The organism is Pseudomonas sp. 50_B (genome assembly GCF_017491625.1).
Lineage (GTDB): Bacteria > Pseudomonadota > Gammaproteobacteria > Pseudomonadales > Pseudomonadaceae > Aquipseudomonas > Aquipseudomonas danubii.
Window position 1 is genome coordinate 1 of the sequence record NZ_JAFGYX010000034.1, and the last position, 50,278, is coordinate 50,278.

The following is a 50,278-nucleotide window of genomic DNA, read 5'->3' on the forward strand; positions in this document are numbered from 1 at the left end:
GTGGGCCGCCGCCACCGGCCATCCATGGCCGGGTGGCGGCTAACCCGGCATCCCTGCCGGGTTACCCACGGCTCAATGCCTGCGTTCGGCCATCGTGGTTAACGGGGCGTTCAGATCAAGATCAAGAGCCAGACGGCGGCCTTGCGGCCGGCCTGAAGCTGGAGCGGTGTGTATTGCCCCCGTGTAGGAGCTGGCTTGCCAGCGAAGGCGTCCGCCCGGGCGCTGCAGGTCTTGCGGGCCTCTTCGCCGGCAAGCCGGATCTTGCCCTGACGGAATGGTTCAACAAGGTGGGCAATGAGGCGCTGGGCGAAAGGCGTTCGATCAAGGCGCTCAGGCTTTGCCCACGCTGCCCACTGGTTGATCGAGGGCCGCTTTCTTTGGCCCGTCGCTATCCAGTTCGATCAGTTCGGCCAGGGGGACTGCCGGGGAGAAGATGTAGCCCTGGGCGCAGCGGATGCCAATGCTCTGGAGAATGTCGATCTGCTCCTGGGTTTCAACCCCTTCGGCCGTCAGTGTCGCCTGGTACAGGCGCGCGCTTTCCTGGGCGATGGAGACCGCGGTGCGCATCCGTTCATAGTGCAGCAGGGAAATCATCGAGTGGTCGATCTTCACTTCGCTGAAAGGATACTTGGCCAGGATGCTCAGGGCCGAGTAGCCGGTGCCGAAATCGTCCAGGGACAATCCCACGCCGTGATCCTTGAGCAGAAGCATGTTGTGCGCCACTTGCTGGGTGTCTTGCAGCAGGGTGCTCTCGGTCAGTTCCAGGGTCAGGCGAGCGCCGGGAAGCCCGGCTTCCTTGAGGCGCTGGATCAGCAGGACGGCAAAGTTGGCATCGCTCAGGGTCGAGGACGAGACGTTCACCGCCAGCGGTCCTTGGAGTCCGGCATCGATGTAGTACCGGGCGTCGCGGATCACCGCTTCGATGGTCGCCCATTCGAAGGCTTGCTGCAGGTCGTGGTGGCGGATCACTTCCAGGATCAGCAAGGGGGAAATCGCCGCGCCCTGGTCGTCCTGGGCCCGCAGCAGGGCTTCGGCGCCGATGATCGTGCGTTGGCTCAGGCAGAACTTGGGCTGGTAATACAGCGGCGGGGTGTTCGATCGCACCCACTCCAGCAGTTGCTGGCGGATGCGTTCGTTGTTTTGCGCCTGTTCGATCAGCGACTGGTGCAGGTACCGCACCGGCTGTCTGTTGTCCTGCAGGGCCAGGCTGATGTTGCGCAAGGTGACGTTGGCGCTGTCTCCGGCGCAGGCATCGATCACGCAGAACTGCAGCTTGGGCGACAGGCTGCCGTCGCTGGGCAAACCGGCCTGCAAGGTCATCTGCAGGGTGGCGAGCAGCGCCGATTCTTCGACCTGCTGGATGGAGCGGTACGGCACCACCAGTGCCAGGCTCAGGTCCGAGAACATGAAGGCGCGGTGGGCGGCGCTGGCTTGCAGGGCATGGCTGGAGGCGCCGCTGCTGAATTCTTGCGCCAGGGAGATCAGCAACTGGTCGGTCCAGTCATGGCCGTGGATGGCGACCAGGTCCTTGAGGTTGCTGATTTTGATCACGATCAGGGTGTGGGGGATACGCCGCTCTTTGTTTTGCTCCAGCATCTGGTCGAGGTGGTCGCGCAGGGCACGGCGATTGGGCAGTTGGGTGGTCGGATCGGTCAGGGCCTGTTGCAGCAGGCTTTGCTGGGCCAACTGGTAGCGCGCTTCGCGGCGCAGCATGGCGAATATCAGGATGATCATGGGCAGGGAGAGCAGGGTCGAGCTCAGTCGCAAGGACAGCAGTTGCGCGGTGATGCTGGAGCTGACCGTGCCCATCCAGTCGATGATCTGCATCGGGACGATGGCCGCGCCGAGTCGCACCAGGATCACCAGCAGCATGTCCTTCAGGCTCAGGGCGCTCAGGTCGCGGGTTTCGAACCAGCGATGGAGCAGCATGCCCCCCAGGGCCACCAGGCTAAAACTGAACAGCGCCTCTTCGAACTGCGCGGCGCCGGCAATCCAGTAACGAGCCAGTGCCACCAGGACCAGGCAGGTCATGCCGCCCCACCAGCCTCCCAGCAAACCGGCGAGAAACAGCATGTCGTTGCTCAGGAAAATCTTCACCGGGGTCTGCATGAACCCGGAGGCGAGGGCGATCAAGGCGGCGTTGCTGGTGCCCAGGATCAAACCCAGCAGGATCTTTTTCGACTTGATCAGGCGCTGGGCGTCCTGACGCAGCATCAGCAGGATGCTGAAGATCCCTACCAGGGCAACGTATTGCAGCAGGACGATGGGTTGGAGCGAGGCGTTGAGCGCAAGGTCGAGAGACAGGAGCTCCCACATACCGCTGTGCATGGTGTCGAGGTACCTGATTCGAGTCGAAGTGTGGGAACTTCGCGGAGAATAAAGGCGTACTGTTTGGGTTGCCTATAAGCCATTTCTTGTTTGGTGATCAGGCTTTTCTTGAGTTTCTGAGGAATTTTCAACCTGTCCCCTGCTGGGAAATAGCCCCGTGGTCGTGCTAAAAACCGGCCTCAGCCCTGATGTTCCTTTGTCGAGATAACCCCTTGCCGGCCACCCGTTTGACGCTGATCTGCCACGCCCGTACCGCCGCTCAGAAGCTGGGGCGCTTTCCCCTGGACGAAGCCGTGGAGATGGATTGGCAGGCCCAGGCCCTGAGCCGGGCTGCGCAGTTCAGGCACCACCCGCAGGTGCTGTGCGGGCCGGAGCGGCGAACCTGTCAGACGGCGGCGCTGTTCAGCGCAGCGCCGCAAGTGCAGGAAGCCCTGCGTGACTATGGCTTCGGCGCCTGGCAGGGGATGGGGATCGGCGATCTGCAACGCCAGCAGCCGCAAGCCTTGCAGGCCTGGCTGGACGACCCTCACAGCGCCCCGCCGGGAGGCGAGTCGGTCGTCGGGTTGTGCCGGCGCGTGGCGCAGTGGCTGGAGCAGATGGCCCAGCGTCCGGGGCACTGGTTGGCAGTGACCCATCCCTTTGTCATGCGTGCGGTGCTGCTGCAGTTGCTGCAGGCGCCCCTGGGCAGTTTCAACCTGATGGATATCGAGCCCCTGTCGCGGATCGATCTCAGCCATGCCGGTCGCTGGCGCCTGCGCCTGGATGGCCGTGACTGAGAACTGTGCCCGGCGTTCGGGGCATTTCTCCGGGCGCCAAAGCCGCCCATACTTGCCCCCTGGCACAGCAGCGAGAACCGGATCCCCATGAAAACCCTCCTGATCATCGGCATCGGCGCCGGCAACCCCGATTTCATCACCATTCAGGCGATCAAGGCGCTGAACCGCAGTGACGTGGTGTTCCTGATGGACAAGGGGCCGAGCAAGGACTCGCTGATCGATCTGCGGCGCGAGCTGTGCCAGCGTTATCTCACCGAGCGTCCTTATCGCTTCGTCGAAGCCCAGACCCCGGAACGCCAGCGCGGCGATGTGGACTACCAGGCCAGCGTCCAGGCCCTGAACCAGGACAAGCAGCAGGTCTTCGAGCGGCTGATCAACGAGGAACTGGCAGAGGGCCAGACCGGTGCCTTCCTGGCCTGGGGCGACCCGTCGCTGTATGACAGCACCCTGCGCATCCTGCAGCAGATCCTGGCCAGTGGTGCGGCGCAGTTCGAGTATCAGGTGATCCCCGGCATTACCAGCGTCCAGGCCCTGGCGGCGCAACACAAGGTGGCGTTGAACCGTATTGGCCGTTCAGTGGAAATCACCACCGGGCGGCGTCTGGCGGCGGGACAGGTCGGTGATGCCGACAGCCGGGTGGTGATGCTCGATGCCGAGGACTCCTACCGCCAGCTGCGCAATCAGGACCTGGACATCTATTGGGGCGCCTACCTGGGCACGGCGGACGAAATCCTCATTGCCGGGCGCCTGGACGAGGTCGCCGACGACATCCAGCGGGTCCGTCGCCAAGCGCGCGAGGCGCATGGCTGGATCATGGATACCTACCTTCTGCGCAAACCGGAGCCTTAGACACTGGCCGGAATGGACGCCACCGGATAAGCGTGGTGTTCTTCGCCGGCAAGCCAGCTCCTACGAGGGGGATTTTTGGCCGAAGCGTTCGCGGTAGGCCGAGGGCGGCAGGCCCACCAGGCTGCGAAAGGCCACGCGAAAACTTTCCACCGAACGATAACCGCAATGCAGGGCGATGCTTTCCGTGGTCTGGCTGCCGCTTTCCAGCAGTTCCCGGGCCCGGGCCAGTCGCTCATGTTGCAGCCAGGCCTTGGGCGTGGCGCCGGTGGCGGCGCTGAAACGTCGCAGGAAGGTGCGTTCGCTCATCAGCGCTCGGGCCGCCAGGTCGCTCACCGTCAGCGGCTCATGCAGGCGCTCCCGAGCCCATTGCATGACCTGCGACAGGTCGCTGCGCGGGGTGCGGCTGACCGGAGCCGGAATGAACTGGGCCTGGCCGCCGGTCCGTTGGGGCGACATCACCAGGCGTCGGGCCACGCTGTTGGCCACCCGAGTGCCAAAGTCCCGGGCCACCAGGTGCAGGCAGGCATCGATCCCGGCGGCGCTGCCGGCAGACGTGATCAGTTGGCCGGCGTCCACGTAGAGCACATCCGGGTCCACCCAGATGTCCGGGAAGCGCTCGGCCAGCTCTTGGGTGTAGCGCCAGTGGGTGGTGGCGCCCAGGCCGTTGAGCAGGCCGCTGGCCGCCAGAGCGAACACCCCCGAGCAGATCGACAGCAGCCGCGCACCGCGGTGGTAGGCCCGGCGCAGGGCTTCCATCAGCTCGGGCGGCGGCGCCTGGTCGCGGCTGCGCCAGCCGGGAATGATGATGGTCCGGGCCTGCTCCAGCAGTTCCAGGCCGCCATCGGCCAGTATCCGGATACCGCCCGCGGCACGCATCGGCCCCGGGTCCACGGCGACGATGCAGTGCTCATACCAGGGAAAGTCGAACTCCGGCCGGGCCAGGCCGAAGATTTCCACGGCGATGCCGAATTCGAAGGTGCAAAGGCCGTCGTAAGCCAGGATCGCGACCAAGCCGGGAGGATTGTGCATTTGGCGGAAAGTTACCAGTGGGTGTCCGGAGCGCCACTTTAACGCGGTGGGGCAGGGCCGATAAAGTTCTTCCCACCTTAATCGCCACGTTCTGGAGACGCCCATGACCAGCCTGGTCCGCAGCATTGCCGCCGCCCCTTCGGCCATTGCCCTGATGCATTTCTGCAACCGCCTGACCTTTGAGACCGACTGCTCCGACGTCTACAGCAGCCAGGAGGCCGGTGAAGTGGATTTTGTCCTGGTGGATGTGCGGGGCCCCGAGGCCTTTGCCCGCGGCCATGTCCCCGGGGCGATCAACCTGCCCGGGCACTTGCTCACCGTCGAACAGCTGGCCGGTTATCCCCGCGACACCCTGTTCGTGGTGTATTGCGCCGGTCCTCATTGCAACGGTGCGAACAAGGCGGCGGTCAAGCTGGCGGCCCTGGAATACCCGGTCAAGGAGATGATCGGTGGGGTCACCGGCTGGCTCGATGAGGGCTTCGAGCTCAGCACCGGGCAACCGCGTAGCGAGGGGCCGGATCTGTCCTGCGCCTGCTGAGGGGCCACTGCGCTGGCGGCGGCCCCAGGCTGCGGCTAGCGCAGGATGTGTCGGTAAAAATGGTCCGTTCTGAGGCGAACGTCGGGTGGTTCAGGGTCAAATGCACCACGCCGGGGCGAGGGGGAGGGCGCAGAATCGCGGCAGCGTGTTTTTTATAAGTATTTGTCGCATAAACACAATTTGCTTCCCGGGAGCCGCTCTAGACTGCTGGCCACTTCGATTTGCCCATAATCGAAACCAGCCAATAAAAGTCTCCGCCTCCTGGAGTTATAAATGAATAAGTTTGCGCTGTTTGGTGCTTTGGCACTGTCGCTGTTTTCCCTGACCGCTTCGGCCGATGAGGCCAAGCCGATCCGTATCGGTATCGAAGCCGGCTACCCACCGTTCTCGATGAAGACGCCCGACGGCAAGCTCACCGGTTTCGACGTGGACCTGGGCGATGCCCTGTGTGAGCAGATGAAGGTCAAGTGCACCTGGGTCGAGCAGGAGTTCGACGGCCTGATCCCGGCGCTGAAGGTGAAGAAGATCGACGCCATCCTGTCGTCCATGACCATCACCGACGATCGCAAGAAGAACGTCGATTTCACCATCAAGTACTACCACACCCCGGCGCGCTTCGTGATGAAGGCCGGCACCACGGTCAAGGACCCGCTGACCGAGCTCAAGGGCAAGAAAGTCGGCGTACTGCGCGCCAGTACTCATGACCGTTTCGCCACTGAAGTGCTGGTGCCGGCCGGCATCGACCTGGTGCGCTACGGTTCCCAGCAGGAAGCCAACCTGGACATGGTGTCCGGTCGTGTCGACGCGCTGCTGGCGGACTCGGTCAACCTCGACGACGGTTTCCTGAAAACCGACGCCGGCAAGGGCTTTGCCTTCGTCGGTCCCGAGTACAACGATCCGAAGTACTTCGGTGGCGGTGCCGGCATTGCCGTGCGCAAGGGCGACAAGGAGCTGGCAGAGAAATTCAACACGGCCATCACCGAGATCCGCGCCAACGGCAAGTACAAGCAAGTGCAGGACAAGTACTTCGACTTTGATGTCTACGGCGAGTAAGCCGCAGGCTGCAAAGCTTGGGTAAAAAAGGTGGCGCCCGTGATCCGGTCGCCACCTTTTTTGTGCGCCGCTGTTTTATTCTGCGCCACGCCTTTTTTGATCCCTGGAGCCACTATGCAACGCATCGACCATTCCTTGCCCTGGGGCCACCTGGGCACTGCGCGCCAGCTCAGCGTGTTTCGCTTCGGCAGCGGTGGCCGCAAGGTGTACATCCAGGCCAGCCTGCACGCCGATGAGCTGCCGGGCATGCGCACCGCCTGGGAGCTGAAGCAGCGCCTGACGGAACTGGAGCGCCAGGGGCGTTTGCAGGCTGTGATCGAACTGGTGCCGGTGGCCAACCCCATCGGCCTCGACCAGCAGGTTCAGGGCAGTCACCTGGGGCGTTTCGAACTGGGCAGCGGCAAGAACTTCAACCGTGCCTTCGTCGAGCTCAGTGGTCCGGTGGGCGACTTGATCGGCAAGCAACTGGGCACTGATGCCGCCGTCAATATCGCCTTGATCCGCCGCACCATGGTCCAGGTGCTGGATGAGCTGCCGGCTCCAGACTCGCAGCTGCAAGCCCTGCACCGATTGCTGCTGCGCCATGCCTGCGACGCCGATATCACCCTCGACCTGCATTGCGATTTCGAAGCGGCGATCCACCTCTATGCCTTGCCCCAGCACTGGCCGCGGTGGCAGTCCCTGGCGGCGCGTCTGAAGGCTGGGGTGGCGTTGCTTTGCGAGGACTCCGGCGGCAGCTCTTTCGACGAATCCTGCTCCTCGCCCTGGCTGCGCCTGGCCCGGGACTTTCCCCAGGCGGCGATTCCCCCGGCCAACCTGGCCACCACCCTGGAGCTGGGCAGCATGGGCGACACCCGGGTCGAGCAGGCGCGAGCCAACTGCGAGGCCATCCTCGGCTTTCTGGCCGAGCAGGGCCTGATCAGTGGCCAGTGGCCCGCTGCACCGGATCACTGCTGTGAAGGCATGCCTTTCGAAGGCACCCAATACCTGTTCGCACCGCACCCCGGAGTGGTCAGTTTTCTGCGCGATGCCGGCGAGTGGGTGGAGCGCGGCGATGCCCTGTTCGAAGTGGTGGACCCCTTGAACGACAGGGTCAGCACCGTGCGTGCCGGCACCAGCGGCGTGCTCTTTGCCCTGGACCGCGGGCGCTACACCCAGCCGGGCATCTGGCTGGCCAAGGTGGCCGGCCGCGAGGCGATTCGCGCCGGCAAGCTGATCAACGACTGAACCGCCAGGGGCGACGCTGACGAGGCGCAGCAACTGGGTTGCCAGGGAACGCTCGGCTGCGTCGGCCCTCGATCCGCCATCGCGCCTTCGCCGGCAAGCCGGCTCATACAGTAGATGTGTCCATGTCCCGAGTGTCCGTGTCTATCCGCCTGCTGTTCACCCTGTGCCTGCTGGCAGCCAGCTTCAATCACCTGCGCGCCGCCCTGGACCATGGGTTGCTCTGGGACTATGGCTATGGCGTCGACACGCCCCTGGCCAGCCGGGCCTTCTGGGGCGCCCTGACCGTTTTTGATCCGCTGGCGGCGTTGCTGCTGTGGGTGCGCCCGCGCTGGGGGTTGGTGCTGACCCTGGCGATCATCGTGCTGGATGTCGTGCACAACAGTTTCTATGTGGCGGCCCACAGCCAGTGGCTGGAAACCTTCTACCTGTCTCAGGTGGGGTTTTTGCTGGCGGTGCTGGCGCTGCTGCCTTTGGCCTGGAGGGGGCTGGGCTCACCCCCTGAGTTGAAGCGGGTCTACTGACCGAGGATGTGCTTCATCAGCGCCGCATGGCCGGCCTTGTCGGCGGCCCGGGAAATCACCTGGATCACCGCCATGCGGGTGCCGGAGCCGGCGATCAGGGTCGAGTTCAGGGTCTGGCCGCCGCCCTGGGTCGCGGTGCTGTCGATCTGCCGCACACCGAGGCCCTTGAGGGTCATGCTCTTTTCACTCTGCTTGCTGAAGTCCGGCAGCGCTGCGGCCTGTTGCGACAGGAACCCGCTGACCGCGGCATCGAGAAAGGCGCTGTCGTTGTCCTTGACCTGAGCCGCATTGGGAATGCTGTTCTGCGCGGCGATCACCACGGTGCGGGTGGTGGCGTTGGAATACAGAGTGCCGCTGGCGCCCGCGGTGCCGTCGGCCTCGCTGCCGGCCGGCAGGGCCGAGGCACTGAAGCCCTTGGGCAGGGTGAAGGACAGCTTGCCGTCGAGCATCGAGACTTTTTCTCCCGGCGCCGCTTTGGCCGTGGACTTGTCGGCGGCAACCGCGTTCAGCGCACCGAAGCCCGCCACTGCGGCGAACACCAGGACCAGGGCTTTTCTAGCGAAGGATGACATGCACAATCTCCGGGCATGGGATCAGGGGTGCGCATCATCCCACGGTCGTTACGGCCTGCTCCAGCAAGTTTTATGCGCGCTAGTCGTTGTTCTTCAGATGGCCGTTGCTGATGCCGCGCATCATGTGCTGCCGATACGCCGGCTTGAGGTGGCAATCACTGCCCCGGCGATGATGAGGACCGCCGGTACCAGCAGGATCGGCTTGGCGTGGGTTTGACCGGCGACGATCAGTAACAGGGTGGAAAACAGCGGGGCGAGATAGGAAAGAGCGCCGAGACTCGCCAGGTTGCCGTGTTTGGTCGCGTGGTCCCATGCAAAGAACGCCAGGCCAACCGGGCCCAGCCCGAGGCCGATGATTGCCAGCCATTGCCCGTAGTCAGGCTGAACCATGGTTTCGAACGCCAGGTGACAAAGCGCTCCAGCTACCGCCACCAGGCCGCAGATTGCGCCGATGATGCTGCTGGGAACATTACTGAAGCGTCGATTGATCACCGAGTACCCCGACCAGACCAAGGCACAGAACAAGGCGGCCGCATAGCCGGCGATCGGCATGCTGGCCACGCCGGACTGTGAGCGTTGCTGCATGATGAACGCCGTGCCGGCGAGCCCCAGGAGCGCTCCCAGCAGTTGTCGTGGGCGCAGTTGCTGACCGCCCGTGGCACCGGCCAGCAAGACCATCAGCAGGGGCCAGAGGTAGGCAATCAGGCTGGCCTCGGCCGGGGGCGCGGCCTTGAGGGCAAAGAAGTACAGCGCGTGATAGGCAAAGATTCCCAGAAACCCCGTGGCCCAGACCTTCCACGGCTGGCGCCAGCCATGGAATCCGGCGGTGCCTCGCAGCCCGAGAATGAGCAGGCTGGCGAGAAATGCCACGCTAAAGCTCAATGCCAGCAGTTCAAAGGGCGGGATGCCTGACGTCAGGGTGGTGAGCAAGGCCAGGCAGGACCACAGAAAAACCGCAATGACCCCCATGGCGGTTGCCCAGGCGGCAGGCCTGTGGGGCCTGGCTGTTTCGGTCGAGGTTGCTGGCTGTGTCATGAGGCCCGCCTGATCCGCACTTCGAAATGCGGATGATAGAAAAGGCGATGGCCCGGGTATTGGCTTGGGCTGCCGCATACGTGTTCCAGGCTGCACCTTTTCAGGACGTGCTGGCGCTCTTTCGGACCGCTGCCGGTGTCAGGTTGCGGTTTTTTTTCAGCGCGTGATTCAAGGCGCTCTGGTCGGCGTAACCCACGCGCTGGGCAATGTCCGCGATCGACAGTCGAGTGTCGCGCAACAGGTCCATGGCCAGGTCCAGGCGCAGACGGGTGACATGGGCAAAAGGCGTGGTTTTCAGCTGCTGCTCGAACAGTGTGTACAAGCGTCGTTCGCTGGTGCCTGAAACTCGCGCTATTTGCGCGGCGGTCAGAGGCGTGTCCAGATTGTTTTCGATATGGGTCAGGGCCCTGGCCAGTGTAAGTGACCCGTGGTCAGGTGCACGGCCATAAGGCTGGACCAGGGACGAAATCAGCAAGTTGCTCCAGGACTGCGCCATCTCTGACGAACGGACCAGCAAGGGCTCGCTGTGCGTGGCGTAGTCAAGCAGGTGGCGAATCGGCGGCCTGACCGCGAAGAAGCGTGGCTGCTGAAGCCGCTTGATGCTTTCAGCTTCGCTCTGGTCGATGCCGGTCGAGGCGAGTGGCAGATCCAGCACCAGGAAGCGGTTGGTGGCGCTGGCACAAAAGGCATGCGCGGTGCCTGCCGGAATGATCACGCCCTGGCTCCAGTCGACTCGGCCACCACGCCCATCGATCTCTATGTCCATGGCGCCTGATTGCGGCAGCACGATCTGGTGATGGTCGTGGTCATGCCGCTCAACCTGCTCTGAATAGGTTCGTAGGGTCAATGCAACCTGGAGTGTGCCTGTGCGACTCATCACGTTCTTCCACCCGTTTGAAAATCCATCATGCAGGCGCGCCTGCTCCCGTGTATCGACGGTTCAAGGACGTTGCCCAGCGGCGGCGCCGATTGTGCTTCGCGCCAACAGGCGCTTGCTCAAACCCAGCACCAGCATTGACACCGCCACTGCCAATCCAAAGGCGAGCATTCCCAGTTTCGGCAGGGCCAGGGCCAGTACCAGGCAGAACGCCGCAAAGGAATACAGGCCGGTGCTCAGCGAGCGCAGCAGCACAGTGGTGAAGGCCACGCCGTGACTCTGGTGGGAGAACACCGCCAGCACGCTGCCGAGCACCGGAAAGACTGCGAGCATGCCGCTCCAGCGTTCGCCAACGGTGCTGGCCAGCAAGGTGACTGCCAGGGTCAGCAGGGCCCCGGCGAGCATGCGGTACACCAGCTTGTCCGACTGGGTGCCGGGCAGGGCGGGCACAGTCTTGACCCGGGGAAACACCCGGGGCGCCAGCAACAGGGCGCTGGCGGCACAGAAAATCGAGAACCCCAGGGAGGGCGGGACCTGGGCGATCACGCTGGCCAGCAGCACCCAGACCAGGGTGGCGATGCTCAGGGCTCCAGGCCAGGCCAGGGTCTGCGCGGCATGGGTGTAGGCAACGCTGAAAGCGATCATGGCGAACAATGCCGAGAGGGCAGCCACTGCGGCGTGGGTGGCGAACACCGGACCTTGCTCCAGGGCCAGAAACAGCAGGATCGGCCCCACCACCACGGGAAAACCCGCAAGCCAGCCGGCAACATTCGGCCCCCAGCGCTTGCTCGCCAGGGAAATCAACAGCAGGAATCCGGGAACTGTCAGCAGTTTCAACAGCAGCATGGGGGGGGGCTCGGTGGATGAACGGTGCGCCACCCTAGCATCCAACCCTGCATCTGACGCGTATCTGGCACGTGTATCTGGCAAAAAGCGAAGCACCGGAGAGAGCAGGCTGGTGCGGGTTTTTCTTGTACGAAACAATGAGGCTGAATCGGTTTTTGAGTTTTTTGTACAAGTATTTACGGTTTTTATCGGGTTTTAATCGATAAAAGTTGTACAAAAATGAAATTCTCGTATAGGTTTTTCAGTGTGAGATGAGGTGATCACTGGCCAGTTTTAGCTGTCCAGGCTGTCACTCTCCACACTTTGGGGTTCCCGAGGTCAAGCCCTGGTGGAATCAGGGCTGGGCCAGTTGTGTGGTTGGTCACCTCGGGGCCCTCTTTTTCCCCTTGGCGCGTGCAAGGATTTGCCCGCCTCATTCACTTTGCGGAACCTGTGCGCCATGTACGATCCTCTCTCCGAGCATTTCCACTGCATTCTTCAGGGGCTGGGTGAAGATCCATCCCGCGAGGGCCTGCGCGATACCCCGCAGCGAGCGTCAAAGGCCTTGCGTTATCTGTGTCACGGTTACGACACCAGCCTCGAAGAGTTGGTCAACGGCGCGTTGTTCAGTTCCACCAGCGACGAGATGGTGATGGTTCAGGACATCGAGCTGTATTCCCTGTGCGAGCACCATCTGCTGCCCTTCATCGGTCAGGCCCATGTGGCTTACATCCCCACCGGCAAGGTGCTGGGGCTGTCCAAGGTGGCGCGGATCGTCGACATGTATGCGCGACGCCTGCAGATCCAGGAAAACCTGACCCGGCAGATTGCCGAGGCGGTCCAGGAAGTGACCGGGGCGGCCGGGGTGGCGGTGGTCATCCAGGCGCGGCACATGTGCATGATGATGCGCGGGGTCGAGAAGCAGAACTCGCTGATGAACACCTCAGTGATGCTCGGGGCCTTTCGCGACTGCGCCAGTACCCGCCAGGAATTTCTCCAGCTGTTGCCCAGGCGGTCTTGAATGAACAGCATCCGGCGAGTGCTCGCGGCGCGGTTGTTGTGGCTGCTGGTGTTGTTCAGCGCCACCGCCAGTGCCGGCTGGCAAGAGTCGCTGCCCAATGCACGGCTGCTGGGCAGCGGTGAGTTCAGCTGGTTCGGCTTCAAGGTTTACAACGCCCGGCTCTGGGGCACGGCCTTGCCGTTGACGGCCGACAGCCCCTTTGCCCTGGAGCTGACTTATCGGCGCACGATCCGTCGTGACGAGCTGGTGCAGACCAGCCTGGATGAGATCCAGCGTTTGTCCGGCACTGCAGTCAGCCCGGAGCAACTCAAGGATTGGCAGGCGCAGATGCAGCGCGCCTTCGTCGATGTCGAACCGGGCCAGCGCATCACCGGGGTGTTCCTGCCCGGTCGCGGGGTGCAGTTCTTTGTCGAGCAGCGCTTGCAGCACGTGGTCGACGACGAGGCCTTCGCCCGAGCGTTCTTTGCCATCTGGCTCGACCCGCGCACCCGCAATCCGCAGTTGCGCGCACAACTGCTGGGCCGATAGCGGGCGCAGCACAGGAGATGTTCCATGTTCAAGAAATACTTGCTGGTGCTGTGCCTTGGCCTGGTTGCTTGCAGCGACACCGACGTCAAACAGTACCGTGACCAGAAGCCCGAGCTGGAACTGCGGCAGTTCTTCAGTGGCCGGGTCGAGGCCTGGGGCCTGTTCCAGAAGCGCTCCGGTGAGGTGATCAAGCGCTTCCATGTGCAGATCAACAGCCGCAGCGAAGGCGAGAAGTTCATCATGCATGAGGACTTTACCTACAGCGATGGCACCCGCCAGACCCGGATCTGGACCCTGGTCCCGACGGGGCCCGGTCTGTGGCGCGGGACCGCCGACGACGTGGTCGGCGAGGCCCGGGGCGAAGTCTCCGGCAATGCCCTGCGCTGGCGTTACGTGCTCAACCTGCCGGTGGACGGCACCACCTATCAGGTGCATTTCGATGACTGGATGTACCTGTTGGACGAAAACACCCTGGCCAATCGTTCCTACATGACCAAGTTCGGTTTCGAGCTGGGGCAGGTGACCCTGTTCTTCCGCCGTCAGCCCGGCTGAGGCGCGCTGGCCGGCTCCGGACTCAGGACGGGTCGTCGAGAAAGCGCCCGTGATGGTCGGGGCTGGGCAGCAGGCAGACGTCATGCCGGCCGAACCAGCGGTAGCGGTTGCCGGCGATACGGTCGTAGCCCCAGTCCCGCAGCGGCCGGGGAATCCAGCGCAACAGGCGCAGCCAGCACCAGGGGGCAGGCAGTTGCGCCATCAGGCGGATAAAGGCCTCGGAGCGTTGCGACAGCCCCTGGTCCTCGATCAGCAGCACGCTGTCGAACTGCTCGGTGGGCTGGCCGAACCATTTCAGCAGCGCCTGGCCCTGGGGTGATTGCATCGATGCCAGTTTGATACGCCGCTGGCGGTCGTGGCGGATGACGAAACGCACCGAGGCATTGCACAGCTTGCAGACCCCATCGAACAGCAGCACCCGGTCGCCGGGTTGCAGGAAGGGGGGCTGGGTGTCGGGTTCGGGGGGTGTCGCAGCGCTGTTCACGGGGCCACCTTGGGCGGGAAATCGATACCTGCAGCAGGCGTCGCAAGGGTCTGGAGTGGCAGCAGCATACTCGCCTTCAGGGTGAAAAATCAGGCTTGGGTGGCTGTGCTGAAACCTCTAAGCTGAGCCCTTGCGTCAATTCGTCGTGGAAATCCCCGTGAAATTCAGCCTACCGAAAGTTGCCACCGCCCCCTTTTGTCCGCCGGAGGTGGCGGGCTCCGTGTCCGTCGATCCCAGCGCTTCGCTGTTCAAGCGCCTGCTGCGTTTTGCCGGCCCCGGGTTGCTGATTTCCATCGGCTACATGGACCCGGGCAACTGGGCCACCGCCATCGAGGCGGGGTCGCGCTATGGCTACAACCTGCTGTTCGTGGTGTTGCTGGCAAGCCTGGCGGGGATGGCGGTGCAATGCCTGTGCTCACGCCTGGGTATCGCCACCGGGCGCGACCTGGCGCAACTGTGCCGGGAGCGCTACAGCCGCCGTTCGGCCCGGGCCCAGTGGCTGGCGGCCGAGGTGTCGATCATCGCCACCGACCTGGCCGAAGTGCTGGGATGTGCCCTGGCGTTCCACCTGCTGCTGGGGGTGTCCCTGAGCACCGGGATTGTCATCACCGCCTTCGACACCTTGCTGGTGCTGGCCTTGCAGAACCGCGGCTTTCGCCGGCTGGAAGCGATCATGCTGGCGCTGGTGGCGACCATCGGCGTGTGTTTCTTCATTGAACTGCTGCTGATCAAACCCTATTGGCCGGACGTGGCCCGGGGCTTCACCCCGTCGCTCTCGGCCATCAGCGACGCCGCACCGCTGTACCTGGCGATTGGCATCCTCGGCGCCACGGTGATGCCCCACAACCTCTACCTGCACACCTCGGTGGTGCAGACCCGCTTGATCGGCCAGGACCGGGCCAGTCGTGCCGACGCCATCAAGCTGGCGCGCATCGACACCATCGGCTCCCTGGCCCTGGCACTGCTGGTGAACGCGGCGATCCTGATCCTCGCCGCCGCGGCCTTCCACAACACCGGCCACAGCGACGTGGTGGAGATCCAGGATGCCTACCATCTGCTCGACCCACTGGTGGGCGGAGCCCTGGCCAGCGTGCTGTTCGGCGTGGCGCTGCTGGCCTCGGGGCAGAGCTCGACCTTCACCGGGACCATTGCCGGGCAGGTGATCATGGAGGGCTACCTGAACCTGCGGATTCCCTGCTGGCAACGGCGCCTGATCACCCGCGGGCTGGCGCTGATCCCGGCGTTCATTGGCGTCTGGCTGCTGGGGGATGGCGCAGTGGGCCAACTGCTGGTGTTGAGCCAGGTGGTGCTGAGCCTGCAACTGCCGTTTGCTCTGTACCCGCTGATCCGCATGACCAACGACCGGCGCCTGATGGGCGAATTCGTCAACCGTTGGCCGACGCGGATCCTCGCCTGGAGCCTGTTTGCTGTCATCAGCGCAGCCAACGCCTGGCTGATTGCTCAACTCTTCCTGTAGGAGCCGGCTGGCCGGCGAAGGGGGCGCTGAGTCTTGTGCAGGGCTTGCCGGCGCTTTCGCTGGCAAGCCAGCTCCTAGGGTTACGGGGCGGGGGCGCGGCGATCCCAATAGGGCTCCGGGCCGAATTTCTCGACGAAGAAGTCGATCACCGTGCGCACTTTCAGTGAGAGGCGCCGGCTGCCGGGCCAAAGGGCGGCAATCTGCTGCGGCTCGAGGCTGGTGGCCACGTCGAAGTCTTCGAACAAGGCCACCAGGCGGCCTTGATGCAGGGCCTCGCCAATCAGCCAGGAAGGAAACATCACCAGCCCCAGGCCCTGTTCGGCGGCCTGGGTCAGGGTGTCGGCGTGGTTGCCGGTCAGGGGGCCCTTGACGCTGTAGGGCGTCCAGTCTTCCCGGCCCCGGCGAAAGAACCAGCGCTGCTGGCCGGTTTCGCCCTTGTAGGCGAGGCACTGGTGCTGCTGCAACTGCTGCGGGTGCTGTGGCGTGCCATGGCGTTCCAGATAGGCGGGGCTGGCCGCCACCCGGTAGCGCTGCGGGGCCAGCAGGCGTGCCTGCATCGAGGAATCTTCCAGGGTGCCGATGCGAAACAGCAGGTCGGTGCCGTCCTGCAAAGGATCGATGTAGTTGTCGGTCTGCTGGATGTCCAGTTGCAGTTTGGGGTGGCGGCCCAGTAGCTCGCCCAGCCAGGGCGCCAGGTGTCGCTGGCCAAACACCACTGGGGCATTGATCCGCACCAGCCCGGCCGGTTCGTCCTGCTGTTCCTGCAGCGCCTGTTCGGCTTCTTCCCATTGCGCCAGCACCCGCCGCGCATGGTGGCCCAGCAAGCGCCCGGCCTCGGTGGGGCTGACGGCGCGGGTGTGGCGATAAAGCAACTGCTGGCCCAGGGCCTGTTCCATGAGCTGGATCTGCCGCGAGATGGACGAAGGCGCCAGCCCCTCGCGGCGTGCCACGGCGGAAAAACTGCCCTGGTCGAGCACCGCGATGAACAGGCGCAGGGCCTTGAAGCCCAGGTCGTTGAAGCCTTGCATAGGAAATCCTTGCTGTGCGTTTTACGCAAAGGTGTTGTCGGCATGCTCCCATTTATCGCAAAGAAGGCGCAATCGATAATGCCCGCCATTCCTTGATCCCCAAGCAGGTGTTGCATGTCCTCCAATGTGTTAGATCCAGTGCTGCCGACTCCGGCGGCCCAGGTTGAACCCCGCGCTGGCTGGCAGCGCTTGATGTTGTTGCCCCTGGTGATTCTGGCGGGCATGGGCCTGTCGGTGGAGGCCGGCTTGCTCGGCCCGCTGGGCGCCCAGGTCGGGCATTTGTGGGCGACCTTGAGCATCTTCGGCGTGGGCACGGCATTGCTGTTTCTGCTGCTGTTGTTCAGCGGTCCGCAGCCGGGGCCGGCCTTCAGCCAACTGCCGCGCTGGCAATTGCTCGGCGGGGTGCTGGGACCGATCTACGTGGTGGTGCTGACCCTGGCCACGCCCCATATCGGCATTGCCATGACCATGATCGCGATCCTCTCCGGGCAGGTGGGCAAGAGCGTGCTGATCGACCATTTCGGCTGGTTCGGCAGCGCCCGCAAGCCGGTCAATGGCGAACGCTGGCTGGCCCTGGTGCTGATTGTCGTGGCCCTGATCCTGATCGCCCGAGGTTGAACATGAACCTGATTCTTTTGCTGGTCCTGGTGGTGGCTGCGGGTGCGGTGCTCAGTGTGCAAGCGGCGATCAATGGCCGCCTGGGTGAAAGCGTGGGGGTGTTGCGCAGCAGCCTGCTGACCTTTGCCGTGGGTGCCCTGATCACCGGGCTGCTGATTGTGTTTTTCCAGCCCCCTCAGGCCATGAGCCTGTTGCAGGCGCCGAAATGGCAACTCACTGGCGCGCTGTTTGGCGTGGTCTACATGCTGGTGATGGTCGGCGCGGTGCCTCGGGTCGGCACCGCGGTGGCCACGGTGGCGGTGATCCTCGGACAACTGGCCATGGGCATGCTGATCGACAACTTCGGCTGGTTTGGCAACCCGGCCATCGAGCTGTCGTCCAACCGCCTGCTGGCGCTGCTGTGCCTGGCCCTGGCGCTGTTGTTCATGTACCGCAGCAAGGCACGGCCCTGAGCTGCAAGTGGCAGGCCGCAGGCCACACGCCACAAGTTTCCAGCTTCCAGCTTCCAGCTCGGAGCTTGGCGCTTAGCTCAGCTCAGCGCGTCTTCCAGCACCTCGATCCAGTGGCGGACCGGGGTGCGGCCGGCGCCATCGAGGTGGGTCTGGCAGCCGATGTTGGCGGTGACGATCAACTCCGGCTGGCCGCTTTCCAGGGCCCGCAGCTTGTCGTCCCGCAGTTGCCGTGCCAGCGCCGGCTGGGTCAGCGAATAGGTGCCCGCCGAGCCGCAGCACAGGTGGCTGTCGGGCACCGCAGTGAGGTTGAAGCCCAGGCGCTGCAGCAGGCTTTCCACGGCGCCGCCGAGCTTTTGCGCGTGCTGCAGGGTACAGGGGCAGTGGAAGGCCAGACGCTGTTCGCTGTGGGCGCCGAGCTGCTCCAGAGGTTCGGCGCGCAACACTTCCACCAGGTCCCGGGCCAGGGTGCTGACCTGCCGGGCCTTGTCACGGTAGGCCGGGTCATGGGCCAGCAGGTGCTGGTAATCCTTGATGAAGGCGCCGCAGCCGCTGGCGGTCTGGATGATCGCTTCGGCGCCCTGTTGCAGGTGCGGCCACCAGGCGTCGATGTTGCGTCGGGCGCGCTGCAGGCCGGCTTCCTGGGCGTCCAGGTGATAGTCCACGGCGCCGCAGCAGCCGGCCTCGGCGACCGGCTGCACGCTGATGCCCAGGCGATCGAGGACTCGCGCCGCCGCGGCATTGGTATTGGGCGACAGCCCCGGTTGCACGCAGCCTTCGAGCAACAGCACGCGCCGTGCATGGCGCAGGGGCGGACGCGGCTTGGCGCTGGGCAACTGGCGCGGCAGCTTGTCCTGCAGCGCCTGGGGCAGCAGCGGACGCAGGCGGCTGCCGCCCTGGATCAGGGCCTTGAACAGCTGCGGGTTGGCACTCAGCGCTCGCAGCCCGCGGCGTAGCAGTTGCTGGCCGGCGGGCCGGGGCAGGGCGGCATCCACCACGGCGCGGCCGATGTCCAGCAGGTGGTGATAATCGACTCCGGACGGGCAGGTGGTTTCGCAGTTGCGGCACGTCAGGCAGCGGTCCAGGTGTTGCTGGACCTGTGCGGTGGCGGTGGCGCCTTCGAGCACCTGCTTGATCAGGTAGATGCGCCCGCGGGGGCCATCCAGTTCGTCGCCCAGCAACTGGTAGGTAGGGCAGGTGGCGTTGCAGAAACCGCAGTGCACGCAGCTGCGCAGGATGCGCTCGGCTTCGGCGGCCCGGGGCAGTTGCCGGGCCTCGGGGCTGAGGGTGGTCTGCATGGTCTAGAGCTCCGCGTAGAGTCGGCCGGGGTTGAAGATCCCTTGCGGGTCCAGCTGCGCCTTGAGCCGCTGGTGGTAATGCAGCAGGGTCGGCGCCAGGGGCTGGAACGGGCTGTCTTGCAGGCCGTGGCTGTAGCAGCTGGCGTGGCCGCCAACGGCGCTGACGGCGGCGCGGATCTCGCTGGCTGGTGCAGCGGTTTTCAGCCAGCGCTGGGCGCCGCCCCAGTCCAGCAGTTGTTCGCCGGGCAGTGCCAGCAGCGGCGTGTTGTGTGGCAGTGACAGGCGCCACAGCGGCAGGCCGGGGTTGAAGAAGTCCAGCTGCTGTTCATTGAGCTGGCTCCAGTAGCCCGAATCCAGAGGCTCGCCGCCCAGGCGCTCATGGGCCGCCGCCACCGAGCCTTCGCCGCCTTCCAGGCGCAGGTGCAGGCGCTCGCCGTCGTGGCAGGCGGCGCTGATCGGCAAGGGCTGTTGGCCCCATTCGGCCAATTGCGCGAGGGCGCGCTGACGGTCCATTTCCAGGCTCAGGCTCAGGCATTGCCGGGGCTTGGGCAGGACCTTCAGCGAGACTTCGGTGATCAGCCCCAGGCAGCCGTAGCTGCCGGCCATCAGCCGCGACAGGTCGTAACCGGCGACGTTTTTCATCACTTCGCCACCAAAGCGCAGGTGCTGGCCGCTGCCGCTGATGATCCGGGTGCCGAGGACGAAATCCCGTACCGCGCCGGCCCAGGGTCGACGCGGTCCGGACAGGCCGCTGGCGAGCATGCCGCCCAGGGTGGCCCCAGCGCCGAACGATGGCGGCTCGCAGGGCAGCATCTGCCCGGCGGCCTCCAGGGTGGCGTGCAACTCACTGAGCGGGGTGCCGGCCCGGGCGCTGATCACCAGCTCCGTGGGGTCGTAGCTGACGATGCCGCGATGGCTGCGGGTATCGAGGATTTCCCCAGCGTACTCGCGGCCGAGAAAGGCTTTGCTGTTGGAGCCCTGGATACGCAACGGGGTGCTGTCCTGCAAGGCGTTGCGGACCTGTTCCAGCAGCGCGGCGCTGGCATCGCCGTCGGGAGGCGCCGTCATCAGAAGCGCTCCAGTTCGGGGAAGGGCAGTTGCCCATGATGGATATGCATGGCGCCGAATTCAGCGCAGCGTTGCAGGGTCGGGATGTTCTTGCCGGGGTTGAGCAGGCCGCCGGGATCGAAGGCGGCCTTGACCCCATGGAACAGCGCCAGCTCGTGGGCGTTGAACTGGGCGCACATCTGGTTGATTTTCTCCCGGCCCACGCCGTGTTCGCCGGTGATACTGCCGCCCACCGCCACGCACAGTTCGAGGATCTTGCCGCCCAGGGCCTCGGCCCGCTGCAGCTCGCCCGGCCGGTTGGCATCGAACAGGATCAGCGGGTGCATGTTGCCGTCCCCGGCATGGAACACGTTGGCCACCCGCAGTTGATGCTCGGCGGCGAGACGAGCAATGCCCCGTAACACCCCCGGTAGCTGGCGCCGGGGAATGGTGCCGTCCATGCAGTAGTAGTCCGGGGACAAACGGCCCACCGCTGGAAAGGCGTTCTTGCGCCCGGCCCAGAAGCGCACGCGCTCGGCTTCGTCCCGGGCCAGTCGCACCTCCCTGGCGCCGGCGCGTTCCAGCACCTGGCGCACCCGCTCGCAGTCGTCATGCACATCAGCCTCAACCCCGTCCAGTTCGCACAGCAGGATGGCTTCGGCGTCCACCGGGTAGCCGGCGTGGATGAAGTCCTCGGCGGCGCGGATCGCCAGGTTGTCCATCATCTCCAGGCCGCCGGGGATGATCCCCGCGGCAATGATCTCGGCCACGGCGCGGCCGGCGGCTTCCACCGAATCGAAGGCCGCCAGCAGCACCTTGGCGATCGGCGGCTTGGGCAGCAGCTTGACCGTGACCTCGGTGATTACCCCCAACAGGCCCTCGGAGCCGGTGACCAGCGCCAGCAGGTCGAACCCCGGCGCGTCCAGGGCGTCGCTGCCCAGGGTCATGGCTTGGCCGTCGACGCTGAGCATCTCCACCTGCAGCAGGTTGTGCACGGTCAGGCCGTATTTCAGGCAATGCACGCCCCCGGCGTTTTCCGCGACGTTGCCGCCGATGGAGCAAGCGATCTGTGATGAAGGATCGGGGGCGTAGTACAGGCCAAAAGGCGCCGCCGCCTGGGAAATCGCCAGGTTGCGCACCCCCGGCTGGAGCCTTGCGCAGCGGGCGGCCGGGTCGATCTGCAGGATGTCCTTGAAGCGCGCCATCACCAGCAGCAGGCCTTTTTCCAGGGGCAGGGCGCCTCCGGACAAACCCGTACCGGCCCCTCGGGGGACCACTGGCACCCGGTGCTCATGGCAGATCTGCAGCAAGCGCTGGACCTCGTGCAGATGCCGCGGCAGGGCCACCAGCATCGGTGTGGTGCGATAGGCACTGAGGCCGTCGCATTCGTAGGGCTTGAGCTGCGGCTCCTGGTCCAGCAGTTCCAGGTCCGGCAATTGGCTGCGCAAGGCCCGGATCAGGGCCTGTTGGTCGACGTCGGGCAGGGCGCCGTCGAGGGTTTCGTCATAGAGAATCGTCATGGGCGGCGAATGACCTTGGGTTGTTCTTGTCAGGTCGAGACAGCATGACCACGGCCTGCATCATTGGCTGGCCGGGCCGGGGTGGCCATCGGTCCATGCGGGCGCTGGCCGAATCACTTTAGTCGCTGTTGGCGTGGCGGGGGGGCTGGGTTGGCCTAGTCTTTGGAGGGCTCGTACCGTGCAGTGGCTGCCGTTGTCTGAGGTGGCGCGGTGATCGAGTCCCCTGAAAGACTGATAAAAAGGAACCCTGCCATGTCCAATGAAACCTGCGCCTGTCCGGCCTGCACCTGCAAGCTGGGGCCCCATGCGATTGTCCGTCACGGCAAGCACTACTGCTGTCAGGCTTGCGCCGATCATCACGCTCATGGTGAGCCTTGTGCTTCCACCCAAGGGTGCAAATGCGCCCAAGGCGCCCACGGCTGAAGAGCGCAAACGGGTGGGGCTGCGGCCCCACCCGTTTGCGGCGGGCCTAGACCGAAGGCCGCCAGGTGACATTCTCGATACCGAACTTTTCCGCCATGGGCTTGCTGGTCTTCTTCACCCGTTCCCGGCCGAAACGGCCGATGCGGCCCACTCCCGCATCACAGCTTGCCCAGTGCCAGGCCTCGGCGTTGTCCATCTTTTCCTGGCGGATGATGAAGGACTTGGGAGCGCCGTGAAGGGTGTATTCGATGACGAAGAGTTTTGCGTTGTTCATAAAGCCTCTGTTCCTCCCTGTGATCCTTGAGTGATCCCCCGCAGGCGCAAAAATTCACTTTGATTGGCCGACTCTGGCGCCAACGGTCATGGCCCTGAGCGCGCCTTCGTCGGCACGCCGGTTCCTGCGGGTTGCCACGGATCAGGCGTCGGGGACGCCTGTTTCCCAGGTCGACCAGTTGTTGAGAATGTCCTGCACCAGCGGATTGCCGGCCCGGTAGAGGTTCTCCAGGGCCGGGACAAAGCCGCCCTGGTCGGCGTACTTGAGCAGGTTGTCCACTTCACTGGCCCCCGGCGCCGGGCGGTCGAAATCGGAACCGGCGCGCAGCACCGCCAGGCGCTGGATGTCCACCAGACCCTCGCGGCTGGCCCGCAGCAAGGCTTCGTAGGTGGAGTTGTCTTCCTGCTGGGTGGTGCAGTAGGTGCCCTTGTTGTCGGTCAGCAGGCGGGTCCAGACTTCGGCCCGTTCGCTCAGGCGAGTGCCGGAGAACCAGGTGTTGCCCGCCAGGGTGTCGCAGCGGGTCACCACCGGCGGCTGGTTGGCCGGGGCCTTGGGGTATTTCAGGCGCCAGGCCGCCGATTCCTGGCTCTCGCTCAAGGTCACCCGCTGGCTCAGGGCGAAGGCCTTGGCCTGAAGCTTGGGGTTCAGCTCGAAGACTTCGGTCTTGTAGTCCAGAGGCGGTTTTTCGTTGGGGCCCTTGGTGTTGATCCCCAGGTAGCCGGTGGGCCAGTCCTTGGGCGCGTCCCGGGAGTCGAGTTCCCACTGGGTGCCGAACTCCACCAGGTAATGAGCCCAGGCGGCGGTGCCGAGGGTGCCGTGGTGCGGGCTGATGCCGGCGATCCCGGCAATCAGGAAATAGCTTTTGCGCAGGTCGAACTTCGGCGACAGGGCCAGGGCCAGGGTCGACGCCGCGGCATTGGTCTGGCCCATGCCGGTGGTCAACAGGCACACGTCCCGGTCATTGCAGCGAATGCTCGGATACTCCGCCGCCAGCCCCGGCACGCGAATCTCGCGCTTGAGCTCCAGGCGCTCGATCCAGTGCTGCGCTTCCGGCGCGAACATGCTGATCAGCACCACCTTGGGCTTGATCGGTGCCTCGGTGGCCCAGGCGCCGCCTGCCAGCACAGCCCCCAGTCCCAATACCCACGAAACCTTTGTAATCCCACGCATACAACCTCCATGACTGCCGTTAACCGGCGCTTATCCTGCCTGGTCCAGGTTGCAACTCATCGCAACCGTTCTTGTCTTGCCGTTTGCCGCTCGAAGCTTGCCATTGCTCTAGAACTGATAGCCGACCCCGGCGTAATAGCCCCAGCCATTGGAGCGGGCACGGAACTCGCCGTCGCCGAAATTCAGCACGCTGCCATCCTCCCAGTTGCCGCCGTTGTGGAAGTAGCGGCCCACCAGGGTGAAGCGCAGGTGAGTGAAGGCGTACAGCAGCACGTTGGTGGCCACCGTGGCATTGGCGGTGCGCGCCGGGTTGTCCTTGTGCAGGTCGGAGCCGAAATCGAAATTGGTGAAACCGATGTAGGTCAGCGAGGCGCCGTTGCTGTAGCTGTCGATGGGCACGATGTATTTGAGCTGGGCGCGGTAGCCGTCCCAGGAATACTCGTTGCTGGCGCCGTAGTTTTCCCACTGGTAGCGGCCATAGAAGTTGGCCGAGAGGTTGACCCGCGAATGGGTGTCGATGTCGGTGCCCAGGCCGCTGTACAGGGTGTTGGCGCGGTTGGCGGTGCGGCTGCCGTGGTCGTAGATCCAGTCGAAGGCCACATACCACTCCTTGATCGGACCGATGGCCAGGCTGCGACCGGCCAGGTAATCGATGGAGATCCGCGGTTCGTGCTCCATGAACAGCGGCGAGCCGTGGTCCCAGATGCCTTTGTCGTGGCTGTTGCCGATGTCGAGGATCTTCGGCAGGTCGATGTAGCCGTACAGCTCGAAGGGGCCCTTGCGCCCGAAGTATTCGTACTCCAGGTAGATGTCGTCCGCCGGGCGCGGGCCGAAGCTGATGTCCTTGCTGCCGATCAGCATCAGGTCCTGGTTGTACCAGTCGGAAAGGTAGGCGCCCTGTTTCGCGGATTGCACATCGGCGCTCAGGCTTTCGCCCTGGGCTGACGCGTCCGGCGCGGGGGATTGGGCCAGCGTGGCGTGACTGAGTAGACCCGTAACGCCGGCCAGCCCGAGGGAAACAGCCCATTGGCCATGACGGGGGAAGCGGTTGTGCATGGAAAGTCCCTGTTCGTGCGGTGTGAAGTCCCTGATGTCCGTTCGCGCGCGTGGCGGTGGCGAACACCCACAAATTTGCAACTCGCAAACGTTTGCACATGGCGTACCAACTTGAAATAGCCTTCGCAAATAAAAGCTGCAATCAATCGTCGACAGAGCTTTTGCGCCAGCGCTGTTGTGGCTGCGGCGCAACCGAGCGGCCCGCCGATGGAGGGCAGGCGGTGAGCGGGGTTGGGTATTACCAGCGGGAATATAAAGGGCCGCCTTTTCTATTATCCAGTAATGACGGCGCTGGCTAGCATCCGGACTCGCTGGTGGCCGTTTGCTGCGACCCCGGCGCCCAATCATCGATACCGAGGGATCGTCATGAGCCGTTCCGCGCCCTGTACCCGGGAGCAGATCCAGCAGTTGGATCAGTCAGACCCGTTGGCCTTCTGTCGCCAGCGTTTTACCTTGCCGCAACACAAGATCTACCTCGACGGCAACTCCCTGGGGGCCATGCCGGCCCATGTTCCGGCGCGCCTGGAGCAGGTGCTCAAGGTGGAGTGGGCCGAGGGCCTGATCAACTCTTGGAACGACGCCGACTGGTACCCCGCGCCGCAGCGCACCGGGGCCCGCGTCGCCGGGCTGATCGGGGCCCAGGGGCACGAAGTGATAGTGGCCGACTCCACCTCGATCAACCTGTTCAAGGTGCTGGTGGCGGCCTTGCGCATGCAGCCGTCGCGCCGGGTGATCCTGGCGGAGAACGGCAACTTTCCCACCGATGTGTACATCGCCCAGGGCGTCGCGGAGCTGACCGGCTGCCGGCTGCAGTGCGTCGACCCGGAGCAGATCCTCGACGCCCTCAGCGACCAGGTGGCGATCCTCTCCCTGACCCACGTCAACTACAAGACCGGCCGCCGCTACGACATGGCGGCGATCACCGCGCGGGCCCACGAGCTGGGGGTGCTGGTGGTCTGGGACCTGTGCCACTCGGCCGGGGCCATGCCGGTGGAGCTGAACGCGGCCGGTGCGGACTTTGCCGTGGGCTGCGGCTACAAGTACCTCAATGGCGGCCCTGGCGCGCCGGCCTTCGTGTTTGTCGCCGAGCGTCACATCGCCCAAGTGCGCCAGCCGCTGACCGGTTGGCACGGACACGCCAGCCCCTTTGATTTCAGCCATGACTACCAGCCGCACCCGAGCCTCGACCGGATGCTGGTGGGCACCGCGCCCCAGTTGGGTGTGCTGGCCCTGGAAGCGGCGCTGGAGGTGTTCGACGGCGTCGACCTGCAGGCCTTGCGCAGCAAGAGCCTGGCCTTGTCCGAGCTGTTCATCCGCCTGTGTGACGAGCAACTGGCCGGGTTGGGCGTGCAGTTGCAGACCCCGCGCGATGCCGAGCAGCGCGGCAGCCAGGTGTCGCTGAGCCACCCCCAGGCCTACCCGGTGATGCAGGCCCTGATCGCCCGGGGCATCGTCGGCGACTTCCGCGCGCCGGACCTCCTGCGTTTCGGTTTTGCCCCGCTGTACAACCGCTTTGAAGACATCTGGACCTGCGTCGACGCACTGCGCGACATCCTCGTCAGCGAGGAGTGGAACCAGCCGCAGTTCCTGGCCCGCAAAGCGGTGACCTGAACCCAGTGCCCAGCCTTGGAGCAAGAGTGTCATGACAAAAACAATACGCACCTTCAAACAAGTGGCAGACCGTGAACAAGGACTCAAGCAAAGCCTGAGCAGTGGCCAGCTGTCGATGATCGCCATCGGCGGGGCCATCGGCACCGGGCTGTTCCTGGGCAGCAGTTTCGCCATCGGCTTTGCCGGCCCCAGCGTGCTGGTGAGCTACGCCATCGGCGCGGTGATCGCGCTGCTGCTGATGGGCTGTCTGGCGGAAATGACCGTGCGCCATCCGACGTCCGGCTCGTTCGGTTCATTCGCCGAATTCTATGTGGCGCCCTGGTTCGGCTTTGCCATCCGCTACGCCTACTGGGCTTCCATCGTGTTTGCCGTGGGCACGGAAATCACCGCGGCGGCGATGTACATGAAGTACTGGTACCCGGACGTCCCCGGCGGTTACTGGATGCTGGGTTTCTCCCTGGCGCTGATCCTGGCCAACGCCTTCAGCGTCAAGGTGTTCGGCGGCATCGAGTATGTGTTCTCGCTGCTCAAGCTGTGCGCCATCCTGGTGTTCATCCTGCTCGGGGCCTGGGTGGTGTACGGCGCGGCGCCCGGCTCGGGCATCGGTTTTGCCAACTACAGCAACGACGGCGGCTTCTTTCCCCATGGCGCCTGGGGCACCTGGGTGGCGGTGATCGTGGCCTTCTTCAGTTACTTGAGCATCGAGATGATCGCCGTGGCCGCGGGCGAGGCCAAGGACCCGGAACGTGCGGTGACCCGGGCCTTTCGCATCACCGTGGTGCGCCTGGTGGTGTTCTACCTGCTGACCATCGCCCTGGTCCTGGCCATTGTGCCCTGGAGCCGCAACACCGGCGGTGAAAGCCCCTTCGTCATGGTCATGGCGGCCACCGGCATTCCCTATGCCGGCGGGGTGATCAACGCGGTGATCCTGGTGGCGGCGCTGTCGGCGATGAATAGCCAGCTGTACATCACCACGCGCCTGATGTTCAGCCTGTCCCGGGCTGGCCAGGCGCCGGCGCTGTTCGGGCGCCTGAGCCGCAACGGCGTACCCCTGGCGGCGCTGCTGCTGTCGTCCCTGGGGATTGCCCTGGCCACCTTGTTGTACCTGGCCTACGCCGACCAGGCCTTCACCCTGATGATGTCGATCGCCATGTTCGGCGCCATGTTCACCTGGGCCGGGATCTTCCTCACCCACCTGTTCTTTCGTCGGCAACAGGGCCCCGAACCCCTGGCGTTCAAGCTCTGGGGTTACCCCTGGACCAGCCTGGGAGGGCTGTTGCTGATGCTGGCGGTGATGATCACCACGCTGTTCACCGAGCAGTTCTTCCTGACCCTGGTCTGCGGGCTGCCGTTCCTGGCGCTGATCCTGCTCATCTACTACCTGCGCTTTCGCGGCAAGCGCCCGCTGGACGCCGCGGCGCCCAAGCCGCTGCCGATCCAACCCTGAGTCCCGGACCACCCCGTTCGCGGGAGCCGTCTGGTCGGCGAAGCGGTCCGTGTGATCGCCTTCGCCGGCTTGCCGGCACCTACGGGACCTTTGGGCCCCTGCCGATCCCTGTCGCCACTTCTACAAAAACAATAATCCACAAGGGTTTTGCCATGTCTGACGTAATGCGCCGTTCACCGCTTTTGCTGTTGCCGCTGTTGGGTTGCCTGCCCTGGACCGTCCACGGGGCCGAGGAGGAGCCGGCCGGTTTCATCGAGGACAGCCATCTGCGCATCCAAGCCCGCAACTACTACCTCAACCGCAGCGTCCAGGACGGCCGTGCCGACCGCAAGGACTGGACCCAGGGCTTTATCGGCCGCTTCGAATCCGGGTTCACCCAGGGCACGGTCGGCGTCGGCGTGGATGCCTTCGCCACTCTCGGGCTCAAGCTGGATGCCTCCGGGGGCAAGACCGGCACCTACAACCTGCCGATCCACGACAACGGCAAGCCGGCGGACCAATACGCCAAGGCCGGTGCCGCGCTGAAACTGAAAGTCTCCGAAAGCGTGCTGCGTTTCGGCGAGCAGTCGGTGGACACCCCGGTGTTCGCCGTCGGCCACAACCGCCTGATCCCGGAAACCGCCACCGGCTTTGCCCTGGACAGCCAGGAACTGGACCAGCTCACGCTGCAGGCCGGGCATTTCACCTCGGCCACCGGCCACGTCACCACCAACAGCAACGGCGACCTCTGGGCCTTCTATGCTGGCGTCACCACACCCTCGGTGGATTACCTGGGCGGCCAGTACCGGTTCACGCCTGACTGGGGCGCCAGCTTCTATGCGGCGCGTTTCGCCGACATCTGGAACCAGTACTACGCCAACCTCAATGGCCGTACCGACCTGGGGCAGGGCCAGCAGGCCGGTTTCGACCTGAACCTCTACCGCACCCTCGACACCGGCCGGGCCAGAGCCGGAGCCATCGACAACACCACCCTGGGTGCCTCGGTGTTCTATGGCCTGGGCGCCCATCGCCTGACCCTGGCGCTGCAGAACGTCGACGGCAACACCCCGTTCGACTACCTGGGGGTGGGCGACCTGGACCGCAACGGCCGCAATGGCCGCGACCAGGGCGCTTCGATCTACCTGCCCAACTCGGTGCAGTACTCGGACTTCAACGGCCCCAACGAACGCTCCTGGCAACTGCGCTACGACCTGTCGCTGGCCGGCTACGGCATGCCCGGCTGGAACCTGATGACCCGCTACCTGCGCGGCTCCGGCATCGACGGCACGCACACTCCGGCAGGCAGCGCCTACGCCGGGATGTATGGCCGGGATGGCGTGCACCGCGAGATCAACTTCGAAGCGCGCTATGTGGTGCAGAACGGTCCGCTGAAAGACCTGAGCTTTCGCCTGCGCCAGACCTGGCACCGGGCCAACGTGGCTCAGGGCGAGGGCAATATCGATGAGTTCCGGCTGATTACCGATTACCCGATCGATCTCTTCTGAATCGACCCGGCCTGACAGCAGCGAGCCGCGCCCCCCGAAGAAGGCGCGGCTCGCTGCTATTGGACGATAACCTCGGCTTGGGCTCAGTCCTGTTCCATGGCCTTGCTCGCCGGTATTGCGGCCGAATGCCCCAGACGCTTCATCCAGCCCAGGGCCAATCCCGCCAGCAGCACCGGCACGGCGATCCAGGCGAAAAATTGCTGCAGGCCGCCGGCCTGGGCGAACAGCCAGCCACCGAGCAGCGAGCCGATGATCGAGCCGGCACGACCCGCCGCCAGGGCCCAGGCCACGCCGGTGGCCCGGGAGGCGGTGGGGTAGAGGGTGGCGGCCACCACGCTGAGGTTGTTCAGGGTGCCGGTGAGGCTGAAGCCGGCCAGGAACACGATGGCCAGGGTGCCGGCGGCGCTGTGCAGTTGGCTGCCGGTGAGGGCCAGGGCGCAGGCGGCGATCAGGCACAGCCAGGGCAGGATGCGCAGGGCGCCGATGCGGTCCATCAGCAGGGCCATGGCGATGCCGCCGAGTACGCCGCCAAAGGGGATCATGGCGCTGATCCGTGCCGCGCCGCCGGTGTCGTAGCCGCTGGCGCGCAGCACCGTGGGCAGCCAGTTGGTCAGCAGGTAGAACACGAACAGGCAGCAGAAGAACGTCAGCCACAGCAGCAGGGTGCGGGCCAGTTGGCCGGGGCTGAACAACGCTGAAAGCGGCGAGCGTGCGCCGGTCTCGCCGCTATCGCCCACCAGTCGTACCCGTTCCCAGTCGGACTGGCCGCTGATGCGGGTAACGATGCGGCGCAAGGTGGCAGTGTGGCGCGGGCTGTTGGCCATGAAGCACACCGACTCCGGCAGCGCCAGGTACAGCACCGGCAAGAGCAGCAGGGGCGCCAGGCCGCCGATCAGCAGCAGGCCCTGCCAGCCTACCCGGGGCAGCAGTTCGCCGGCCACCGCGCCCCCCAGGGCCAGGCCCAGGGTGAAGCCGGAATAGCTCAGGGTCACCAGCAGCATGCGCCGCCGTGCCGGGGAGTATTCCGAGCTGAGGGTGATGCAGTTGGGCAGCACGCCGCCCAGGCCGATGCCGGTGACAAAGCGCAGCAGGCTCAGCACTTCGATGTTGGGCGAGAGGGCCGAAGCCAGGGTGCCCAGGCCGAAGATCGCCACGCAGGTCAGCAGCACGGCCTTGCGTCCATGGCGATCGGCCAGGGGACCGAAGCAGAAGCTGCCCAGGAGCATGCCGAACAACCCGGCGCCAAAGGCCGGGGCCAGTTGTGCCCGCTCGATGTTCCAGTGCTGGATCAGCTCCGGGGCGATGTAGCCGATGGCGGCCGTGTCGAAACCGTCCAGCAGCACGATCAGGAAGCACAGCAATAGCACCCGCATTTGCAGGGGTGACAATGGACTGCGGTCGATGAGCTCGCTCAGGTGTTGCGTTCGCTCGTACATGGGTGGCTCCTTATAGGTTTTGTTCGAGGCGGGCATGGGGTGCCCGCCGGATGACCACGGTGACGGGTGCAGCGAGGGGGATGAGGGGCTGAGTGCGGGCACTCAGTACAGGTTGAAGAAGTCCTGGGCGTTGCTGCCGAGCAGGCGTGCCTTGTCGGCTTCGGCCAGGGTCGGGTGGTCGGCGATGCCGCTGCCGATGCGCTGTTCGCCGAGGGGGAAGGGCGAGTCCGAACCCAGCATCACCCGTTCACTGCCCATCACTTCCACCAGCAGTTTCAGGGCGCCGGGGTCGAACACCGCCGAGTCGACAAAGAAGCGCTTGACGTAGCTGGACGGCAACTGCGGGCAGTCTTCGCGGACGATGTCGCGGTGACGCCAGGCGTTGTCCACCCGGCCCAGGAGAAAGGCGAAGCCGCCACCGCCGTGGGCGAAGCAGATGCGCAGGGATTCGGGCAGCCGCTCGAAGGCTCCGGAGAGGATCAGCGACAGAATCCCCAGCTGGGTTTCCGCCGGCATCGCCACCAGCCACGGCAGCATCCATTTGCGCATGCGCTCGCCGCCCATCATGTCCCAGGGGTGCACCAGCACCGGGATCTGGTTACGGGCGCAGTGATCGAGAAAGGTCACCAGATGATCGTGGTCCAGGTCGTGATTGCCCACGTGGTTGCCGATCTGCACGCCGACGTGGCCGATGGCCTGGGCCCGGCTGGCTTCGGCGCAGGCGGCGTCCAGGTTCTGCAGTGGCACTTGGGCCAGGACCTTGAGCCGGCGTTCGTGGCCGGCGGTCATGGCCATGGCCCGATCGTTCATCAACTGGGCCCAGGGCAGGGCCCGTTCGATGGGCGCGTCGTAGGCGAACATCACCGGCGTGGCGCACATGATCTGCAGGTCCAGGCCTTGCTCGTCCAGGTGCTCGACACGTCGCGTCGGGTCCCAGAGCACGTCGTGCACCGGACGAAAGGCTTTGTCGCCGACCATGATCTGGCCCCGGGCGCCGTCCTTGTGCAGCCAGGGCGCGCGCACCGGGTCCAGGCGTGCGGCCTCGGCCTGGCTGATGTCGGGGAAGAAGTGCGAATGCATGTCGATTTTCATAAGGGGGTCGCCGCCTTGAGGGTGTGGTGCCAGGTCTGCCAGTCGCGGCCCTGATGGATTTCGCCGCAGCCGCTGCAACGCCGCTGCTCCTGGCTGGTGGCGTAGAACTGTTCGTAGACCGGCGGCAGGTCGTTGACGATGCTCTGCAGCTGCATTTCATAGCGTTGGATCAGCGTGCCGCAGCGGGCGCAAGACCATTGCAGGGCGTCCAGCAGGCCCACGGGCCGCTGGCGCTCCACCACCAGGCACAGGCTGCCGGGCTCTGGGCGTTGCGGGGAATGGATGACGTGGGGCGCCATCAGGTAGATGTCGCCCTCGCGCAGGTCGATGCGTTCGTAGCGGCCGCGGTCCCAGATGTTCAGGTAGGCATTGCCCTTGAACTGATAGAAGAACTCTTCCATGGGGTCGTCGTGAAAGTCGGTGCGCTGGTTGGGGCCGCCGACCACGGTGACCATGAAGTCGGCGTCCTGCCACACCTGACAGTTGCCCACCGGCGGTTGCAGCAGATGGGCATGTTCATCCAGCCAACGGTTGAAGTTCAGCGGCGCGCTGTAGTGGTGCTTGTCCATTGTTATTGTTCTCGGCGATTGAGCGGGGCGTAGGCCACCGCCTTGATTTCGATGCGCAGGTGCGGGTGTGGCAACTGATGCACGGCCACGGTGGTGCGGGTCGGGCCCTGTTCGTCGAAGTACTCGGCGTAGACCTGGTTGTAGGGGCCGAAATCGTTCATATCCACCAGGAAGGCGCTGATGTCCACCAGGTCCTGCAGCCCGGCGTTTTCGCTGGCGAGGATATCGCGGATGTTCTCGATCACCGCCCGGGTCTGGGCGCGAATGTCCAGGCAGGTGGTGCCCAGCTCGTCCACTTCGACGCCGTCGAAGCTGTTGTCCGGACGCCGCGAGCTGGTGCCGGAGATGAACAGCAGGTCGCCGGCACGCTTGATATGGGGGAAGCGGCCCCGGGGCTTGGCCTTGCCCGGCACCAGGGTGGCGCGATTGACGGTCATGAGCCTTCTCCCTGTGCCTGGCTGGTGCAGGTGAAGGCGCATTCGCCGTAGCCATTGATCTCCACCGACAGCTGCGCGCCGGGTGTCAGGGCTACGGCGGCGGTGGCGGCGCCGGCCATGATCAGGCTGCCGGCGGGCAGGCTGATCTCGGCCCGGGCCAGCAGTTGCGAGGCGTGCACCAGGCTGCGCAGCGGATGGCCGAGGATCGCCGCAGTCGAACCGGCCTCCACCAGGGCACCGTCCAGGCGCATCAGCACCCCGGCGTTGGCCAGGGCGGAAAAGTCCCGTGACCAGGGGCCAACCACCAGCCCGGCCGAGGAGCAGTTGTCCGCCACCACGTCTTCCAGGCTGAATTTGAACGCCTCGTAGCGCGAGTCGATGATCTCGATGGCCGGGGCCACGGCCTCCAGGTAGTCGACGGCTTCGAGCTGGGTCAGTGGCCGGTCGATGGCGCGCCGGGTGAGAAAGCACAGCTCCGGTTCGGCCCGGGGGTGGATGTAGCGATCCAGGTTCAGCAGGCCGCCGTCCTCTTCCAGCATGGCGTCGGTGAGCCAACCCCAGATCAGGCTGTCGACGCCCATCTGCAGCATCTTGGCGCGGCTGGTGAAGCCCAGCTTGAGGCCGATCATGCGTTCGCCATCGGCGTAGCGGTGGGCCATGGAAGCGCGCTGGATCTGGTAGGCCTGCTCCAGGTTGAAAGGCGTGTGCCGACTGAACTGGGGCAGGGCGCGAGCGTTGCGCGCGGCCTGATCCAGGGCGCTGGCAATGGGGGCAAGATCGAGGTTCATGGGCGGGACTCCCGGGCAGCGAGCAGGTCGAGGGCGACGTCGACGATCATGTCTTCCTGGCCACCGACCATGCGCCGGCGGCCGAGCTCGATCAGGATGTCGACGGTTTTCAGGTCGTACTTGTGGGCGGCCAGTTCGGCGTGGCGCAGGAAGCTGGAGTAGACCCCGGCGTAGCCCAGGGCCAGGGTTTCGCGGTCGACCCGCACCGGCCGGTCTTGCAGCGGGCGCACCAGGTCGTCGGCGGCGTCCATCAGGCGATAGAGGTCGGTGCCGTGGTTCCAGCCCAGCTTGTCGGCGGCGGCGATGAACACTTCCAGCGGCGCATTGCCGGCCCCGGCGCCCATGCCGGCGAGGCTGGCGTCGATGCGCTGGCAGCCTTCTTCCACCGCCACCAGGGAGTTGGCCACCCCCAGGCCGAGGTTGTGGTGGGCGTGCATGCCGGTGGCGGTGTCCGGCTTGAGCACGGCCTTCAGCGCCCTGAAGCGCAGGCGGATGTCCTGCATGTTCATCGCGCCGCCGGAGTCCACCACGTAGATGCAGGTGGCGCCGTAGCTTTCCATTTTCTGCGCCTGGACGGCGAGATTTTCCGGGCTGGTCATGTGGCTCATCATCAGAAAACCCACGGTGTCCATGCCCAGCTCCCGGGCGCATTCGATGTGCTGGCGCGAGACATCGGCCTCGGTGCAATGGGTGGCCACCCGCACCACTCGGGCACCGGCCCGGTAGGCGGCCTTGAGGTCATGCACGGTGCCGATGCCGGGCAGCAGCAGGGTGGCGATGCGCGCGTGTTCGAGCACATCGGCCGCGGCTTCGATCCATTCCAGATCGGTGTGGGCGCCGAAGCCGTAGTTGAAGCTGGAGCCCTGCAGGCCGTCGCCGTGGGCCACTTCGATGCTGTCGACCCGGGCCGCGTCCAGGGCCCGGGCGATGGCCTGGACCTGATCCAGGCTGTACTGGTGGCGGATGGCGTGCATGCCGTCACGCAGGGTCACGTCGGAAATGTAGAGCTTGTTGCCGGGGTTGAAAGTCATGGCGAAGCTCCTTCAGCGGTTGAGCAGCGACTGGGCCATGCGCTCGGCGGTGGCCAGCGCGGCGCAGGTCATGATGTCGAGGTTGCCGGCGTAGGCGGGCAGGTAATGGGCGGCGCCTTCGACCTCCAGGAACACCGAGGTCTTGAGCCCGCAAAAACGCCCCAGGCCCGGGATCAGCAGCGGCGCCGAGGCCGGGATCGGCTCGAACTGCACCTGCTGCTTGAGCCGGTAGCCGGGCACATAGGCCTGCACCGCCGCGGCCATCTCGGCGATGGAGGCGGCGACCTCCCGCTGATCGGCGGCGGCCGACAGCATCAGCACCGTGTCGCGCATGATCAGCGGCGGTTCGGCCGGGTTCATGACGATGATCGCCTTGCCCCGGGTGGCGCCGCCGAGGGTTTCGATGGCGTGGCGGGTGGTTTCGGTGAACTCGTCGATATTGGCCCGGGTGCCGGGGCCGGCGGACTTGCTGGCAATCGAGGCGACGATCTCGGCGTAGTGCACCTGGGCCACCCGCGACACCGCGGCCACCATGGGAATGGTCGCCTGGCCGCCGCAGGTGACCATGTTCAGGTTGAGGCTGTTCAGGTGTTGCTCCAGGTTGACCACCGGAATGCAGTAGGGGCCGATGGCCGCCGGGGTCAGGTCGATCAGGCGGATGCCCGGCTTGGCCTGGCGCAGCAGCGCCTCATGGTGCCGGTGGGCGCTGGCCGAAGTGGCGTCGAAAACGATGTCGATGGCGGCGAACTCGGGCATGCGCAGCAGGCCTTCGACGCCTTCGTGGGTGGTGGCCACGCCCAGGCGCCGGGCCCGCTCCAGGCCGTCGGAGGCCGGGTCGATGCCGACCATGGCGCTGAGGCTCAGGTGCTGCCCCTGGCGGAGGATTTTCAGCATCAGGTCGGTGCCGATATTGCCCGAGCCGATGATCGCGGCCTTGAGGGTTGGGTTCATGAGTGACTCCGGTTCATTGGGTTCTGGCGAAACTGGCGCTGACGCTGCCCAGGCCCTGGATGTGTGCGCTGAAGCGATCTCCCGGTTGCACCGCGACCATGGGCCCGAGGGCGCCGGTCAGAAGGATGTCGCCAGCCCGCAGCGGCGTGCCCAGGCGGGCCAGGGTGTCGGCCAGCCACAGGGCGGCGTTCAGCGGGTTGCCCAGGCAGGCGGCGCCGGCGCCCACCGACACCGGCTCGCCACCACGGGTCAGGCTCATGCCGCAGCGCACCAGGTCCAGCTGTTGCAATGGCACCGGCCGGCTGCCGAGCACGAACAGCCCGCTGGAGGCGTTGTCGGCGATGGTGTCGCTCAGTTGGATGTCCCACTGGGCGATGCGGCTGCCGACAATCTCGATGGCCGGCAGGGCGAAGGCCGTGGCGCGGATCAGGTCGGCCAGGGTGTGCCGCTCGTGGGGCAGGTCGCGTTCCAGCACCAGGGCGATCTCGGCCTCGACCTTGGGCTGGCAGGTGTCGCTCCAGGCGATGGGCTGGTCGTCGCCGCGGGCCATGTCGGCGAACAGCTGGCCGAAGTCCGGCTGCTCCACCCCCAGCTGCCGTTGCACGGCGTGGGAGGTCAGGCCGATCTTGTGGCCCACCGGGCGGCGTCCGGCATCCGTGGCCGCCAGGTTGTTGTAGCGCTGCACCTGGTAGGCCAGGTCGGCCAGTGAGCTGTGGGGTTGTGCGGCCCGGGCCTGGGCGATCAGCTCGCGCACCGGGGCGCAGGGCTGGCCGTTGAGCTGGGCCTGGCGCAGCTGGTGCGCCGCTTCAATCAGGTCTGCATGCATGTCGGGGTGCCCCTCAAGGGTTGACGCAGATGGTGGTGATCTCGGAGTAGAAATCCAGGGAATGGCGGCCGCCTTCGCGCCCCACGCCCGAAAGCCTTGTGCCGCCGAACGGCGTGCGCAGGTCACGCAGGAACCAGGTGTTGACCCAGACCATGCCCACACGGAAGCGCCGCGACAGCTGATGGGCGCGCTTCAGATCGCGGGTCCACAGGGCCGTGGCCAGGCCATAGGCGCTGTCGTTGACCCGGCGCAGCACTTCGTCCTCGGTGTCGAACGGGGCGATGTGGCAGACCGGGCCGAACACCTCTTCGCGCAGGCAGCGGGCGTGGTCCGGCAGGTCAGTCCAGATCGTCGGCTGGACGTAGGCGCCCTGGTCCCGGGCATCGCCGAACTGCGGAATGCCGCCGCCGCTGACCAGGGTCGCGCCTTCCTCCAGGGCCAGTTGGAAGTAGCCCAGGACCTTGTCCCGGTGCTTGTGGGAAATCAGCGAGCCCATGTTCACCCCGTCTTCATCGGGGTAGCCGATCTTCAACTGTTCGGCGCCGGCCTTGAGGGCGGCGACGAAGCGCTGGTAGATCGGCCGTTCGACGTAGACCCGCTCCGAGCACAGGCACACCTGGCCCGAGTTGGTGAAGCTGGAGCGCAGCACCCCGGCCACCGCGGCGTCGAAATCGCAGTCGGCGAACACCACCGCGGCGTTCTTGCCGCCCAGCTCGAAGGACACCTCGCGCACGCCTTCGGCGGCGGCTTTCATGATGGTGGCGCCGGTACGGGACTCACCGGTGAAGGTGATGGCGTCGACCTCGTGATGGGCGGTGAGGAATTCCCCGGCCGAATTCGGCCCGAAGCCGTGCAGCAGATTGAACACGCCGGCCGGCACCCCGGCGTCGCGCATCACTTCGGCCAGCAGGGTGGCGCTGGAGGGGGTGTCTTCGGAGGGCTTGACCACCACTGAGTTGCCGCAGGCCAGGGCCGGGGCGACTTTCCAGGTGAGCAGCAGCAATGGCAGGTTCCACGGCGAGATGATTGCCACCACGCCGTGGGGCTTGCGCACGCTGTAGCTGAACACGTCATTGCCGTCGGCGCCGCGCATCTCGAAGATCTCCCCGCCGGACTGGCGCAGCAGCTCGGCGAAGGTGCGGAAATTGTGCACCGCGCGGGCCACGTCCAGGGTGCGCGCCTGCTGCACCGGGCGCCCGGTGTCGGCGACTTCGGCGGCGACGAACGCCTCGAAACGGGCCTCGATACCTTCGGCAATCCGCAGCAGCAGGTCGGCGCGCTGGCTGGCGCTGTAAGCGGCCCAGGGGCCGGACTGCGCCGCCTTGGCCGCCGCCACGGCGCGGTCCACCAGGGGCCGGTCGGCCTCGCAGACCTGGCTCAGCACACGGCCGTCGACCGGGGAGACATTGGCAAAGGTCGCGGGGCTGGCGACGAACTCGCCGTCGATGAAATGACGCAGCAGGACTGTGGACACTTGAACCTCCGAAACATGGGTTTCGGGGCGAGTGTAGGAAGGCCTGGTATTAGTGAATAATCAAAGATCGGCCGCTAACTATTAACAATTGGAATATCAGGACACAGCCTGGATCGGCGCTTGCCCGTTGGCGGTCTCTGCCCGGGCCAGGTCCAGGCATTCGCGAAACAGCCGGGCCGCCGGACCCAGATGGCGCTGGGCGGCGTAGAAGCAACCGATGTCGCCGAACTGCAGCGGCGTCCCCAGATCGAACGCCTGGAGCATGCCGGCCTGGATGAACTGCAACGAGGCCTCGTAGGGCATCAGGGCCACGGTGCGCTGATCCTGCATCAGGGTGATGTTGGTGAGGATCGACAGCGACTCGGCAACATTGTCCGGCGTCGATAGACCGTTGTCGGCGAACAGCCGGTCGGCGGTGCGCCGCAGCAGCGAGTCGCGGGTCGGCAGCACCCAGGGGTAGGCGTGCAGATGTGCCAGGCTGACCGGCGTCTGCTGGTGCAGCGGGTGATGGACGCCGGCGACGATGCTCAGGTCCTCGCGATACAGCACGTCGACTTCCAGCGACTCGCTGCGCCGGTGCCAGTCGTCCGGCACCCGGCCCACCACCAGATCCACATCGCCCACCGCCAGCGCCGGAAACAGCTGGTCCATCTGCCCGACCCGCAATGACACCAGCACCCCCGGCGCGCGCTGCTTGAGCAACTGGATGGCCCGGGGCAGCAGCGAGGTCGAGGCCGAGATCAGGGTGCCGACCATCACCTGCCCCGAGGTGCCTTCCTGGAAGGCGTTGACCTCATCGGTCAGGGCGCGCAGTTCTGCCAGCAGCGACTTGGCCCGTTGCACCACCACCTGGCCCAGCTCGGTGGCGGTCACCCCGCGGTTGCTGCGCACCAGCAACGGCGCTTCGAAGTAGGACTCCAGCTCGTGAATGATCTTGGTCACCGCCGGCTGAGTCAGGTTCAGCGCCTGGGAGGCGCGCACCAGCGAGCCGCTTTGCAGCACCTGCTCGAACACCACCAACTGGTGGAACTTGAGCTTGCGGGCGATGGACTGGGTAGTGAATTTCATGGCGGACTCCTTCAGCGTCTTGCCCGGGCCTCGGCTGAGGGGCGGGGTGGCGCTTTTGTTGGGGTGAGGACAAGCGTGCCCCGGGCAGGGCGCTGCAAGCCTAACCAAAGCCCGGCCCATTTGCTTGGTTCATGCGCTACCGCAGGTGTCCGGTCTTGAGAGGCTGGGCGCGGATGCTAGAGTGCGCCACTGATCCGCCGCCTCGGGAGTGACCATGGAATTGTCCGACCACCTGCTGATGCTCGAACGCCAGTTGCAACAAGCCGAAGTGCGCGCCGATCGCCAGGCGCTGGAGGCCTTGCTGGCCGACGACTTTCTCGAGTTCGGCGCCAGCGGCGGACGCTGGAACAAGGCCCAGGTGCTGCAAAGCCTGCCCCAGCAGGACTTCATCGAGCGCAGCATCAGCGAGTTCTCGTTGCAGCCTCTGGCGGCCGATCTGGCCCAGGTCACCTACCTGTGCCATAACGCCGCAGCCGGCGGGCGCGCGGCCGGCAGCGCCTGGCGCAGTTCGCTGTGGCGCTGCCGCGAAGGGCGCTGGCAGATGCTGTTCCACCAGGGCACGCCCCGGCCCGGGGCCTGACCCCCTCTGCTAGAATCCTGCGTCCCGAACTTGACGAGGTGCCCCATGAGCGAGCCGATTCGCCTGACCCAGTACAGCCACGGAGCCGGCTGCGGCTGCAAGATTTCCCCCCAGGTACTGGAGGTGATCCTGGCCGGCAGCGGGGCGCAGAACCTCGACCCCAAGCTGTGGGTCGGCAACGCTTCGCGCGATGACGCGGCGGTCTACGCCATCGACGAAGAGCGCGGCGTGGTCTCCACCACCGACTTTTTCATGCCCATCGTCGACGACCCCTTCGACTTCGGCCGCATCGCCGCCACCAACGCCATCAGCGACATCTACGCCATGGGCGGCGACCCGCTGATGGCCATCGCCATTCTTGGCTGGCCGGTGAACGTGCTGGCCCCGGAAATCGCCCGGGAAGTGATCCGCGGCGGCCGCGCCGTGTGCGACGCGGCGGGCATTCCCCTGGCGGGCGGCCATTCCATCGACGCACCGGAGCCGATCTTCGGCCTGGCGGTGACCGGGCTGGTGGAAAAGCGCTTCATGAAACGCAACGACACCGCCACCGCCGGCTGCCTGCTGTACCTGACCAAGCCCCTGGGGATCGGCGTGCTCACCACCGCCGAGAAAAAGGGCAAGCTGCGCGACGCCGACATCGGTCTGGCCCGCGACTGGATGTGCACCCTGAACAAGCCCGGCAGCCGTTTCGGCAAGCTCGAAGGGGTGACCGCGATGACCGACGTCACCGGTTTCGGCCTGCTCGGGCACCTGGTGGAAATGGCCGATGGCAGCGGCCTCACCGCACAGATTCACTACGACCGCGTACCGCGCCTGCCCGGGGTCGAGTACTACCTGGACCAGGGCTGCGTGCCCGGCGGCACCTTGCGCAACTACAGCAGCTACGCCGAGAAGATTGGCCGGGTCCAGGAGCTGCACAAGCGCGTGCTCTGCGACCCGCAGACCAGCGGCGGCCTGCTGGTGGCGGTGACGCCTGAAGGCAATGCCGAGTTCCTCGCCCTGGCGGCGGAGCTGGGCCTGGAACTGGCGCCCATCGGTGAACTGGTGGAGCGACAGAGCCACGCGGTCGAGGTGTTCTGATGCCTCTGGACTGCACCGACTACCGCGAGATCTTCCTCAACGACCGGCCGATGATGGACACCCGGGCGCCGATCGAATTCACCAAGGGCGCCTTTCCCGGGGTGCTCAACCTGCCGCTGATGACCGACCAGGAACGCCAGCGGGTCGGCACCTGCTACAAGCAGCAGGGCCAGCAGGCGGCGATTGTCCTGGGCCATCAGCTGGTGTCCGGCGACATCAAGCAACAGCGCGTCCAGGCCTGGGCCGATTTCGCCCGGGCCCACCCCAACGGCCTGCTGTACTGCTTCCGTGGCGGCCTGCGCTCGCAGATCGTCCAGCAGTGGCTCAGGGAAGCGGGCATTGACTACCCGCGGGTCGGCGGCGGCTACAAGGCCATGCGGACCTTCCTTCTGGACACCACCGAGCAGGCGTTGCAGCAGTGCGATTTTGTCCTGTTGGGGGGCATGACCGGCACCGGCAAGACCGAAGTGCTGGGCCAGCTGGATAACGCCCTGGACCTGGAAGGCCACGCCAACCACCGCGGCTCCAGCTTCGGCCGCCGCGCCACCGGGCAGCCGAGCAACATCGACTTCGAAAACCGCCTGGCGGTGGACCTGCTGAAAAAGCGTGAGCGCGGCGTGCAGAGCTTTGTCCTGGAAGACGAGAACCGCATGATCGGCAGCTGCGCCTTGCCGCTGCCGCTGTACCAGAGCATGCAGGGCCTGCCCATGGTCTGGCTGGAAGACCGCCTCGACAGCCGGGTACAGCGCATCCTTGACGATTACGTGGTCAACCTCAGCGCCGAGTTCGTGGCCGTGCATGGCGAGGAAGGGTTTGCCCTGTTTGCCGAACGCCTGCTGGAGAGCCTGAACAAGATCCACAAGCGCCTGGGGGGCGAGCGTCACCAGCGCCTGTTCCTGCTGATGGAAGCCGCGCTGGCGGAACAGGCCCGCAGCGGCGATGTGGAGCTGCACCGGGCCTGGATCGAAGGCCTGCTCGGCGAATACTACGACCCGATGTACGCCTACCAACGCGAGAGCAAGGGCGCGCGGATCGAGTTCAGCGGCGACCACGGCGCGGTGCTCGATTACCTGCGCCAGCGCCAGTCGCGCTAGCGCTAGCGCTCAATGATCCGCGCGCTCGCAGCACCTGAGCGCGCGGTGTGCGCGGGCGTCAGCCGGCAGGGCGTGGACGGTCGAGCAAGGCCTCGACCACGGCCCGGGCCATTTCCACGGAATGCACCATGGACCAGATCAGGCCACGCTCGATACCGCTGGCGCGCTCGGTGATTTCATCGGACACCTCCTCGGCGCACTTGAGCAGCAGGGCGACGTGCCTCAAGGCCTGTTCGGCGTTGACCCCGGCTTGCACGCTGAACAGGGCATTGCCCTGGGCATCGCGCAGGCCGAACGGGCGTGCCTGGGTCGGTTTCAGTGCGGCGAGCAGGTTGGCGTTGGCGCGATCCAGCTCGGGATCGCGCAGGGGGCGGGGTGGATCGGGGACGAGCTTTTTCATTGGGGTACCTACGACTCTAAGGTTAAGTAGAGCCGCCGGTCTCGCTTCCACACGAGAGGGTGGCAGCCGTGCGTGGGTGTGGAAGACCGGGGAGTCTTTTGGTACCCAAAACCCGGCGCACCCGAAGGTGCCCCACGCATGGCCGCCATAACACCTACCCGCGGGCGCAAAGCGTCGGCGGGCGCGTTGAAGCGTTGTACCTATGACCCTTCCGGACTTCCACATCCGAGCCGCTGATGGTGCAGCGACCGGGGGAGACTGCCTGACGAACACCCAGGGCACAAGCCGCTCAAAGGCGTTGGCGATTCTCTCGGACAAGCCTTACAAAACAAAGCGAAAACTCTGGTTTCGGGAGCGGCATTCCCTGATCAATGTGTTTCAAGACGATAACCAGGGCTCTACAACAACACCGCACCAATCAATCCGCAGACAATCCCCACCAGCATGGTCAGCACGGCCACGGTCACCAGTACCCGGGCATCGAAATCCTTACGCAACATCAGCAGCGACGGCAGGCTGATGCTCGGCAGAGTCATTAACAGCGCCACCGCCGGACCGGTGCCCAAACCCAGGGTCATCATGGTCTGGACGATGGGAATCTCCGCCGCGGTGGGGATCACGAACAGGGTGCCGGCAATCGCCAGGGGCACCAGCCACCACAGGCTGTCGCCCATGGCGCCGTCAATGTGCGGGAACAGCCAGACCCGCGCCGCGCCCAACACCAGTACCGCCAGCACATAGATCGGAATGGTGCTCCAGAACAGTTGCCACAGGGTCTTGCCCCAGCGGCTGAGGAACGGCTGCTCGTTCACCGTGCTGGCCTCCACCACCGCATCCACCGCGGCTTCCGGCAGTTGCTCGGGGCCGGCGACCCGCTGCGCCACCAGGGACACGCCGAGCACCAGGACGATGCCCGCCACCAGGCGCAGGGCGGAAAACCCCCAGCCCAAAACAAAGCCCATGAACACCAGGGTCGCCGGGTTGAGCACCGGGTTGGCGATCCAGAACGCCAGGGCCGCGCCCACCGAAACCTTCTGCCGCCGCAGCCCGGCGGCCACCGGTGCGGCGCAGCAGGAACACATCATGCCCGGCAAGGCGAACAGCCCGCCGCGCAGGGTCGAGCCGAAACCGGCGCGGCCGAACAGGCGCAGCAGCCAGTCCCTTGGAATCAGCACCTGCAACAGGGAACCTAAGATCACCGCCAGTACCGCAGCCTTCCAGATGGCCAGGAAGTACACCTGGGAATAGGCCAGGGCGGCGCTCCAGGGCGAGCTTTGCTGATCGTTGAGGATCGACGCGCCGATGCTGTGGCTGTCGGCGGCGACAAAGGCCTTGAGGTAGTAGGGCGACCACTTCACGTAATACAGGCCGATGGCGGCCACCAGCAGGAACAGCAGGGGTTTGCACCAGAACGCCCAGCCGCGGGTGGGCTGGGTGGAGGCGAGGTTGGACATGAAGGGAATTCCGCACAAGACAATAAGCGCGAATTGTAGCCGCTGGCGCCGGTGCGCCGCGAACCGATCTCGCCCGGCATTGGACTGTAGCCGCTGCCGAGCGTCAGCGAGGCTGCGCGAAGGCCCGCAGGGCCTTGCTTGGCGATCTCGTGTCGGAGCTCTGTCGGCCTTGAGAACGCCGCGTCCCTGCGGGCCGTTCGCAGCCTGCGGCAGCGGCTACACCCATCTCGGATCGGCATTGGACTGTAGCCGCTGCCGAGCGTCAGCGAGGCTGCGCGAAGGCCCGCAGGGCCTTGCTTGGCGATCTCCCGGCGGAGCTCTGTCGGTTTTGAGAACGCCGCGTCCCTGCGGGCCGTTCGCAGCCTGCGGCAGCGGCTACACCAATCTCGTCCGGCATTGGACTGTAGCCGCTGCCGAGCGTCAGCGAGGCTGCGCGAAGGCCCGCAGGGCCTTGCTTGGCGATCCCCCGTCGGAGCTCTGTCGGTTTTGAGAAGGCCGCGTCCCTGCGGGCCATTCGCAGCCTGTGGCAGCGGCCACAGGGGAGCGATTTTCAGAGGGTGCGAATCGAGGTGCGGATGGCCCGGGCGCATTCGATCACTGAAGGCGCGAGCTTGCGTTCGGCTTCTTCCAGGGTCCAGCGGCTGCTGGGCACCACCACGTGCACGGCGGCCACCGGCAGGCCCTGGCTGCCGAGGATCGGTGCGGCAATGCTCATGTCCCCCAGGAACAGTTCCTCCGGGTTCAGGGCGTAGCCGCGGCGCTGGGTGAGCTCGATCTCGCGCTGGATATCCGCAAGCTCGGTCAGGGTGTGCCGGGTATGAGCCTTGCGCTCGCTGGCTTCGAGGATCTGTGTGGCCTCGGCGGCGGGCAGGGCGCTGAGGTAGGCGCGCCCGGAGCCGGTGCAGTACATGGGGATGCGGCTGCCGATGGGCATGTGGATGGGGATGAACTTGGGCGCCACGAAGCGCGCCACATAGACCATGTCCAGGCCATCGGGCTCGGTGAGGTTGGTGGTTTCTCCGGTGATCTGCGCCAGTTCGGCGAGGAACGGGTTGGCCACGTCCACCAGGGTGTCGGCAGCCAGGTAGTTGTAGCCGATCTCCATCACCCGCGGAGTCAGCTGGAAGCGTTTGGTCTGCGGGTGCTTACGCACGTAGCCCAGCTGTTCCAGGGTGTGAATCATGCGCTGCGCCGAGCTCTTGTTGATGTCGGCGGCCGCGGCGATTTCCGCCAGGTTCATGGTTCGTTGCGCGGCGTTGAAGGCCCGCAGCACTGCCAGGCCTTTCTCCAGCGACTGGTTGAATAGGGAATTGTTGTTATCGCTCATGACAGTCCTGTCTGGCTATTTCATGTTTTGAATATCGATATTCGATATTTATAAATCTCTTTACGATTTTTGTAAATTGTTTATAGTCGGGTCCATGCCTCCTGCCTTCCACACCAGAGGCTATCCATCACGGACTTCAAACAATAAAACCGTCCAATGGGAGATTCGCCATGCATACCCGCACTCGTGTCCTTGCGCCCGCTGTATTCGCACTCTGTTGCGCCCTGGGCCTCTCGCTGTCGGCCCAGGCCGAGCCGCTGTACAAGGTCGGGGCCACCGCCACCGGCATTCCCTTCACCTTTCTTGACGTCAAGAGCCAGAGCATCGAGGGCATGATGATCGATGCCGCCCGGGCCGTGGGCAAGGCTGGCGGTTTCGCCGTGGACATCCAGCAGACCACCTTCGCCGCGCTGATCCCGTCCCTGACCTCGAACAAGATCGACATCATCTCCGCCGCCATGCTGCGCACCCCGGTGCGCGAGAAAGTGGTGCAGTACTCCGATCCGGTGTTCAGCTACGGCGAGGGCCTGATCGTCAAGGCCGACGACACCGGCGACTACCGCCGCATGGAGGACCTGGCCGGGGAAACCGTCGGCGCCCAGGTCGGCACGGTGTTTATCGACGAGTTGAACAAGCGCGGGATCTTCAAGGAAGTACGCGGCTACGACTCGATTCCCGACCTGATGCGCGACCTGGCCCTGGGGCGGATCAAGGCCGGTTTCGCCGACCGGCCGATCCTCGCCTACCAACTGGCCCAGGGCACCCAGAACAAGGTGCGGCTGGTCAAGGGCTACCAGCCGGTGGTCATGGGCGATGTGTGCCTGATCGTGCGCAAGGGCGATGCCCAGACCCTGGCCGAGGTCAATCGCGGGATCGCCGCGATCAAGGCCGACGGCACCCTGGAGCGCATCATCGAGCGCTGGAAGCTCAACTGATCCAGTCGCGACCCGGCACCTGGCCCGGGTCCCTTTCTTGCTGATTAAACGGGTCTCTCCATGTTTCTCCAGAACGCTCTGGACTTCCTGCCCATTCTATTGAAAGGCGCAGTGGTCACCCTGCAGGTCACTGTTGGCTCATTCGTGCTCAGTTCGCTGATCGGCCTGGTCTTCGCCTTGATGATGGTGTCCAAGGTGCGCTCGGTGGCGTTGTTCGCCATCGGCGTGGTCAACGTCATTCGCGGGCTGCCGATCATCGTCCAGCTGTTTTACATCTACTTCGTGCTGCCGGATTTCGGCATCCAGCTCACCGCCATGCAGGCCGGGGTGATCGGCCTGGGCATCGCCTACTCGGCGTACCAGGCGGAAAACTTCCGCGCCGGCATCCAGGCCATTCACCAGGGGCAGATCGAGGCCGCCGAATCCATCGGCATGCGCGGGCCGATGATCATGCGTCGGGTGGTGCTGCCCCAGGCCCTGCGCATCGCCTTGCCGCCCTACGGCAACACCCTGGTGATGATGCTCAAGGACTCGTCCCTGGTGTCCACCATCACCGTGGCCGAGATGACCCGGGCCGGGCAGCTGATCGCGTCCTCGACCTTCGAGAACATGACCGTCTACACCCTGGTGGCCTTGCTCTACCTGGCCCTGAGCCTGCCACTGTCCTTTGCCCTGCGCCGCCTGGAGGCGCGCATCAGCACCCGGAGAAAGCCATGATCCAGATCAAGGGCGTACACAAGAGCTTTGGCAACGTGGCGGTGCTCGAAGGCATCGACCTTGAGGTGCGCAGCGGCGAGGTGGTGTGCCTGATCGGCCCCTCGGGGTCCGGCAAGTCGACCCTGCTGCGCTGTATCAACGGCCTGGAAAGCTACGAGCAGGGCGACATCCTGGTGAGCGGGGCGCGGGTCGAGCGGCAGGCCAAGAGCATCCACGAGCTGCGTACCCGGGTGGCCATGGTGTTCCAGCGCTTCAACCTGTTCCCCCATCGCACGGCGTTGCAGAACGTCACCGAGGGGCCGATCTACGTCAAGAAGCAGGACCCCCGGCAAGCACGCCTGCGGGCCGAGGCCCTGCTGGAAAAGGTCGGCCTGGCCCATCGCATGCACGCCTACCCGGACGAGCTCTCCGGCGGACAGCAGCAACGGGTGGCGATTGCCCGGGCACTGGCCATGGACCCGGAGGCGATTCTCTTCGACGAGCCCACTTCAGCACTGGACCCGGAACTGGTGGGCGAGGTGCTGGCGGTGATGCGCAAACTGGCCGACGAGGGCATGACCATGATCGTGGTCACCCATGAAATGGGCTTTGCCCAGGACGTGGCGGACCAGGTGTGCTTCCTTCACAGCGGGCGCATCGTCGAGGCCGGGCCGGCGCGCACCGTGCTCAGCACCCCGAGCCACCCGCGCACCCAGGACTTCCTGCGGCGCCTGCTCAACCAGGGCGCGGAGGTGCAGGCATGAGTACGTCCCAGCCTCTGCGCATGCCGTCCTCGCTGTGGGCGGCCACGGCCATGCCGGCCGAGCACACCCCGGCGCTGACCGAGGACCGGGAGGTCGATGTGGCGATTGTCGGTGCCGGCTACACCGGGCTGGTGAGTGCCCTGCGCCTGGCCCAGAGCGGTGCCCGTGTCTGTGTGCTGGATGCCGGCGAGCCCGGCTGGGGCGCCTCCGGGCGCAATGGCGGGCAGGTGATCCCCGGGCTCAAGTTCGACCCCGAGCAACTGCTGGCCAAATTCGGCCAGGTGCGGGGAGAGGCACTGATCGAAGCCGTGGGCTCGGCGGCCGATGAAGTGTTCGAGCTGATCAAGGAACACCGCATCCGCTGCGACGCCACGCGCAAGGGCTGGATCCAGCCGGCGTTTTCCGGCGCGGCGATGCGCACCCTGGAGCAGCGCGCCGAGCAGTGGCGCCAGCGCGGCGTGGCCGTGGAGTTGCTGGACAAGGCGGCGGTAAGCCAGCGCATCGGCAGCCCGCAGTACCTGGGCGGCTGGGTCGACCCACGGGCCGGCAGCCTGCACCCGCTGAACTACGCCCGGGGCCTGGCCCGGGTGGCGATGGAGCTGGGGGTGAGCATTCACGGCCAGAGCCGGGTGCGGCAACTGCAGCGCGACGGCGGGCGCTGGACCCTGGAAACCGACTGTGGCGCGCGGGTGCGCGCCCCGAAGGTGCTGCTGGCCACCAATGGCTACACCGACGGCTTGTGGCCGGGGTTGCGCCAGACGGTGATCGCCGCCAACAGTTTCATCATCGCCACCCGGCCACTGCCCGCCGAGCTGCGCCAGAGCATCCTGCCGGGCGGCGAGGTGTGTTCCGATGCCCGGCGCCTGCTGCTGTATTTCAAGCAGGACGCCCAGGGACGCCTGCTGCTGGGCGGGCGCGGACCGTTTTCCGAACCGCGCCGGGATGCCGATTGGAACCATCTGGAGCGCTCGTTGCTGAACCTGTTTCCCCAGTTGGCGGGCACCCCCATCGAGTACCGCTGGAGCGGGCGCGTGGCCCTGACCCCGAGCTTTCTGCCGCAGTTGCACGAACCGGCGCCGGGGTTGTCGATCCTGCTGGGCTATAACGGGCGCGGCATTGCCTTGTCGACCCTGCTGGGCAAGCACCTGGCGGCGCGGCTGACGGGAGCGGGGCAGGCCTTTCCGTTTCCGCTCACGCCCGTGCGGCCAATTCCGCTGCATGGCCTGCAACGCCTCTACCTGGGGGCGGGGATTGCCTGGTACCGGTTGCTCGACGCCCTGGGCTGATCAGCTCGGGCAATCCTGCTCGCCGCCGTCCAGGCCCTGCTTGTAGCTCTGGCTGTGCAGGCTGGCCTTGCCGTTGCGCCAGGTCAGGGTCAGCACGTACAGCGAGTCGAAGTCGCTGGAGGCCCAGTCCTCGGTGATCGGGCGCTGCTGGCCCACGGCCTCTTCGGCGACCTTGTTGATCAGCTCCGGCAGGTAACCGTGGGACCAGGCGGTGTAGATGATCGCGTTGTGGTAGCGGTTGTGCAGCAGCTCGTCCGCCAGGTCGCTGGTGTCGTTGGCGGCAAAATCGATGTTCACCGGCAGGCCGAGCTTGATGGCGCTGGGGCTGATGGTCATCAAGGGGCGGATGTAGCTGTAGGAGTTGTCCAGCTCGCCTTCCTCGACGTTGCGCGTCGGGTTGGCGGCGAACACGTACTGCGCCTTGCCGAATTTTTCCGGCAGCAGCGAGGCCAGGTCGAGGGCTCGGTTCAGGCCCTGGCAGTTGAGCTGGCCGAGGCCGCCGGCGGGCTTTTCCGCGTGGCGCAGGAACACCAGGGTCTGAGTGCCGTCCACCGGTTGCGCGCGGCTGACGCTGGACTCCAGCGACAGGCACAGGGCGCTGCCCAGCAGCAAGGCCGGTAGCAGCAGGTAGGCGCGGTTCTTGAAGCGGCGGAGCAGGGGCATGGCGGGATTCTTCAGCGCAAGGGGTGGAGGCTGACAAACCTGTGTGTTCCCTGTCATCACGGCCGGTGAAGGCAGTGCTTCTGAGTCCCTGGACGGCGTTTGGTTCGATGAGGCGCCAGACTAACCGCGGTATGTTGCCGATTTAAGAAAACCCGGCGGATAATCGCCGACCGTTGCCTCGTGTGGCGCCCCCTTTTGACTGTCATTGGAAGCCTGTCATGACCGATCTTTCCGCTTTTGCCGTTACCCAGAAATGGCCTGCGCAGTTTCCCGAATGGATTCAGCTGTACTCCCTGCCGACCCCCAACGGGGTCAAGGTTTCGATCATGCTCGAAGAGATCGGCCTGCCGTACGAAGCACATCGGGTCAGCTTCGAGACCCAGGACCAGATGACCCCGGAGTTCCTCAGCGTCAGCCCGAACAACAAGATCCCGGCGATTCTCGATCCCCATGGTCCTGGCGACCAGCCTTTGGCATTGTTCGAATCGGGGGCGATCCTGATTTACCTGGCGGACAAGAGCGGGCAGTTGCTGGCCCAGGAATCGGCGGCGCGTTATGAAACCATCCAGTGGCTGATGTTCCAGATGGGCGGCATCGGGCCGATGTTCGGGCAGGTGGGGTTCTTCCACAAATTCGCCGGCAAGGACTACGAGGACAAGCGGCCGCTGGAGCGTTATGTGAATGAGGCCAAGCGGTTGCTGGGGGTGTTGGATAAGCACCTGGAGGGGCGCGAGTGGATCATGGGCGAGCGCTACACCATTGCCGATATTGCGACTTTTCCGTGGATTCGGAATCTGGTCGGGTTTTATGAGGCGGGCGGGTTGGTGGGGATTGATAGCTTCCCGCAGGTGCAGCGGGTGCTGGCCAAGTTTGTCGCGCGGCCGGCGGTGATTCGTGGGTTGGAGATTCCCAAGGTGGTTTGAGGTGTTTTTTTAGGGTGGGGCGTGAAGGGGGGACATATTCGGTGTTGCGGTAACGGCTGCTTAGGGTTTCGCTCTTGCAGCGAGTGGGAGTGGGGACATATCCATTCCTGCGGGTGCGGCTGCTTATGGTTTCGCCCTTACGGCGAGTCCCTTTTTACAAACGCCTAAAAAGGAACCAAAAACGCTTGCCCCTCCATGGGCCCCTCGCTAGGGCTCGGGGTTCCCTCTCTCCGGCATTGCTCCGGGGGCCCGCCGCCAACCGGCCATCCATGGCCGGGTGGCGGCTA

At 65.4% G+C, this 50,278-nt stretch carries 52 protein-coding genes; 24 read left to right on the plus strand and 28 right to left on the minus strand.

The annotated features are described in order from the left end of the window. Window positions 1-330: 330 nt before the first annotated feature. Window positions 331-2,328 (minus strand): bifunctional diguanylate cyclase/phosphodiesterase, encoded by a 1,998-nt coding sequence (locus J5M73_RS29085; protein WP_102864114.1) that lies wholly within the window; start codon window positions 2,326-2,328, stop codon window positions 331-333. A 212-nt stretch (window positions 2,329-2,540) separates the two neighbouring features. On the opposite strand from J5M73_RS29085, the gene J5M73_RS29090 reads away from it, so the two are divergent. Together J5M73_RS29090 and cobF are read left to right on the plus strand one after the other, a co-directional pair. Continuing rightward, window positions 2,541-3,104: a histidine phosphatase family protein gene (locus J5M73_RS29090; RefSeq protein ID WP_207167411.1), complete on the plus strand. Its 564-nt coding sequence runs from the start codon at window positions 2,541-2,543 to the stop codon at window positions 3,102-3,104. 87 nt (window positions 3,105-3,191) lie between these two features. Then, window positions 3,192-3,953 (plus strand): precorrin-6A synthase (deacetylating), encoded by a 762-nt coding sequence (cobF, locus tag J5M73_RS29095; RefSeq protein WP_115582075.1) that lies wholly within the window; start codon window positions 3,192-3,194, stop codon window positions 3,951-3,953. Between the two features lie 60 nt (window positions 3,954-4,013). Here cobF and ftrA read toward each other — a convergent pair whose 3' ends face one another. Further along, window positions 4,014-4,982 (minus strand): transcriptional regulator FtrA, encoded by a 969-nt coding sequence (gene ftrA, locus J5M73_RS29100; protein WP_115582076.1) that lies wholly within the window; start codon window positions 4,980-4,982, stop codon window positions 4,014-4,016. Window positions 4,983-5,085: 103 nt separating this feature from the next. Between ftrA and J5M73_RS29105 the strand changes: the two genes are divergently transcribed. The 4 genes from J5M73_RS29105 to J5M73_RS29120 all read left to right on the plus strand — a co-directional run bounded on the left by J5M73_RS29105 (window position 5,086) and on the right by J5M73_RS29120 (window position 8,321). Then, window positions 5,086-5,520 carry a rhodanese-like domain-containing protein gene (locus tag J5M73_RS29105; RefSeq protein WP_102864118.1) on the plus strand — a complete coding sequence of 145 codons (435 nt, stop codon included), beginning with the start codon at window positions 5,086-5,088 and terminating at the stop codon, window positions 5,518-5,520. Between the two features lie 273 nt (window positions 5,521-5,793). Beyond that, on the plus strand, window positions 5,794-6,573 hold the full coding sequence (locus J5M73_RS29110) for an ABC transporter substrate-binding protein (RefSeq protein WP_102864119.1): 780 nt from the start codon (window positions 5,794-5,796) through the stop codon (window positions 6,571-6,573). Window positions 6,574-6,687: 114 nt separating this feature from the next. Beyond that, entirely contained in the window at window positions 6,688-7,800 is a 1,113-nt protein-coding gene (locus J5M73_RS29115; RefSeq protein WP_102864120.1) for a M14 family metallopeptidase, read from the plus strand. Window positions 7,801-7,922: 122 nt separating this feature from the next. Beyond that, complete coding sequence (locus tag J5M73_RS29120; RefSeq protein WP_180988593.1) at window positions 7,923-8,321, plus strand: hypothetical protein; 399 nt, start codon at window positions 7,923-7,925, stop codon at window positions 8,319-8,321. Here J5M73_RS29120 and J5M73_RS29125 read toward each other — a convergent pair. The 4 genes from J5M73_RS29125 to J5M73_RS29140 form a co-directional block, all read right to left on the minus strand. Beyond that, the gene (locus J5M73_RS29125) at window positions 8,315-8,893 is read right to left on the minus strand and encodes a hypothetical protein (RefSeq protein WP_102864122.1); all 579 of its coding nucleotides are present in this window, start codon (window positions 8,891-8,893) and stop codon (window positions 8,315-8,317) included. The two genes, J5M73_RS29120 and J5M73_RS29125, sit on opposite strands and share 7 nt — an antisense overlap. 120 nt (window positions 8,894-9,013) lie before the next feature. Next, on the minus strand, window positions 9,014-9,928 hold the full coding sequence (locus J5M73_RS29130; RefSeq protein ID WP_102864123.1) for a DMT family transporter: 915 nt from the start codon (window positions 9,926-9,928) through the stop codon (window positions 9,014-9,016). A 100-nt stretch (window positions 9,929-10,028) separates the two neighbouring features. Next, window positions 10,029-10,805, minus strand: coding sequence for an AraC family transcriptional regulator (locus tag J5M73_RS29135; protein ID WP_146036420.1), 777 nt, complete (start codon window positions 10,803-10,805; stop codon window positions 10,029-10,031). Between the two features lie 63 nt (window positions 10,806-10,868). Next, complete coding sequence (locus tag J5M73_RS29140) at window positions 10,869-11,651, minus strand: hypothetical protein (protein WP_102864125.1); 783 nt, start codon at window positions 11,649-11,651, stop codon at window positions 10,869-10,871. A 439-nt stretch (window positions 11,652-12,090) separates the two neighbouring features. Here J5M73_RS29140 and folE point away from each other — a divergent pair, with 439 nt between their 5' ends. From folE to J5M73_RS29155, 3 genes are read left to right on the plus strand one after another with little or no spacing between them, the layout of a single operon-like run. Next, window positions 12,091-12,651 (plus strand): GTP cyclohydrolase I FolE, encoded by a 561-nt coding sequence (folE, locus tag J5M73_RS29145; protein WP_102864126.1) that lies wholly within the window; start codon window positions 12,091-12,093, stop codon window positions 12,649-12,651. Further along, window positions 12,652-13,179 carry a chalcone isomerase family protein gene (locus J5M73_RS29150; RefSeq protein ID WP_102864127.1) on the plus strand — a complete coding sequence of 176 codons (528 nt, stop codon included), beginning with the start codon at window positions 12,652-12,654 and terminating at the stop codon, window positions 13,177-13,179. A 24-nt stretch (window positions 13,180-13,203) separates the two neighbouring features. Then, window positions 13,204-13,731 (plus strand): DUF3833 domain-containing protein, encoded by a 528-nt coding sequence (locus tag J5M73_RS29155; protein WP_102864128.1) that lies wholly within the window; start codon window positions 13,204-13,206, stop codon window positions 13,729-13,731. A 22-nt stretch (window positions 13,732-13,753) separates the two neighbouring features. Here J5M73_RS29155 and J5M73_RS29160 read toward each other — a convergent pair whose 3' ends face one another. After that, the gene (locus J5M73_RS29160) at window positions 13,754-14,215 is read right to left on the minus strand and encodes a thiol-disulfide oxidoreductase DCC family protein (RefSeq protein ID WP_102864129.1); all 462 of its coding nucleotides are present in this window, start codon (window positions 14,213-14,215) and stop codon (window positions 13,754-13,756) included. Between the two features lie 157 nt (window positions 14,216-14,372). Here J5M73_RS29160 and J5M73_RS29165 point away from each other — a divergent pair, with 157 nt between their 5' ends. Beyond that, window positions 14,373-15,692, plus strand: coding sequence for an Nramp family divalent metal transporter (locus tag J5M73_RS29165; RefSeq protein ID WP_102864130.1), 1,320 nt, complete (start codon window positions 14,373-14,375; stop codon window positions 15,690-15,692). 80 nt (window positions 15,693-15,772) lie between these two features. Here the strand turns inward: J5M73_RS29165 and J5M73_RS29170 are convergent, their stop codons facing one another. After that, entirely contained in the window at window positions 15,773-16,720 is a 948-nt protein-coding gene (locus tag J5M73_RS29170; RefSeq protein ID WP_102864131.1) for a LysR family transcriptional regulator, read from the minus strand. A 114-nt stretch (window positions 16,721-16,834) separates the two neighbouring features. Here J5M73_RS29170 and J5M73_RS29175 point away from each other — a divergent pair, with 114 nt between their 5' ends. After that, window positions 16,835-17,338 carry a DMT family transporter gene (locus J5M73_RS29175; protein WP_102864132.1) on the plus strand — a complete coding sequence of 168 codons (504 nt, stop codon included), beginning with the start codon at window positions 16,835-16,837 and terminating at the stop codon, window positions 17,336-17,338. A gap of 2 nt (window positions 17,339-17,340) precedes the next feature. After that, entirely contained in the window at window positions 17,341-17,790 is a 450-nt protein-coding gene (locus J5M73_RS29180; protein ID WP_115582086.1) for a DMT family transporter, read from the plus strand. A 77-nt stretch (window positions 17,791-17,867) separates the two neighbouring features. On the opposite strand, the gene glcF is transcribed toward J5M73_RS29180, so the two are convergent. The 3 genes from glcF to glcD are packed head-to-tail and all read right to left on the minus strand — an operon-like array spanning window position 17,868 to window position 21,652. Further along, window positions 17,868-19,085, minus strand: coding sequence for a glycolate oxidase subunit GlcF (gene glcF, locus J5M73_RS29185; protein ID WP_102864134.1), 1,218 nt, complete (start codon window positions 19,083-19,085; stop codon window positions 17,868-17,870). 3 nt (window positions 19,086-19,088) lie between these two features. Continuing rightward, a complete protein-coding gene (gene glcE, locus J5M73_RS29190) occupies window positions 19,089-20,153 on the minus strand; it encodes a glycolate oxidase subunit GlcE (RefSeq protein ID WP_207816789.1) in 1,065 nt (354 codons plus the stop codon). After that, the gene (glcD, locus tag J5M73_RS29195) at window positions 20,153-21,652 is read right to left on the minus strand and encodes a glycolate oxidase subunit GlcD (RefSeq protein ID WP_207816790.1); all 1,500 of its coding nucleotides are present in this window, start codon (window positions 21,650-21,652) and stop codon (window positions 20,153-20,155) included. Before glcD ends, glcE begins: the two co-directional genes overlap by 1 nt. Before the next feature lie 252 nt (window positions 21,653-21,904). Between glcD and J5M73_RS29200 the strand changes: the two genes are divergently transcribed. Beyond that, on the plus strand, window positions 21,905-22,075 hold the full coding sequence (locus J5M73_RS29200) for a metallothionein (protein WP_102864137.1): 171 nt from the start codon (window positions 21,905-21,907) through the stop codon (window positions 22,073-22,075). Window positions 22,076-22,121: 46 nt separating this feature from the next. Here the strand turns inward: J5M73_RS29200 and J5M73_RS29205 are convergent, their stop codons facing one another. The 3 genes from J5M73_RS29205 to J5M73_RS29215 all read right to left on the minus strand — a co-directional run bounded on the left by J5M73_RS29205 (window position 22,122) and on the right by J5M73_RS29215 (window position 24,575). Further along, window positions 22,122-22,349, minus strand: a complete 228-nt coding sequence (locus J5M73_RS29205) for a DUF6555 family protein (protein ID WP_011060569.1) — start codon at window positions 22,347-22,349, stop codon at window positions 22,122-22,124. Between the two features lie 141 nt (window positions 22,350-22,490). Beyond that, window positions 22,491-23,519 carry a purine nucleoside permease gene (locus J5M73_RS29210; protein ID WP_207816791.1) on the minus strand — a complete coding sequence of 343 codons (1,029 nt, stop codon included), beginning with the start codon at window positions 23,517-23,519 and terminating at the stop codon, window positions 22,491-22,493. Window positions 23,520-23,627: 108 nt separating this feature from the next. Next, window positions 23,628-24,575 carry a nucleoside-specific channel-forming protein Tsx gene (locus tag J5M73_RS29215; RefSeq protein ID WP_102864139.1) on the minus strand — a complete coding sequence of 316 codons (948 nt, stop codon included), beginning with the start codon at window positions 24,573-24,575 and terminating at the stop codon, window positions 23,628-23,630. A 366-nt stretch (window positions 24,576-24,941) separates the two neighbouring features. On the opposite strand from J5M73_RS29215, the gene kynU reads away from it, so the two are divergent. The 3 genes from kynU to J5M73_RS29230 all read left to right on the plus strand — a co-directional run bounded on the left by kynU (window position 24,942) and on the right by J5M73_RS29230 (window position 29,117). Further along, window positions 24,942-26,186 (plus strand): kynureninase, encoded by a 1,245-nt coding sequence (kynU, locus tag J5M73_RS29220; protein WP_102864140.1) that lies wholly within the window; start codon window positions 24,942-24,944, stop codon window positions 26,184-26,186. Between the two features lie 31 nt (window positions 26,187-26,217). After that, window positions 26,218-27,633: an amino acid permease gene (locus tag J5M73_RS29225; RefSeq protein ID WP_060843131.1), complete on the plus strand. Its 1,416-nt coding sequence runs from the start codon at window positions 26,218-26,220 to the stop codon at window positions 27,631-27,633. Between the two features lie 152 nt (window positions 27,634-27,785). After that, the gene (locus J5M73_RS29230) at window positions 27,786-29,117 is read left to right on the plus strand and encodes an OprD family porin (protein WP_102864141.1); all 1,332 of its coding nucleotides are present in this window, start codon (window positions 27,786-27,788) and stop codon (window positions 29,115-29,117) included. Between the two features lie 83 nt (window positions 29,118-29,200). On the opposite strand, the gene J5M73_RS29235 is transcribed toward J5M73_RS29230, so the two are convergent. The 10 genes from J5M73_RS29235 to J5M73_RS29280 all read right to left on the minus strand — a co-directional run bounded on the left by J5M73_RS29235 (window position 29,201) and on the right by J5M73_RS29280 (window position 38,789). Continuing rightward, a complete protein-coding gene (locus J5M73_RS29235; RefSeq protein ID WP_102864142.1) occupies window positions 29,201-30,553 on the minus strand; it encodes an MFS transporter in 1,353 nt (450 codons plus the stop codon). A gap of 102 nt (window positions 30,554-30,655) precedes the next feature. Further along, entirely contained in the window at window positions 30,656-31,645 is a 990-nt protein-coding gene (locus J5M73_RS29240; RefSeq protein ID WP_102864143.1) for an amidohydrolase family protein, read from the minus strand. Then, window positions 31,642-32,214, minus strand: a complete 573-nt coding sequence (locus J5M73_RS29245) for a 3-hydroxyanthranilate 3,4-dioxygenase (RefSeq protein ID WP_207816793.1) — start codon at window positions 32,212-32,214, stop codon at window positions 31,642-31,644. Before J5M73_RS29245 ends, J5M73_RS29240 begins: the two co-directional genes overlap by 4 nt. Before the next feature lie 2 nt (window positions 32,215-32,216). Beyond that, window positions 32,217-32,651: a RidA family protein gene (locus J5M73_RS29250; RefSeq protein ID WP_060838599.1), complete on the minus strand. Its 435-nt coding sequence runs from the start codon at window positions 32,649-32,651 to the stop codon at window positions 32,217-32,219. Beyond that, on the minus strand, window positions 32,648-33,439 hold the full coding sequence (locus J5M73_RS29255; protein WP_102864145.1) for a fumarylacetoacetate hydrolase family protein: 792 nt from the start codon (window positions 33,437-33,439) through the stop codon (window positions 32,648-32,650). Before J5M73_RS29255 ends, J5M73_RS29250 begins: the two co-directional genes overlap by 4 nt. After that, complete coding sequence (gene dmpG, locus J5M73_RS29260) at window positions 33,436-34,470, minus strand: 4-hydroxy-2-oxovalerate aldolase (RefSeq protein ID WP_102864146.1); 1,035 nt, start codon at window positions 34,468-34,470, stop codon at window positions 33,436-33,438. The genes J5M73_RS29255 and dmpG overlap by 4 nt, the downstream gene beginning before the upstream one ends. Window positions 34,471-34,482: 12 nt before the next feature. Next, window positions 34,483-35,421 (minus strand): acetaldehyde dehydrogenase (acetylating), encoded by a 939-nt coding sequence (locus tag J5M73_RS29265; protein ID WP_102864147.1) that lies wholly within the window; start codon window positions 35,419-35,421, stop codon window positions 34,483-34,485. Between the two features lie 13 nt (window positions 35,422-35,434). Beyond that, window positions 35,435-36,247: a fumarylacetoacetate hydrolase family protein gene (locus J5M73_RS29270; RefSeq protein WP_102864148.1), complete on the minus strand. Its 813-nt coding sequence runs from the start codon at window positions 36,245-36,247 to the stop codon at window positions 35,435-35,437. Window positions 36,248-36,260: 13 nt separating this feature from the next. Further along, window positions 36,261-37,721, minus strand: a complete 1,461-nt coding sequence (locus J5M73_RS29275; RefSeq protein ID WP_102864149.1) for a 2-hydroxymuconic semialdehyde dehydrogenase — start codon at window positions 37,719-37,721, stop codon at window positions 36,261-36,263. Between the two features lie 96 nt (window positions 37,722-37,817). After that, window positions 37,818-38,789, minus strand: coding sequence for a LysR substrate-binding domain-containing protein (locus J5M73_RS29280; protein ID WP_102864150.1), 972 nt, complete (start codon window positions 38,787-38,789; stop codon window positions 37,818-37,820). Window positions 38,790-39,003: 214 nt separating this feature from the next. Between J5M73_RS29280 and J5M73_RS29285 the strand changes: the two genes are divergently transcribed. From J5M73_RS29285 to mnmH, 3 genes are read left to right on the plus strand one after another with little or no spacing between them, the layout of a single operon-like run. Then, window positions 39,004-39,369: a nuclear transport factor 2 family protein gene (locus tag J5M73_RS29285; protein ID WP_102864151.1), complete on the plus strand. Its 366-nt coding sequence runs from the start codon at window positions 39,004-39,006 to the stop codon at window positions 39,367-39,369. 45 nt (window positions 39,370-39,414) lie between these two features. Beyond that, window positions 39,415-40,449, plus strand: coding sequence for a selenide, water dikinase SelD (gene selD, locus J5M73_RS29290; protein WP_060838607.1), 1,035 nt, complete (start codon window positions 39,415-39,417; stop codon window positions 40,447-40,449). Continuing rightward, window positions 40,449-41,543, plus strand: a complete 1,095-nt coding sequence (gene mnmH / locus J5M73_RS29295) for a tRNA 2-selenouridine(34) synthase MnmH (RefSeq protein WP_102864152.1) — start codon at window positions 40,449-40,451, stop codon at window positions 41,541-41,543. The genes selD and mnmH overlap by 1 nt, the downstream gene beginning before the upstream one ends. Before the next feature lie 58 nt (window positions 41,544-41,601). On the opposite strand, the gene J5M73_RS29300 is transcribed toward mnmH, so the two are convergent. The 3 genes from J5M73_RS29300 to J5M73_RS29310 all read right to left on the minus strand — a co-directional run bounded on the left by J5M73_RS29300 (window position 41,602) and on the right by J5M73_RS29310 (window position 44,724). Next, on the minus strand, window positions 41,602-41,943 hold the full coding sequence (locus J5M73_RS29300) for a DUF3077 domain-containing protein (protein WP_060838609.1): 342 nt from the start codon (window positions 41,941-41,943) through the stop codon (window positions 41,602-41,604). Between the two features lie 398 nt (window positions 41,944-42,341). After that, entirely contained in the window at window positions 42,342-43,397 is a 1,056-nt protein-coding gene (locus J5M73_RS29305) for a permease (protein ID WP_102864153.1), read from the minus strand. 550 nt (window positions 43,398-43,947) lie between these two features. Further along, on the minus strand, window positions 43,948-44,724 hold the full coding sequence (locus J5M73_RS29310; RefSeq protein ID WP_060838611.1) for an IclR family transcriptional regulator: 777 nt from the start codon (window positions 44,722-44,724) through the stop codon (window positions 43,948-43,950). A 170-nt stretch (window positions 44,725-44,894) separates the two neighbouring features. Between J5M73_RS29310 and J5M73_RS29315 the strand changes: the two genes are divergently transcribed. Genes J5M73_RS29315 through J5M73_RS29330 form a run of 4 tightly spaced genes read left to right on the plus strand, consistent with a single transcriptional unit; the run spans window position 44,895 to window position 48,405 of the window. Beyond that, the gene (locus J5M73_RS29315) at window positions 44,895-45,659 is read left to right on the plus strand and encodes an ABC transporter substrate-binding protein (RefSeq protein ID WP_060843143.1); all 765 of its coding nucleotides are present in this window, start codon (window positions 44,895-44,897) and stop codon (window positions 45,657-45,659) included. 60 nt (window positions 45,660-45,719) lie between these two features. After that, entirely contained in the window at window positions 45,720-46,376 is a 657-nt protein-coding gene (locus tag J5M73_RS29320) for an amino acid ABC transporter permease (protein WP_011060581.1), read from the plus strand. Next, window positions 46,373-47,119 (plus strand): amino acid ABC transporter ATP-binding protein, encoded by a 747-nt coding sequence (locus J5M73_RS29325; protein ID WP_060838613.1) that lies wholly within the window; start codon window positions 46,373-46,375, stop codon window positions 47,117-47,119. Before J5M73_RS29320 ends, J5M73_RS29325 begins: the two co-directional genes overlap by 4 nt. After that, the gene (locus tag J5M73_RS29330; protein WP_102864154.1) at window positions 47,116-48,405 is read left to right on the plus strand and encodes an FAD-binding oxidoreductase; all 1,290 of its coding nucleotides are present in this window, start codon (window positions 47,116-47,118) and stop codon (window positions 48,403-48,405) included. The genes J5M73_RS29325 and J5M73_RS29330 overlap by 4 nt, the downstream gene beginning before the upstream one ends. Here the strand turns inward: J5M73_RS29330 and J5M73_RS29335 are convergent, their stop codons facing one another. After that, entirely contained in the window at window positions 48,406-49,068 is a 663-nt protein-coding gene (locus J5M73_RS29335) for a histidine phosphatase family protein (protein WP_102864155.1), read from the minus strand. A gap of 218 nt (window positions 49,069-49,286) precedes the next feature. On the opposite strand from J5M73_RS29335, the gene J5M73_RS29340 reads away from it, so the two are divergent. Then, window positions 49,287-49,991 (plus strand): glutathione binding-like protein, encoded by a 705-nt coding sequence (locus tag J5M73_RS29340; RefSeq protein WP_102864156.1) that lies wholly within the window; start codon window positions 49,287-49,289, stop codon window positions 49,989-49,991. Window positions 49,992-50,278 lie beyond the last annotated feature (287 nt).

What these genes read in the sequence shown, in the direction of transcription:
- J5M73_RS29085 (WP_102864114.1), bottom strand. Translation starts at nt 2,328, where the DNA reads ATGCACAGCGGTATGTGGGAGCTCCTGTCTCTCGACCTTGCGCTCAAC.
- cobF (WP_115582075.1), top strand. Translation starts at nt 3,192, where the DNA reads ATGAAAACCCTCCTGATCATCGGCATCGGCGCCGGCAACCCCGATTTC.
- ftrA (WP_115582076.1), bottom strand. Translation starts at nt 4,982, where the DNA reads ATGCACAATCCTCCCGGCTTGGTCGCGATCCTGGCTTACGACGGCCTT.
- J5M73_RS29105 (WP_102864118.1), top strand. Translation starts at nt 5,086, where the DNA reads ATGACCAGCCTGGTCCGCAGCATTGCCGCCGCCCCTTCGGCCATTGCC.
- J5M73_RS29110 (WP_102864119.1), top strand. Translation starts at nt 5,794, where the DNA reads ATGAATAAGTTTGCGCTGTTTGGTGCTTTGGCACTGTCGCTGTTTTCC.
- J5M73_RS29115 (WP_102864120.1), top strand. Translation starts at nt 6,688, where the DNA reads ATGCAACGCATCGACCATTCCTTGCCCTGGGGCCACCTGGGCACTGCG.
- J5M73_RS29120 (WP_180988593.1), top strand. Translation starts at nt 7,923, where the DNA reads ATGTCCCGAGTGTCCGTGTCTATCCGCCTGCTGTTCACCCTGTGCCTG.
- J5M73_RS29125 (WP_102864122.1), bottom strand. Translation starts at nt 8,893, where the DNA reads ATGTCATCCTTCGCTAGAAAAGCCCTGGTCCTGGTGTTCGCCGCAGTG.
- J5M73_RS29130 (WP_102864123.1), bottom strand. Translation starts at nt 9,928, where the DNA reads ATGACACAGCCAGCAACCTCGACCGAAACAGCCAGGCCCCACAGGCCT.
- J5M73_RS29135 (WP_146036420.1), bottom strand. Translation starts at nt 10,805, where the DNA reads ATGAGTCGCACAGGCACACTCCAGGTTGCATTGACCCTACGAACCTAT.
- J5M73_RS29140 (WP_102864125.1), bottom strand. Translation starts at nt 11,651, where the DNA reads ATGCTGCTGTTGAAACTGCTGACAGTTCCCGGATTCCTGCTGTTGATT.
- folE (WP_102864126.1), top strand. Translation starts at nt 12,091, where the DNA reads ATGTACGATCCTCTCTCCGAGCATTTCCACTGCATTCTTCAGGGGCTG.
- J5M73_RS29150 (WP_102864127.1), top strand. Translation starts at nt 12,652, where the DNA reads ATGAACAGCATCCGGCGAGTGCTCGCGGCGCGGTTGTTGTGGCTGCTG.
- J5M73_RS29155 (WP_102864128.1), top strand. Translation starts at nt 13,204, where the DNA reads ATGTTCAAGAAATACTTGCTGGTGCTGTGCCTTGGCCTGGTTGCTTGC.
- J5M73_RS29170 (WP_102864131.1), bottom strand. Translation starts at nt 16,720, where the DNA reads ATGCAAGGCTTCAACGACCTGGGCTTCAAGGCCCTGCGCCTGTTCATC.
- J5M73_RS29175 (WP_102864132.1), top strand. Translation starts at nt 16,835, where the DNA reads ATGTCCTCCAATGTGTTAGATCCAGTGCTGCCGACTCCGGCGGCCCAG.
- J5M73_RS29180 (WP_115582086.1), top strand. Translation starts at nt 17,341, where the DNA reads ATGAACCTGATTCTTTTGCTGGTCCTGGTGGTGGCTGCGGGTGCGGTG.
- glcF (WP_102864134.1), bottom strand. Translation starts at nt 19,085, where the DNA reads ATGCAGACCACCCTCAGCCCCGAGGCCCGGCAACTGCCCCGGGCCGCC.
- glcE (WP_207816789.1), bottom strand. Translation starts at nt 20,153, where the DNA reads ATGACGGCGCCTCCCGACGGCGATGCCAGCGCCGCGCTGCTGGAACAG.
- glcD (WP_207816790.1), bottom strand. Translation starts at nt 21,652, where the DNA reads ATGACGATTCTCTATGACGAAACCCTCGACGGCGCCCTGCCCGACGTC.
- J5M73_RS29200 (WP_102864137.1), top strand. Translation starts at nt 21,905, where the DNA reads ATGTCCAATGAAACCTGCGCCTGTCCGGCCTGCACCTGCAAGCTGGGG.
- J5M73_RS29205 (WP_011060569.1), bottom strand. Translation starts at nt 22,349, where the DNA reads ATGAACAACGCAAAACTCTTCGTCATCGAATACACCCTTCACGGCGCT.
- J5M73_RS29210 (WP_207816791.1), bottom strand. Translation starts at nt 23,519, where the DNA reads ATGCGTGGGATTACAAAGGTTTCGTGGGTATTGGGACTGGGGGCTGTG.
- J5M73_RS29215 (WP_102864139.1), bottom strand. Translation starts at nt 24,575, where the DNA reads ATGCACAACCGCTTCCCCCGTCATGGCCAATGGGCTGTTTCCCTCGGG.
- kynU (WP_102864140.1), top strand. Translation starts at nt 24,942, where the DNA reads ATGAGCCGTTCCGCGCCCTGTACCCGGGAGCAGATCCAGCAGTTGGAT.
- J5M73_RS29225 (WP_060843131.1), top strand. Translation starts at nt 26,218, where the DNA reads ATGACAAAAACAATACGCACCTTCAAACAAGTGGCAGACCGTGAACAA.
- J5M73_RS29230 (WP_102864141.1), top strand. Translation starts at nt 27,786, where the DNA reads ATGTCTGACGTAATGCGCCGTTCACCGCTTTTGCTGTTGCCGCTGTTG.
- J5M73_RS29235 (WP_102864142.1), bottom strand. Translation starts at nt 30,553, where the DNA reads ATGTACGAGCGAACGCAACACCTGAGCGAGCTCATCGACCGCAGTCCA.
- J5M73_RS29240 (WP_102864143.1), bottom strand. Translation starts at nt 31,645, where the DNA reads ATGAAAATCGACATGCATTCGCACTTCTTCCCCGACATCAGCCAGGCC.
- J5M73_RS29245 (WP_207816793.1), bottom strand. Translation starts at nt 32,214, where the DNA reads ATGGACAAGCACCACTACAGCGCGCCGCTGAACTTCAACCGTTGGCTG.
- J5M73_RS29250 (WP_060838599.1), bottom strand. Translation starts at nt 32,651, where the DNA reads ATGACCGTCAATCGCGCCACCCTGGTGCCGGGCAAGGCCAAGCCCCGG.
- J5M73_RS29255 (WP_102864145.1), bottom strand. Translation starts at nt 33,439, where the DNA reads ATGAACCTCGATCTTGCCCCCATTGCCAGCGCCCTGGATCAGGCCGCG.
- dmpG (WP_102864146.1), bottom strand. Translation starts at nt 34,470, where the DNA reads ATGACTTTCAACCCCGGCAACAAGCTCTACATTTCCGACGTGACCCTG.
- J5M73_RS29265 (WP_102864147.1), bottom strand. Translation starts at nt 35,421, where the DNA reads ATGAACCCAACCCTCAAGGCCGCGATCATCGGCTCGGGCAATATCGGC.
- J5M73_RS29270 (WP_102864148.1), bottom strand. Translation starts at nt 36,247, where the DNA reads ATGCATGCAGACCTGATTGAAGCGGCGCACCAGCTGCGCCAGGCCCAG.
- J5M73_RS29280 (WP_102864150.1), bottom strand. Translation starts at nt 38,789, where the DNA reads ATGAAATTCACTACCCAGTCCATCGCCCGCAAGCTCAAGTTCCACCAG.
- J5M73_RS29285 (WP_102864151.1), top strand. Translation starts at nt 39,004, where the DNA reads ATGGAATTGTCCGACCACCTGCTGATGCTCGAACGCCAGTTGCAACAA.
- selD (WP_060838607.1), top strand. Translation starts at nt 39,415, where the DNA reads ATGAGCGAGCCGATTCGCCTGACCCAGTACAGCCACGGAGCCGGCTGC.
- mnmH (WP_102864152.1), top strand. Translation starts at nt 40,449, where the DNA reads ATGCCTCTGGACTGCACCGACTACCGCGAGATCTTCCTCAACGACCGG.
- J5M73_RS29300 (WP_060838609.1), bottom strand. Translation starts at nt 41,943, where the DNA reads ATGAAAAAGCTCGTCCCCGATCCACCCCGCCCCCTGCGCGATCCCGAG.
- J5M73_RS29305 (WP_102864153.1), bottom strand. Translation starts at nt 43,397, where the DNA reads ATGTCCAACCTCGCCTCCACCCAGCCCACCCGCGGCTGGGCGTTCTGG.
- J5M73_RS29310 (WP_060838611.1), bottom strand. Translation starts at nt 44,724, where the DNA reads ATGAGCGATAACAACAATTCCCTATTCAACCAGTCGCTGGAGAAAGGC.
- J5M73_RS29315 (WP_060843143.1), top strand. Translation starts at nt 44,895, where the DNA reads ATGCATACCCGCACTCGTGTCCTTGCGCCCGCTGTATTCGCACTCTGT.
- J5M73_RS29320 (WP_011060581.1), top strand. Translation starts at nt 45,720, where the DNA reads ATGTTTCTCCAGAACGCTCTGGACTTCCTGCCCATTCTATTGAAAGGC.
- J5M73_RS29325 (WP_060838613.1), top strand. Translation starts at nt 46,373, where the DNA reads ATGATCCAGATCAAGGGCGTACACAAGAGCTTTGGCAACGTGGCGGTG.
- J5M73_RS29330 (WP_102864154.1), top strand. Translation starts at nt 47,116, where the DNA reads ATGAGTACGTCCCAGCCTCTGCGCATGCCGTCCTCGCTGTGGGCGGCC.
- J5M73_RS29335 (WP_102864155.1), bottom strand. Translation starts at nt 49,068, where the DNA reads ATGCCCCTGCTCCGCCGCTTCAAGAACCGCGCCTACCTGCTGCTACCG.
- J5M73_RS29340 (WP_102864156.1), top strand. Translation starts at nt 49,287, where the DNA reads ATGACCGATCTTTCCGCTTTTGCCGTTACCCAGAAATGGCCTGCGCAG.